The 57,671-nt window shown below is 38.4% G+C and carries 54 protein-coding genes (1 of these 54 cut by a window edge); 27 read left to right on the top strand and 27 right to left on the bottom strand.

Going from position 1 to position 57,671, the window contains the following annotated elements:
* From hutH to DRF67_RS07400, 3 genes are all read left to right on the top strand, one after another.
* Positions 1 to 963 carry the 3' portion of a histidine ammonia-lyase gene (gene hutH, locus DRF67_RS07410; protein ID WP_115927654.1) on the top strand. It extends 525 nt beyond the left edge of the window, so 963 of the gene's 1,488 nt are visible here — the last part of the coding sequence; its start codon lies beyond the left edge, outside the window; the stop codon is at positions 961 to 963.
* A gap of 123 nt (positions 964 to 1,086) precedes the next feature.
* Positions 1,087 to 1,539 (top strand): GNAT family N-acetyltransferase, encoded by a 453-nt coding sequence (locus tag DRF67_RS07405; protein WP_115927653.1) that lies wholly within the window; start codon positions 1,087 to 1,089, stop codon positions 1,537 to 1,539.
* 139 nt (positions 1,540 to 1,678) lie between these two features.
* A complete protein-coding gene (locus DRF67_RS07400; RefSeq protein WP_115927652.1) occupies positions 1,679 to 3,160 on the top strand; it encodes a S8 family peptidase in 1,482 nt (493 codons plus the stop codon).
* Between the two features lie 123 nt (positions 3,161 to 3,283).
* On the opposite strand, the gene DRF67_RS07395 is transcribed toward DRF67_RS07400, so the two are convergent.
* From DRF67_RS07395 to DRF67_RS07385, 3 genes are all read right to left on the bottom strand, one after another.
* A complete protein-coding gene (locus tag DRF67_RS07395) occupies positions 3,284 to 4,447 on the bottom strand; it encodes a carboxypeptidase-like regulatory domain-containing protein (protein ID WP_115927651.1) in 1,164 nt (387 codons plus the stop codon).
* A 37-nt stretch (positions 4,448 to 4,484) separates the two neighbouring features.
* Positions 4,485 to 5,312, bottom strand: a complete 828-nt coding sequence (gene ygiD / locus DRF67_RS07390) for a 4,5-DOPA-extradiol-dioxygenase (RefSeq protein WP_115927650.1) — start codon at positions 5,310 to 5,312, stop codon at positions 4,485 to 4,487.
* Between the two features lie 79 nt (positions 5,313 to 5,391).
* Complete coding sequence (locus DRF67_RS07385; protein WP_115927649.1) at positions 5,392 to 5,904, bottom strand: YceI family protein; 513 nt, start codon at positions 5,902 to 5,904, stop codon at positions 5,392 to 5,394.
* Between the two features lie 395 nt (positions 5,905 to 6,299).
* Between DRF67_RS07385 and DRF67_RS07380 the strand changes: the two genes are divergently transcribed.
* Positions 6,300 to 8,438, top strand: coding sequence for a S9 family peptidase (locus DRF67_RS07380; protein ID WP_115927674.1), 2,139 nt, complete (start codon positions 6,300 to 6,302; stop codon positions 8,436 to 8,438).
* A gap of 105 nt (positions 8,439 to 8,543) precedes the next feature.
* Here DRF67_RS07380 and DRF67_RS07375 read toward each other — a convergent pair whose 3' ends face one another.
* Positions 8,544 to 9,350, bottom strand: a complete 807-nt coding sequence (locus tag DRF67_RS07375) for a TraB/GumN family protein (RefSeq protein ID WP_228435758.1) — start codon at positions 9,348 to 9,350, stop codon at positions 8,544 to 8,546.
* A gap of 330 nt (positions 9,351 to 9,680) precedes the next feature.
* On the opposite strand from DRF67_RS07375, the gene DRF67_RS07370 reads away from it, so the two are divergent.
* Positions 9,681 to 10,706: an LLM class flavin-dependent oxidoreductase gene (locus DRF67_RS07370; RefSeq protein WP_115927647.1), complete on the top strand. Its 1,026-nt coding sequence runs from the start codon at positions 9,681 to 9,683 to the stop codon at positions 10,704 to 10,706.
* A gap of 121 nt (positions 10,707 to 10,827) precedes the next feature.
* On the opposite strand, the gene DRF67_RS07365 is transcribed toward DRF67_RS07370, so the two are convergent.
* The 3 genes from DRF67_RS07365 to DRF67_RS21485 form a co-directional block, all read right to left on the bottom strand.
* Positions 10,828 to 13,863 carry an AAA family ATPase gene (locus DRF67_RS07365; protein ID WP_115927646.1) on the bottom strand — a complete coding sequence of 1,012 codons (3,036 nt, stop codon included), beginning with the start codon at positions 13,861 to 13,863 and terminating at the stop codon, positions 10,828 to 10,830.
* A 3-nt stretch (positions 13,864 to 13,866) separates the two neighbouring features.
* Positions 13,867 to 15,072 (bottom strand): metallophosphoesterase family protein, encoded by a 1,206-nt coding sequence (locus DRF67_RS07360; protein ID WP_115927645.1) that lies wholly within the window; start codon positions 15,070 to 15,072, stop codon positions 13,867 to 13,869.
* Positions 15,073 to 15,282: 210 nt separating this feature from the next.
* Positions 15,283 to 15,435, bottom strand: coding sequence for a hypothetical protein (locus DRF67_RS21485; RefSeq protein ID WP_165851755.1), 153 nt, complete (start codon positions 15,433 to 15,435; stop codon positions 15,283 to 15,285).
* A gap of 162 nt (positions 15,436 to 15,597) precedes the next feature.
* On the opposite strand from DRF67_RS21485, the gene DRF67_RS07355 reads away from it, so the two are divergent.
* The 3 genes from DRF67_RS07355 (at position 15,598) to DRF67_RS07345 (ending at position 17,432) form a co-directional block, all read left to right on the top strand.
* On the top strand, positions 15,598 to 16,464 hold the full coding sequence (locus tag DRF67_RS07355) for a hypothetical protein (RefSeq protein ID WP_185142073.1): 867 nt from the start codon (positions 15,598 to 15,600) through the stop codon (positions 16,462 to 16,464).
* A 2-nt stretch (positions 16,465 to 16,466) separates the two neighbouring features.
* Complete coding sequence (locus tag DRF67_RS07350; protein ID WP_115927644.1) at positions 16,467 to 16,718, top strand: VF530 family protein; 252 nt, start codon at positions 16,467 to 16,469, stop codon at positions 16,716 to 16,718.
* A 63-nt stretch (positions 16,719 to 16,781) separates the two neighbouring features.
* The gene (locus tag DRF67_RS07345; RefSeq protein ID WP_228435757.1) at positions 16,782 to 17,432 is read left to right on the top strand and encodes an FKBP-type peptidyl-prolyl cis-trans isomerase; all 651 of its coding nucleotides are present in this window, start codon (positions 16,782 to 16,784) and stop codon (positions 17,430 to 17,432) included.
* A 152-nt stretch (positions 17,433 to 17,584) separates the two neighbouring features.
* Here DRF67_RS07345 and DRF67_RS07340 read toward each other — a convergent pair whose 3' ends face one another.
* Together DRF67_RS07340 and DRF67_RS07335 are read right to left on the bottom strand one after the other, a co-directional pair.
* Positions 17,585 to 17,962, bottom strand: a complete 378-nt coding sequence (locus DRF67_RS07340) for a YchJ family protein (RefSeq protein ID WP_115927643.1) — start codon at positions 17,960 to 17,962, stop codon at positions 17,585 to 17,587.
* Between the two features lie 174 nt (positions 17,963 to 18,136).
* On the bottom strand, positions 18,137 to 20,278 hold the full coding sequence (locus DRF67_RS07335; protein WP_115927642.1) for a M3 family metallopeptidase: 2,142 nt from the start codon (positions 20,276 to 20,278) through the stop codon (positions 18,137 to 18,139).
* Positions 20,279 to 20,500: 222 nt separating this feature from the next.
* On the opposite strand from DRF67_RS07335, the gene DRF67_RS07330 reads away from it, so the two are divergent.
* The gene (locus DRF67_RS07330) at positions 20,501 to 21,316 is read left to right on the top strand and encodes a GIN domain-containing protein (RefSeq protein WP_115927672.1); all 816 of its coding nucleotides are present in this window, start codon (positions 20,501 to 20,503) and stop codon (positions 21,314 to 21,316) included.
* Between the two features lie 143 nt (positions 21,317 to 21,459).
* Here the strand turns inward: DRF67_RS07330 and DRF67_RS07325 are convergent, their stop codons facing one another.
* The 5 genes from DRF67_RS07325 to DRF67_RS07305 form a co-directional block, all read right to left on the bottom strand.
* Complete coding sequence (locus DRF67_RS07325) at positions 21,460 to 23,346, bottom strand: monovalent cation:proton antiporter-2 (CPA2) family protein (protein ID WP_115927641.1); 1,887 nt, start codon at positions 23,344 to 23,346, stop codon at positions 21,460 to 21,462.
* 7 nt (positions 23,347 to 23,353) lie between these two features.
* Entirely contained in the window at positions 23,354 to 23,875 is a 522-nt protein-coding gene (locus DRF67_RS07320) for an NAD(P)H-dependent oxidoreductase (RefSeq protein ID WP_115927640.1), read from the bottom strand.
* A gap of 197 nt (positions 23,876 to 24,072) precedes the next feature.
* The gene (locus DRF67_RS07315; protein ID WP_115927639.1) at positions 24,073 to 24,885 is read right to left on the bottom strand and encodes a TPM domain-containing protein; all 813 of its coding nucleotides are present in this window, start codon (positions 24,883 to 24,885) and stop codon (positions 24,073 to 24,075) included.
* Entirely contained in the window at positions 24,866 to 25,294 is a 429-nt protein-coding gene (locus DRF67_RS07310; RefSeq protein ID WP_394337863.1) for a TPM domain-containing protein, read from the bottom strand. Before DRF67_RS07310 ends, DRF67_RS07315 begins: the two co-directional genes overlap by 20 nt.
* Positions 25,294 to 25,899 (bottom strand): LemA family protein, encoded by a 606-nt coding sequence (locus DRF67_RS07305; protein ID WP_115927637.1) that lies wholly within the window; start codon positions 25,897 to 25,899, stop codon positions 25,294 to 25,296. The genes DRF67_RS07310 and DRF67_RS07305 overlap by 1 nt, the downstream gene beginning before the upstream one ends.
* A gap of 75 nt (positions 25,900 to 25,974) precedes the next feature.
* Between DRF67_RS07305 and DRF67_RS07300 the strand changes: the two genes are divergently transcribed.
* Together DRF67_RS07300 and DRF67_RS07295 are read left to right on the top strand one after the other, a co-directional pair.
* A complete protein-coding gene (locus DRF67_RS07300) occupies positions 25,975 to 26,472 on the top strand; it encodes a dihydrofolate reductase (protein ID WP_115927636.1) in 498 nt (165 codons plus the stop codon).
* Positions 26,473 to 26,542: 70 nt separating this feature from the next.
* On the top strand, positions 26,543 to 27,112 hold the full coding sequence (locus DRF67_RS07295) for a tetratricopeptide repeat protein (protein ID WP_115927635.1): 570 nt from the start codon (positions 26,543 to 26,545) through the stop codon (positions 27,110 to 27,112).
* Positions 27,113 to 27,217: 105 nt separating this feature from the next.
* Here the strand turns inward: DRF67_RS07295 and DRF67_RS07290 are convergent, their stop codons facing one another.
* The 3 genes from DRF67_RS07290 to DRF67_RS07280 form a co-directional block, all read right to left on the bottom strand.
* Positions 27,218 to 27,850, bottom strand: a complete 633-nt coding sequence (locus DRF67_RS07290) for a trimeric intracellular cation channel family protein (protein ID WP_115927634.1) — start codon at positions 27,848 to 27,850, stop codon at positions 27,218 to 27,220.
* A 347-nt stretch (positions 27,851 to 28,197) separates the two neighbouring features.
* Entirely contained in the window at positions 28,198 to 28,662 is a 465-nt protein-coding gene (coaD, locus tag DRF67_RS07285) for a pantetheine-phosphate adenylyltransferase (RefSeq protein WP_027373487.1), read from the bottom strand.
* An 84-nt stretch (positions 28,663 to 28,746) separates the two neighbouring features.
* Positions 28,747 to 29,736, bottom strand: coding sequence for a D-alanine--D-alanine ligase (locus tag DRF67_RS07280; RefSeq protein ID WP_115927671.1), 990 nt, complete (start codon positions 29,734 to 29,736; stop codon positions 28,747 to 28,749).
* A 156-nt stretch (positions 29,737 to 29,892) separates the two neighbouring features.
* Here DRF67_RS07280 and DRF67_RS07275 point away from each other — a divergent pair, with 156 nt between their 5' ends.
* The 9 genes from DRF67_RS07275 to murI all read left to right on the top strand — a co-directional run bounded on the left by DRF67_RS07275 (position 29,893) and on the right by murI (position 45,361).
* Positions 29,893 to 30,993: a PASTA domain-containing protein gene (locus DRF67_RS07275; RefSeq protein ID WP_115927633.1), complete on the top strand. Its 1,101-nt coding sequence runs from the start codon at positions 29,893 to 29,895 to the stop codon at positions 30,991 to 30,993.
* A gap of 74 nt (positions 30,994 to 31,067) precedes the next feature.
* Positions 31,068 to 32,141, top strand: a complete 1,074-nt coding sequence (locus tag DRF67_RS07270; protein WP_165851754.1) for an RluA family pseudouridine synthase — start codon at positions 31,068 to 31,070, stop codon at positions 32,139 to 32,141.
* A 51-nt stretch (positions 32,142 to 32,192) separates the two neighbouring features.
* Positions 32,193 to 33,143 (top strand): PorP/SprF family type IX secretion system membrane protein, encoded by a 951-nt coding sequence (locus DRF67_RS07265; protein WP_115927632.1) that lies wholly within the window; start codon positions 32,193 to 32,195, stop codon positions 33,141 to 33,143.
* A gap of 50 nt (positions 33,144 to 33,193) precedes the next feature.
* On the top strand, positions 33,194 to 34,318 hold the full coding sequence (gene hemW / locus DRF67_RS07260) for a radical SAM family heme chaperone HemW (protein WP_115927631.1): 1,125 nt from the start codon (positions 33,194 to 33,196) through the stop codon (positions 34,316 to 34,318).
* 590 nt (positions 34,319 to 34,908) lie between these two features.
* Positions 34,909 to 35,736 (top strand): cell wall anchor protein, encoded by an 828-nt coding sequence (locus DRF67_RS07255; RefSeq protein WP_115927630.1) that lies wholly within the window; start codon positions 34,909 to 34,911, stop codon positions 35,734 to 35,736.
* Positions 35,737 to 35,742: 6 nt separating this feature from the next.
* Positions 35,743 to 36,231 (top strand): hypothetical protein, encoded by a 489-nt coding sequence (locus tag DRF67_RS07250; RefSeq protein WP_115927629.1) that lies wholly within the window; start codon positions 35,743 to 35,745, stop codon positions 36,229 to 36,231.
* Positions 36,232 to 36,353: 122 nt separating this feature from the next.
* A complete protein-coding gene (locus tag DRF67_RS07245) occupies positions 36,354 to 43,217 on the top strand; it encodes an RHS repeat-associated core domain-containing protein (RefSeq protein ID WP_115927628.1) in 6,864 nt (2,287 codons plus the stop codon).
* A complete protein-coding gene (locus DRF67_RS07240; protein WP_115927627.1) occupies positions 43,214 to 44,152 on the top strand; it encodes a hypothetical protein in 939 nt (312 codons plus the stop codon). Before DRF67_RS07245 ends, DRF67_RS07240 begins: the two co-directional genes overlap by 4 nt.
* A gap of 378 nt (positions 44,153 to 44,530) precedes the next feature.
* A complete protein-coding gene (murI, locus tag DRF67_RS07235) occupies positions 44,531 to 45,361 on the top strand; it encodes a glutamate racemase (protein WP_115927626.1) in 831 nt (276 codons plus the stop codon).
* A gap of 114 nt (positions 45,362 to 45,475) precedes the next feature.
* Here murI and DRF67_RS07230 read toward each other — a convergent pair whose 3' ends face one another.
* Complete coding sequence (locus DRF67_RS07230) at positions 45,476 to 46,075, bottom strand: nitroreductase family protein (protein ID WP_115927625.1); 600 nt, start codon at positions 46,073 to 46,075, stop codon at positions 45,476 to 45,478.
* A gap of 82 nt (positions 46,076 to 46,157) precedes the next feature.
* Here DRF67_RS07230 and DRF67_RS07225 point away from each other — a divergent pair, with 82 nt between their 5' ends.
* Positions 46,158 to 46,505 carry a winged helix-turn-helix transcriptional regulator gene (locus tag DRF67_RS07225; RefSeq protein WP_115927624.1) on the top strand — a complete coding sequence of 116 codons (348 nt, stop codon included), beginning with the start codon at positions 46,158 to 46,160 and terminating at the stop codon, positions 46,503 to 46,505.
* On the opposite strand, the gene DRF67_RS07220 is transcribed toward DRF67_RS07225, so the two are convergent.
* The 6 genes from DRF67_RS07220 to DRF67_RS07195 all read right to left on the bottom strand — a co-directional run bounded on the left by DRF67_RS07220 (position 46,502) and on the right by DRF67_RS07195 (position 49,987).
* Complete coding sequence (locus DRF67_RS07220) at positions 46,502 to 47,074, bottom strand: RsmD family RNA methyltransferase (RefSeq protein WP_115927623.1); 573 nt, start codon at positions 47,072 to 47,074, stop codon at positions 46,502 to 46,504. The genes DRF67_RS07225 and DRF67_RS07220 overlap by 4 nt on opposite strands.
* 99 nt (positions 47,075 to 47,173) lie before the next feature.
* Complete coding sequence (locus DRF67_RS07215; RefSeq protein WP_115927622.1) at positions 47,174 to 47,890, bottom strand: DUF3822 family protein; 717 nt, start codon at positions 47,888 to 47,890, stop codon at positions 47,174 to 47,176.
* An 18-nt stretch (positions 47,891 to 47,908) separates the two neighbouring features.
* Positions 47,909 to 48,403 (bottom strand): Smr/MutS family protein, encoded by a 495-nt coding sequence (locus DRF67_RS07210; protein ID WP_115927621.1) that lies wholly within the window; start codon positions 48,401 to 48,403, stop codon positions 47,909 to 47,911.
* A 90-nt stretch (positions 48,404 to 48,493) separates the two neighbouring features.
* Positions 48,494 to 48,991 carry a metallophosphoesterase family protein gene (locus tag DRF67_RS07205; RefSeq protein ID WP_115927620.1) on the bottom strand — a complete coding sequence of 166 codons (498 nt, stop codon included), beginning with the start codon at positions 48,989 to 48,991 and terminating at the stop codon, positions 48,494 to 48,496.
* Positions 48,991 to 49,440: a hypothetical protein gene (locus DRF67_RS07200; protein ID WP_228435756.1), complete on the bottom strand. Its 450-nt coding sequence runs from the start codon at positions 49,438 to 49,440 to the stop codon at positions 48,991 to 48,993. Before DRF67_RS07200 ends, DRF67_RS07205 begins: the two co-directional genes overlap by 1 nt.
* 82 nt (positions 49,441 to 49,522) lie before the next feature.
* Positions 49,523 to 49,987: a hypothetical protein gene (locus DRF67_RS07195; RefSeq protein WP_115927619.1), complete on the bottom strand. Its 465-nt coding sequence runs from the start codon at positions 49,985 to 49,987 to the stop codon at positions 49,523 to 49,525.
* 99 nt (positions 49,988 to 50,086) lie between these two features.
* Between DRF67_RS07195 and DRF67_RS07190 the strand changes: the two genes are divergently transcribed.
* Positions 50,087 to 51,631, top strand: a complete 1,545-nt coding sequence (locus tag DRF67_RS07190) for a serine hydrolase (protein ID WP_115927618.1) — start codon at positions 50,087 to 50,089, stop codon at positions 51,629 to 51,631.
* A gap of 176 nt (positions 51,632 to 51,807) precedes the next feature.
* On the opposite strand, the gene DRF67_RS07185 is transcribed toward DRF67_RS07190, so the two are convergent.
* Together DRF67_RS07185 and DRF67_RS07180 are read right to left on the bottom strand one after the other, a co-directional pair.
* Positions 51,808 to 52,698, bottom strand: a complete 891-nt coding sequence (locus DRF67_RS07185) for an archaemetzincin (protein WP_115927617.1) — start codon at positions 52,696 to 52,698, stop codon at positions 51,808 to 51,810.
* A complete protein-coding gene (locus DRF67_RS07180) occupies positions 52,679 to 53,155 on the bottom strand; it encodes a SixA phosphatase family protein (protein WP_115927616.1) in 477 nt (158 codons plus the stop codon). The genes DRF67_RS07185 and DRF67_RS07180 overlap by 20 nt, the downstream gene beginning before the upstream one ends.
* Before the next feature lie 115 nt (positions 53,156 to 53,270).
* Between DRF67_RS07180 and ruvX the strand changes: the two genes are divergently transcribed.
* The 5 genes from ruvX (at position 53,271) to DRF67_RS07155 (ending at position 56,749) form a co-directional block, all read left to right on the top strand.
* Entirely contained in the window at positions 53,271 to 53,687 is a 417-nt protein-coding gene (ruvX, locus tag DRF67_RS07175) for a Holliday junction resolvase RuvX (RefSeq protein ID WP_115927615.1), read from the top strand.
* Positions 53,684 to 54,256, top strand: a complete 573-nt coding sequence (gene def / locus DRF67_RS07170) for a peptide deformylase (RefSeq protein ID WP_115927614.1) — start codon at positions 53,684 to 53,686, stop codon at positions 54,254 to 54,256. Before ruvX ends, def begins: the two co-directional genes overlap by 4 nt.
* 79 nt (positions 54,257 to 54,335) lie before the next feature.
* Positions 54,336 to 54,893 carry a DUF5606 family protein gene (locus DRF67_RS07165; protein ID WP_115927613.1) on the top strand — a complete coding sequence of 186 codons (558 nt, stop codon included), beginning with the start codon at positions 54,336 to 54,338 and terminating at the stop codon, positions 54,891 to 54,893.
* Between the two features lie 154 nt (positions 54,894 to 55,047).
* The gene (mazG, locus tag DRF67_RS07160; RefSeq protein ID WP_115927612.1) at positions 55,048 to 55,830 is read left to right on the top strand and encodes a nucleoside triphosphate pyrophosphohydrolase; all 783 of its coding nucleotides are present in this window, start codon (positions 55,048 to 55,050) and stop codon (positions 55,828 to 55,830) included.
* Positions 55,831 to 55,870: 40 nt separating this feature from the next.
* Complete coding sequence (locus DRF67_RS07155) at positions 55,871 to 56,749, top strand: hypothetical protein (protein ID WP_115927668.1); 879 nt, start codon at positions 55,871 to 55,873, stop codon at positions 56,747 to 56,749.
* A 111-nt stretch (positions 56,750 to 56,860) separates the two neighbouring features.
* Here the strand turns inward: DRF67_RS07155 and DRF67_RS07150 are convergent, their stop codons facing one another.
* Positions 56,861 to 57,580: a hypothetical protein gene (locus DRF67_RS07150; protein ID WP_115927611.1), complete on the bottom strand. Its 720-nt coding sequence runs from the start codon at positions 57,578 to 57,580 to the stop codon at positions 56,861 to 56,863.
* Between the last annotated feature and the right edge of the window lie 91 nt (positions 57,581 to 57,671).

The raw sequence follows: 57,671 nt of genomic DNA, 5'->3' as shown, positions 1-57,671 counted from the left end.
CATAACCTGGATCCGCTGGCTTTAGGTCCGAAAGAAGGGTTGGGATTGATCAACGGAACTCAGTTTATTCTTGCTCATGCCATCAAAGGATTGGAAAAATTCGAATATCTGCTGGATCTTGCAGACATGACTGCCGCGATGAGCATTGAAGCTTACAGAGGTTCTGCAAGCCCTTTCAAAAAAGAACTTCATGAGATCAGACCTTTTGAGGGAAGTAAAAAAGTGGCGGCAAGAATGCTTAAATTCTTAAAAGGCTCAGAAAACCTGAAAGCTCACGAAGACTGCGAAAGAGTTCAGGATCCTTATTCTATGAGATGTGTGCCGCAGGTCCACGGAGCGAGCAGAAATTCTTTTGAGCATCTTAGAGCCATGGCTGAAACAGAGCTTAATTCAGTAACGGATAACCCAATCGTACTGAGCGCAGAAGAATCTATTTCAGGAGGTAATTTTCATGGACAGCTGATGGCACTGCCTTTAGACTATGCAACATTGGCCGCAGCAGAATTGGGAAATATTTCTGACAGAAGAAGCTACTTGCTGCTGGAAGGAAAGTATGGGCTTCCGAGACTGCTTACAGAAAGCTCAGGACTGAACTCTGGATTTATGATCCCGCAATATACTTCAGCAGCTTTGGTTACCGAAAATAAAACATTATGTTTTCCGGCCTCTGCAGACTCTATTCCCACGAGTTTAGGGCAGGAAGACCATGTTTCCATGGGAAGCATCTCAGGGAGAAAATTCAATCAGGTTCTTGGAAATCTGGTGAATATCCTCTCAGTTGAACTGATGTTTGCTGCGCAGGGACTGGAGTTCAGAAGACCTTCGAAATGCTCGAAAGTGATTGAAGAAAATTTTGCAATTCTTCGTTCAAGAGTTTCCAAACTGGAAGATGACAGGCTCATTGGTAAAGATATGCTGGCTATTGCAGAATTGATTAACGAAAGAAAATTTGTAGTCAATTAATATAAAAAAAATAACAGAAAGCTTCCGGAAGGAAGCTTTTTATAGTATATACAACAACAGATCTGTATCTCCTCAGGAAGTTTTTGCAGATAAGAATTATGATCCTCTAAAGTAAATATACCCATGATTATCAAAAGAACAGATTCCACAGATAGGGACTTTCACCATTTAGTACAGCATCTGGACATCACCCTCGCAGAGCATAATGGTGAGGACAATACTTTTTTTGAACAGTTTAACAAAATTGATACCCTTCAACATTGTGTGGTGGCCTATATAGATCATATTCCTGCAGCCTGCGGCGCCTTTAAACCTTTTTCAGAAAATACCGTAGAGATCAAAAGAATGTATACTGATGCGGAATTCAGGAGAAACGGGCTCGCTTCAGCGATTGTTAAAGAACTCGAAAAATGGGCGAAGGAATCAGGTTTTGAAATAGCTGTGCTGGAAACTTCCATAGCGTTGCACAATGCGATATCGGTCTATGAGAAAAATGGATTTCGCAAAATTCCCAACTATGGACAGTATACCGGAATTGAAACCAGCGTGTGTTACCAAAAAATCTTGCGTTCATAACGGGATGGGGAAAAATAGAATTTCCGTTTCAGTACACCCTGGGAAATTGTTCATATTCATGTAATGCTAAATTCACTTTTCAAAAGATTGTAATTCCCGGCAAAGTGTTATATTGTGGTTCCAACCAAAATCATAACATATGAAAAAAACTGTATTCCTCTTAGCAATATTTTTTGCTTTACAATCGTGTTCAAGGGATGAACTTCCAGTTGAAAATCCAAAAACTGAAATGAGTCAGAAAGATCCGCTGACGGAAAAACAGATCAATGAAAGGATCAATCAGTCCATCAAGACAGAAGGTTCTTTCAAGTGGAGTAAAGAATCAGATCATTTTTTGTGGAGTTCTATTTTCCGTGGCAACAGAATGGCCTCCATCGGTTTCGGATCTTCCAAAGATGACTTTGACAGAAGTAAATCTCCGAATCATAATGACATGGAAAAAGAAATCCTCGCCATTATTAAAAAATATGAAGGAAAAGATGAAAGAGAATTTGTTCTCGTGAAAGATCAGTATCTCAACCAGATGGATGTTGTCATCGAAAAAGAAGAAACGGTTACTGCCATTCGTCAGATGAAAACCATCCGTTACCTGGAACCGGCAGATTACCATTATTTTGAAATTGAAGCCCGTTATAATGCCACAGCAAAGTCCTCAGGCAGCAGTTCTTCCGGATGTGGCTTTTCTTCGGCAATATTAAGTGCTTCGGATTATACTTCCACAACACCCGGTGCACGGGTTCCCTGGGCATTTGCAAAGCATAATATCCCTGATGCTTGGAGCTACAGTACGGGTGCAGGAGTAACCATAGGGCTCATTGACACAGGTGTATCTCCTGAACAGACCTTACTGGGAAACAACTTTAATACCGGCGCATCATCAGGAAGATCGATCAGTAAATACGGAGTATACAATTCTGATGGTTCAGGGGATCAGTGTGGACACGGAACAAAAATGGCCTCTGTAATGGCTGCGCCGCGAAACAATTCAGGGCTGCCGGTGGGGGTAGCATATAACGCCAACCTGGTTGCCTACCGCGCAGCAGCAAATGTTGTTTTGGAGACATCTAGCGAGCAAAACGGGGTGAAAACTGCATTTACGGAACTTGGAAACAATACAAATGTAAAAATCATTTCAATGTCTATGGGGCATATCTTTTCCGTAGGAAAAATTGAAGATGGGGTAAAGTATGCCTATGCCAGGGGTAAACTTATTTTCTGTGCCGGGGGTACATCTACCAGTTTTACCACATTTGTAGGCGTGATTTTCCCGGCATCAATGTCGGAAACACAGGCTGTAACAGGGGTGAAGGAAGGTACTTCCAACCAGAAATGTGATGTATGTCATTCCGGAAGCCAGATTGATTTTACTTTTCAGATGGAAAGAGCTTCGGGAAATACAGTTCCCGTACTCAGCTATTACAACGGGCAGGCTGATTATGTGGGAGGTTCCTCAGTGGCTACCGCAGCTACAGCCGGAATAGCTGCTTTGGTTTGGGCGAAAAATCCATCATGGTCTAGAGATCAGGTGCTCAATAAGATGAGACAGTCTGCTACCTATTACCCGAATGTTAATTCCAGCTATGGCTACGGAAACATTAACGTTCTGAAAGCAGTACAATAACAAAATAACTTCATAAAAGAAAGCCGGAAGAAGGACAACTGAGGAACATAATATTCCAAATAACCGGATATAGAATCCTTTACGAGAGCTTCCGGCTTTCTTCTTTTCATGCTGCTCCAACATTCAGTCGCCGGACTGATAGTCTAATGGAAGCATGTTTTCAATTTTATTTTTTGAAAAATCTCCCTCAGTAATCAGCTGATCGGGAGTAGAAATATTACCATCGTCTGAAACTTCAAACCGGTCTGCTTCCGTATGTAGGAGAGATGATAATACTATTTTTCCGGTACCTCTGATGATCTCTTTTCCTTTCATTTCATAAAGGTATTTGGGATAATTGACCTGGAGGATATCTTTAAAATCAAGAAATACTTTACCGTTTGTTCTTTGGATGTAGTCCGTGTCCGGAATCAGGGTTTTTGTAATGGCCATCAGATAAGGGGTCTGACTGTTTTTACGATGGGAAATATCACTGATGTGTTCCGGAATTTTTACGATTTTCGAGCTCAGCATCATCTGTACATAATCGTTTAGCATGTTCAGCTCTTCTTCAGTCGGGTATTTAGGGTTGGAGATTTCTTTGGCCTGATTGACAATAAATCCATCCGCGGATACCATATTGTTGAAAATACTTCTGAAAAAATGAAGCAGGCTGCCGTTGTAGGCATTCATTCTATTCACCCTGACCCTGGGTGTTTTTTTGGTTTCTTTAAAGAAGCTGGTTCCTGTATAGTTAACCATTTTAGAGTTAAAATCTGAAGTATAGCTGATTAGGTTGTAGTGAATTTCATAACCAAGGTTCTTATTATCGATGATTAAAGTCTCCGGTGCTTTTACTTTTAGGAGCTTGCTTTTCTTGTCGTACGAAAACTTCAGGGATCTTTGATTTCTGATTCTTACATTTTCACGGTCATAGCCAATAGAGGTATCCAGAAAATAATGAATATGATTCTGGTAGGCCTCGGAAGTGTAGGGCACTAACCTGATTTCCTCAATCGAATGGGTGCGGGTCATTACTACTTTTAAGCTTTTATGAAGAATATCCTGCAGACTGGTAGCAAAAGTTTCATAACCCTCCTTCCGGAAAACAAGATTCCCGTGAGATGATGTGGATAATGTAAGGGTAAAACTTCCGTTCGCTTCAGAAACAGTTCCTGTTGTAGTACCATCCAGATAAATGCTGACATCAGCCATTGTATGACCGGTTTCATCCACGACAGTTCCTTTGATCTGCTGGGCATGTGAAAAGACAGACAGAAATAAAAAAAATAATACTATCGTTTTCATGGTCAACAATATTACTAAATTTTTAGTGATAAAAAAATTACCCTATTCTTACGCTGGTCATGCTCAGTGAGCCACCGATCAATTCATCATTAAACAAAGTAAGACCTTCAGACCGGTCTTTCAAACCTAAGGTGTAGAGCAATGGCAGATAATGATCAGGAGTGGGAACTGCATATTGCAGGAAAGTTCCCTGTTTCTGATAGTCGATAATATTCTGAAAATGACCATCCAGAAGCCAGTTGTTGATTTTCTCGCGAGCTTCTATGGCCCAATCCCAGCCGGCTCCCACCGTATTGATATTCGTCCAGTCGATTAGGCGGAGGTTGTGAACAATATTTCCGCTTCCGATGATGAGAATGCCTTTTTCGCGCAGTTTATTCAGTTTTTTAGCCAGATCATAATGATACTGGGCCGGTTTTGTATAATCTATACTCAATTGTATCACGGGAATATCGGCTTGCGGATACATATGTTTAATGACCGACCATGCCCCATGATCCAGTCCCCAGCTGTGGTCCTCTTCCACAAACGAAGGCAGAAGAAGCTCCGTGGTTTCTTTAGCCAGTTCCGGGCTTCCCGGAGCAGGGTATTGTACGTCGAATAGAGGTTTGGGGAAACCGTAGAAATCATGGATTGTTTTGGGAACATCCATAGCCGTTACATACGTTCCCTCTGTATACCAATGGGCGGAAATACATAAAATAGCATTTGGTCTGGGAATTTCAGTGGCTGCATTACGGAATCCCTGTACAAACTGGTTTTCTTCAATGGCGTTCATTGGAGAACCATGTCCCAGGAATAGAACAGGCATTCTTTGCGTATTCGCAAATCCGTCACTTATGCTTTGAAGATCGTTAAGGTTCATTACTAATAAGGGCTAATACAATAAAAGGTTCAAGGCTTTTATAAAAATCCCTGAACCTCCTGTTATTTGGGGTTAAAAATTATGCTTGCTTTACAAACTGTAATTCACCAGCTACTTTTACATCGTCGCTTACCATTACACCGCCGGCTTCAAGCGCTGCATTCCAGTTCAGTCCGAAATCTTTTCTGTTGATTTTTCCTTCAAAAGAAAATCCTGCTTTTGTATTTCCCCACGGATCTACATTGATTCCTCCGAATTCTACGTCCAGATTCACAGGCTTGGTAATTCCGTTGATCGTAAGGTTTCCGCTGATCTGGTTATTCAGGGCCTGAGATTCAAAAGTAATGGTTGGGTTTACCTCTGCGTTGAAGAATTCAGCAGATTTCAAGTGGTTGTCTCTGTCTGTATTATTAGTGAATACAGAATCCGTCTGGATCGTAGCAGTCGTTTTTGCATTGGCAAAAGTATCATCTTCCGCTTCAATTTCAGCAGTGAAGGTTCTGAAGTTTCCTTTTACATTAGAGATCATCATGTGTTTTACTTTGAAAGTAATTTCACTATGCGTTGGGTCTAGGTTCCATTTTGTTGCCATTGTATTTTGTATTTTTTGTTATGATTTATAATGCAAATGTAGTACAGAGAACATATACAGATCATTGATATAGGATAAGAAATGCAATTATTATGTCTTTTAAAAACAAAAGGTCTTTGAAGCAACTATATATCTATTTACCAAATTTTCTTTTTGCACTTTACATTTTTCATTTCAAGGGCTGTTCACCAACACCTTAGAAACGGTCCAAATCAACAGGCTATTCAATTCTATCTGACATGAACGAACCACCGTTTTCGGTAGTTATCAAATTCTACCTTAAGTTAGGAAATAATTTCTTTTCATGCATGAATTCTATTTTATGAATCTTTTATTTTAACACTTATTAACGGATGATTTTTATTTCTTATTTTTGGTGGATTCAATTTTATACAATGAAATTACATAAACTTTCTTTATTGATGCTGGTTGTGGGTGGTTCAGCACTTGCGCAGACCCAGAAGTTTACGATGGCGGAGGCTGTAAATGGGATGAGAACCAATCTTGCCGTAAAAAATATCTCTCAGTTTTCGTGGGCTGCAGATGGCAAATCGTATATCCAGGCGGTAAAAGGCGGGTATCTGATCACAGATATCAAAACCAATAAACAGGATACCCTGGTTTCTTTGACTACGCTGAACAGGAATTTTTCAAATGACAAGTTGAAAACTGTTCCACCAATTAAATTCACCGGTACTTCCCACGGGTATTTCAATGCAGGGGATAAAATGTCCTGGATTGAAAAATCCGGAGTTGAGTGGAAAGTAAAGAATTCCGTAACGATAGATCAGGACGCTGCTAACGTTAAAATGTTTGGGGATGGACAAACCTTTGCTTTTACTGCAAAAAACAACCTGTTTGTCAACAAAAACGGAAAAACTATTGCAGTTACCAACGAATCCAATGAAAATATCATCAGCGGACAGGCCGTTCACAGGAATGAATTCGGAATCGACACCGGAATATTCCCGGCTCCAAACTCTGAGAGTATCGCTTTCTACAGAATGGATCAAAGCATGGTGGCGGATTATCCGATCATCGACTGGTCTGTAACGCCAGCTGTTAACCATAACATCAAATATCCAATGGCCGGAAAAACCTCCCACGAAGTGACTCTGGGGGTTTTCAATATCAAAAACCAATCAACGACTTTCCTGAAAATAGAAGGTGAAAAAGATCAGTACCTGACAGCCGTTACTTGGAGCCCTGATTCAAAATATATTTTTGTGGCAGTTCTCAACAGAGGACAGAATCACATGAAGATGAATCAGTATGATGCTGCTACCGGAGAACTGGTGAAAACCTTATTTGAAGAAACAGACAGCAAATATGTGGAGCCGCAGCATCCTCTTACGTTCTTCCCGAATTCCAATACAGATTTTATCTGGCAGAGCCAGAGAACAGCGTATAACCACCTGTTCCATTATAGCCTGGAGAAAGGGCTTGTCGCTCAGATCACAAAAGGAAACTGGCTGGTGACCGATATCCTGGGATTCAATGAAAAGAAAAAGGAAATTTACTTTACGTCAACTAAAGAGACGCCTTTAGAAAGACATCTTTATAAGATCAACTGGGCAAACTTTAAAATGGAGCGCCTGGACAAAGAGGGGGGAATGCACAGCGGAGTACTCAGCAGTGACGGAAATTATTTATACGATATCTACAGCAACGCGAATTCACCAAGAGTTGCCAACATCATCAATACAGGAAATCTGAAATCTACCAATATTCTCACTTCAGACAATCCCTTAAAGAATTACCAGCGACCGGAAATCAAAAACGTAGAGCTGAAAGCTGATGATGGTACTCCTTTATATGGGAAAATTATTCTTCCTACGAATTTTGACCCTAACAAAAAATATCCTACCATTGTGTATCTGTACAACGGACCACACCTTCAGCTGGTAACCAACAGTTTCCCGGCTTCCGGAAACCTTTGGTACGAATACATGGCGCAAAACGGATATATTATTTTTACCATGGACGGAAGAGGTTCTTCCAATCGTGGAATGAAATTTGAGCAGGCCGTTTTCAGAAATCTGGGAACGACAGAAATGAATGATCAGATGAAAGGGGTAGATTACCTGAAATCTCTTCCGTACGTAGATGCAGAAAAGATGGGAATCCATGGATGGAGCTTCGGAGGATTCATGACCACCAGCTTCATGCTTCGTAAGCCGGACGTATTCAAAGTAGGTGTTGCCGGCGGTCCGGTAATCGACTGGAGTATGTACGAGATTATGTATGGTGAGAGATATATGGATACTCCACAGGAAAACCCTCAGGGATATGCAACAGCTAATCTTTTGGATAAAGTACAGAATCTGAAAGGGAAGCTGCTAATGATTCACGGAGCACAGGATGATGTAGTGGTGTGGCAACACTCTATAAAGTTCGTCAAATCAGCAGTAGATAACGGTGTCCAGTTGGATTACTTTACCTATCCGGGGCATCCGCACAATGTAATCGGGAAAGACAGGGTTCACCTGATGCAGAAAATAACAGATTATTTTGATCAGTATCTGAAGAAATAACAGTGAAATCCAGCCCCAGGGCTGGATTTCTATTTTAATGCAGACCGTTTTATTGCTGAAAATTGCACAGCATATTCAGAGATAAGGTCAATCTATAATAGGTCTTTAATCATAAAATTCTTTGACCATATATTGATTGGTATTGATTCTTCTGAGCTCCCTTAAAATATAATACCTATGTAGAAAACCTGTCAGAACAACAATCTTTTTGCCCGGATAGGTCTCTGCAATCTTGTAAATATTTTTAGCCATGGTTTGATTTCTGAGATCCCAAAATCCGGACATGAGCTTAAATCCGTCTCTGTAACTTATCTTTTCTCCATTGGGTTTCACTACAAACCGATTGGCAAATTCAGGCCTTTCCTTTATAATCGTAAGCAGATCGGAATACTGTGCGTTCTGTCTTCTTTCACCAATTTTATCGGTTGCGGCACTATTGAAATTCTCAGGAGATAGTTCAGCAATTTTCATGAGCTCTTTGGTGGCGTTTGTAAAGTTTTCGTACAGCTTCATTTCGGAAGCCGTGAGCTGCTTTACTTTATACAGACTGTCGATTAACTTTACGGATAAATTATCCGTCGGAACCATTCCTTTATCTTTCCTGTATTGGTTTCGACCTTCAAAGTCAAAAGGGAACCTTAATGTTTTCGGGTGATTTTTCAGATATGTATTGCTTGCCTTAATCTCATTTCCTGTAATTCCAACACCGCTTTCATATTCTTTCATTCCATTAGCATCCACTTCGTGGAGAATAATGTCGGGCTTTATTCTATCCAGAATGTCAAACAGTATTTTTGGATGATAATTCGGTACACTGTCGTGTATATTTCCTATCACATAGATCTCTGTTTTGTTTTGTGAAAAGCATAAATGGGTAAGCATCAAAAGAAAAATTGCTATAGTGTATCTCATTTTCATAAAGTTATTGTTCCCAAATATAATAAGTTTGTACAATTAACTTGATTTCGGAGGAAGAAAATTGAAAAGTATTAAGGCGGGAAGCTTGAAGCTATAAATATTTATTTTAACAGTAGCCTGAAAATGTAATCAAGTAATCTGAAAAAAAAATAATGGGCAATGATTCTTTCTTTGTACTGTAAGAAATTCCCTCTTTCAGCTTCAGCCTTCTTACATAAGAAGTTCGTCATAAGAACTGAGCACTTCTACAAGATTCCGATCTTATCAAACATCAATGCATAAGACATTTCAGAGCTGTAATTTTGTAGTACTAAAATCAACAATATGGAATTAGGAATAGGAATGTTCGGAGATCTGGCAATGGACCAGGCTACCGGAAAATACAGAGATGCAGGAATTAAGATCCACGAAATACTGGATCAGGTAAAACTGATGGATGAGGTGGGAATTGATGTTTTTGCCATGGGAGAACACCACCGTCCGGATTATGCTGTTTCCTCTCCTGAAATGGTATTGGCGGCAGCCGCGAGTATCACAAAAAATATAAAGCTGGCAAGTGGAGTGACGGTATTAAGTTCCTCGGAGCCTGTAAAAGTATATGAAGATTTTGCAACGCTGGATCTTATTTCAAATGGAAGAGCAGAAATATTCGTGGGCCGCGGTAGCTTCATAGAATCATTTCCGTTATATGGTTATTCTCTGAATGATTACGAAGAGCTTTTTGATGAGAAGCTGGAACTTCTGTTGAAAATAAATACTGAGGAAAATGTAACCTGGTCGGGAAAGCTTCGTGCTCCCATGCAGAATCAGACTGTTTATCCACGGGCAAAAAATGACGGCAAACTTTCTATCTGGCGAGCTGTAGGCGGAACCCCGCAATCTGTGCTGAGTGCAGCTCAGTTGGGAATGCCTCTCGTTGTCGCTATTATTGGCGGAATGCCAGTGCAGTTTAAGAATCTGATAGAATTTTACAAACAGGAGTACCAGAAAGCGGGCCACCCTGTGGCAGATATGCAGATCGCTATTCACTCGCATACCTTTGTGAGCGATGATCCAAAAGCCGTGGATGGATATTTTCATAATTACAAATCCCAGATGGATAGGATAGGAGCTTCCAGGGGATGGGCCCCTTATACAAAAATACAGTATGATGGGGGTAGAAGTAAAGACGGAGCTTTATTCATCGGCAGTCCTGCAGAAGTTGCAGACAAAATCGCTTATATGAAAGAGCTCTTCGGAATCACAAGATTTATAGGACATATGGATGTGGGAGATCCTGCACATGACGTGATGATGAAATCCATTGAACTCTTTGGAAAAGAAGTGAAACCATTGGTACAAAACCTGTAAAATAGAGGTGCTTTTTTAAATACAAAAGTCACAAAAGGTCTTTAAACACTTAAGTTATTTTAAGAAAAATAATGTGTTTTTGAATCAACCTTTGTGACTTTTGTCATTTAATCGTTAGCGTTTAGATAATCTCAATCAAGCTGCCTCTTTCTTCATCTTTAATAATGTTGAGTGCTGTAGGAATCTTTTCTTTCAGTTCTTCCACATGCGAGATAATTCCCACAATCCTGTTTTCTCTCATCAGGCTCGTCAAGGTTTCAAACACAATATTGACCGATTCCGTATCCTGGGTTCCGAAACCTTCATCAATAAAAAAGAAATTTTTATCAGCCTGTGCATTTGCCTGAACACTTTCGGCCAATGCCAGTGCAAGACTTAAGGAGACCTGGAATGCCTGACCTCCGGACAGCGTTTTCACACTTCTGCTTCTCCCTTCGTTGAGGTAATCTATAATTTCAAAATCATTATTTTCATTCAGCTGAAGGCTCAGCTGGTTTCTGGTCATTCTGTGAAAACGTATATTGGCATGGTCACAAAGCTGCCTTAAATAAATAGAGGAGACGTACTGTACGAAACCTGCCCCTTTAAAGAGATTGGTCATGAGCTTCAGGTTGTCGGAACGCTTCTGAAGCTTATCAAGATGTTGCAGTAAATCTCCTTTTTTACGGTATTCTTTTTCCAGACGTTCTGTTTCAGCACTTATCTTTACAACAGAATCATTGATCTGCTGGACTTCACTTTTGACGTCATTATATTGTTGTTCGGCCAGAGCAAACTGCTTATCATCAAACGAGAGATCCCTGAGCTTTACTTCAAGTCCTTCAATGATTTTTTTTAAGGTTTCAAAATTAACCCTGAACGCCTGAATTTTTGCTCTTGCCTCCTGAATATTGATTTCTGTGGATAAAATACGTTCAACTTCTTTGCTGTCAGTGAATTGATGTAGGGCTAAAGCATTTGTAATTGCCTCCGTATTGGTCGAAATCTCTGCCACAAGCTCTGAAATTTGCTTTTCATACTGGCTGACGAGGACTTTTTGCTCTGCTAATTTCGGAGCCAGTTTTTTCTCCTCCAGAGATATGCTCTGGTAATTGTGCTCTATCTCAGCATTGGAATTCCGTAATTTTTGATAAGCTTCATCAATTTCTCCTGCAGTTTTATCGGTATAATGCTCCCATTCCATAACCTTAAGATGAGAACGGCTGATGTTGATCTGTTCCTGTTTGCTTACTTCCTCCAGCCTGAATCCTTCCAGTGCAGCTTTGTATTTTTCAGATAAAGAATGCTCCTTTTCCAGTAATTCACGTTCTGCCTTAATATTCCTGTCGGTTTCCTCAATCTTTTTTTCCAAAGCAAAAGAATCAGAACGTTTTTTCTCAAAATCCTCTTCCTGATCCGGAGAAAACTGATTCCAGGTAAAGGCAGCAAGGTGAGCTGCAATATCCTTTTCAATCTCAAGCAATGCTTTTTGTTCCGTCATCATCTGTTCTTCAAAAAAGTTCTTCCGCTCCAGAATTTTTTCGATATCAGTTTCCTGTTTTTCAATCTTTTCAATTTCCTGATCAGCAGCTAAAATCTTTTTCTGGACGTTAGGAAGCTCAGTGTCTACACTATGAAACTCTACAATATCAGGGTGTTCCTTTGAGCCGCAAAGCGGGCAGGCTTCACCGGTGTGCAGTTCACTGGCAAAACGTGAGAGTTCCTTTTGTATTTTTAACTGATCAAGTTTCTGGGAGAGCTCTTTTTTTAAAATTTCCAGAGCTTCCTTCTTCATTTTAAATGCCTCTCTGAAATTTTCCTGATACTCTAAAGGTTTTAGATCGGCAGAGATGATTTCAATCTGTCTTTTTTGTTTCTCAATTTTCTCCCTCTGTTCAATCTGCCTTTTTCTGAAATTCTTTTGTTGAATAAACCAGTTTCCGACATGGGAAAGTAATCCGGTATCCAGTTTCTGTCCCTTTAGTGCTTCCATGCTTTCAGAAATTCCGCGGATTTTTTTCTCAATAGCTTCTTTACGGGCTTCTACCTCCTGTACTTTCTGGGAACCTTTCTGAGTTCTGTCATTAAGTATTTTGATTTCTTCTGAAAAAGTAAGGATCTGACTGATAAGCTTCAGATCATTTTCCTGGATCTTTGACTGTTCCAGCGCTTTGAATTGCGGCCCCAGAATACTGAGCTTCTCTGTTACCGTCTGGAAATGTTTTTCAGTGGTCTCCAGCGCTTGAACATGAAGCTTCTTTTCTTCTTTTTTAACTGAAATTTCCCTGGAAAGCTTATTTTTTTCAGCCATTAAAGGATTAAAGGTTCTGAAAACCCTGTCATATGTTTCGGCTTTGGTTTCGAGGGTGTCTATTTCCGGCTTCTGCAGAGAAAGCTGTGCAAAATGCTCCTTATTTTGTTTTAAGCTTTCAAAATCGGCTTTAACATTTTTAAGCTGCTGATAGCTATTGAATATTTTTTCAAGTTTCCCGTTAGACTCGACGAGCTTTTTTTGTTCTTCTTTTAGCAGTTCCTTCTGAAAATGTATCTTTTCTTCATTGATTTCCTCAAATCCTTTAAGCTGGCCTTCAAGCTGATCCAGTTCTGATCTGTTTTTAGCATTCAGAACAGAAACATTATTCTGAAGATCATAACGCTGGAGGTTGAAGATTTCCTTCATCATATTTGTCCTTTCTGCAGCACCCAGTTCCAGGAACTCTTTAAACTGCCCCTGAGGAATGATAATGGTCCGCTTGAAGTTGGAATAACTTAACCCGATAATCGACTCTGCATTGGAATGATCCAAAGGAACCCACTGATCATTAATCCTCTGATAAAAAGTAACCGTGCTGGGCTTTACCTCTTCGAATTTTTTTAAGTTTCTCCTGAAATCTCTCGTGGCACGAAACAGTTTATTTTCAAAATTGATAAAATCAAACTCGATATAAGAGGTGTTTGACTTTAAATTCATCATGTTGTATGCCCTTTTATCACGCATATTCAGACGCTCAGTTTCTCCATACAGCGCAAATGAGATCGCTTCCAGAACCGATGATTTTCCGGAGCCCACAGCCCCGAAAATACCGAATAATCCGGCATCAGTAAGGTTTTTGAAATGTATAGTCTGACGTTCCTGGTAAGAGTACAGCCCCTCGATGGTCAATTGTACAGGGATCATAGTTTAGGCATTTAAAATTTCATTAAACAAATTCATCAGTTCTTCGTTCGCTTCCTGACCTCCGTTTTTGGATTTAAAATAATCCTTAAACAATACTTCGATATCCTGGCTCAGATTGATATCCTGGTCCTGATGTTCGGTAAGCTCCTTACTTCTGACCTTTGGGATGAGATGAACAATTCCGTTGTGAGCCTGGTGAATGAGCCTCCTCTCATCAGCCGTCAGAAAAGTTTCACTTTCCAATGTCAGTTCAATAAATGTATTGGGGTTTTCTTTTAACCATTGAACGGCGTCTTCTACCGATGTAAATGCTTTTCTTGCTAAAACTCTTCCGCTTTCTAAAGTTATCTTTTTGTAGGAGACCGGTGTTCCGGGTTCTGCATCAATAAGGGAAACGTATTTGGTTTGGCCTGCTTCACTGAAACTGTAACATAATGGTGAAGAAGAGTAAATCACAGGCTTTTCTTTCGTACCGATATTCTGAAAAGCGTGGAGATGACCTAAAGCAGTGTATTGGATCTGCTCAGGAATAATATCCGAGTAAATAAGATCAGCATTTCCGATCCTGATTGGTTTTTCACCTTCCGGTTCCTCGAGGATCTCCGTCCCTCTTTTATTCATATACAGATGGGCCGTCAGAAGATTGAGCCCTGAATCATTACAAAATTTATCTGCAAGCTCTTTCCAAGTATGAGCAAGCACTTTATTGATTTCCTCTTCTTTGTTTTCCCCGAAATATTCTTTTAGACGGATCTCATTGGCAAAGGGAGTATGCAGGATCCTGATTGGGAAGTCGGTGTTGTTGATCTGTAATTCTATAAAACCTGCTTCTGAATTCAGAATCTTAAAATGTTCGGTACCGAAAGGAGTAATCTCCGCCTTTGGATGACCTATTAAAATAATTCCGCATTCCCTTGCCAGAGGGTCAGGAGCATTGATTAAGCTGGGTGAATCATGATTCCCTGAAATAGCAATTACAGGACGCTTCCCGTTAAGAGACAGCCGTTTCAGTGTTTTATAGAAAAGCTCAACGGCTTCCACCCCGGGGTTGAAATTATCAAAAAGATCTCCGGCAATTAAAACTAAATCAACGTTTTGCTCGTCGGCAATCTGGACAATTTCATTCATAACCAAAACCTGTTCTTCCAGTCTTGAAAAACGGTCCAGGCGTTTACCCAAATGCCAGTCGGCAGTGTGGAGGATTTTCATAATTTAAGTTTGAGAATTAATAAAGAGTATATGCAGAGAATTATTTTGCAAATATTAAAATGTAAATATAGAAAATACTTAATTTTAAAAAATAAGGTTTACCTTAATTCAGATAAATAGTTTAGACAATTTTACCTGTTGCCAGCTGTAATTGTAGTACTTTAAATCCAGCTGTTTCAAAAAATGAGTAGGGTTTAGCAAAGAATGATGTTACGGTTTATGATCATCCTCTCTTGCTTTGAAATCTTCCCGGATTTTCTTTAACTTGGCTTTTCTTTCTGTTTCAGCATTTTGCATTTTGCGTTTTTTCTGATCAATTTTCTTTTTATTTTTTCTTCTGTTCTCTTCGTTGTTTTTACTCATATTTTTTTTGACGAATAATTTTTATAAGTGAGAATAACTTCTTCAAAAATAAGAAACAAAAAGGGAAGGTTGAAATATATATTGATTATTCAGTCTATGACCAGAATAAATCTTTTTCAGGCAGACTTATTTTATTAGTATTTTTGATGAAAATTAATATTCATGAAGTTTTTTCTAACATTTTTATTTGCTTTGTTAAGTATATGCATCAATGCCCAAAATCTTGAAAAGTTATCCGAGGAAGTAACACAAGAAGGTATTACTTTATATCGTAGTGAAATGGCAAGCTGGTACGGCACAGATGTATTAAAGGAAAACTATAAAAATATGGAAAATATTGGAGGATACTTCTCGTATATAGATGATGTTCCTAAGAGTATTTTCTTCTCTAAACAGAATAAAGTGATTGCTACTATTTCTTTTCCTACCAATTATAATCCTACTAACGCAAAAGTAGATTTGTCAGAAAGAGATTTCACTCCTGCAGAGATGGATTATTTTACAATCAGACAAAGTGCTCTTACCAGAATAAACAATGATACCATTTTTAAGCGGCATAATAATACAAATTTTAATTTGGTGCCTATCATTAAAAAGAACTCTAAAAAGGTGTACGTTTTAACTGGAGCTTCTGTAAATAATATAGTAATTTTTGGGAATGACTATCTATTGACTTTTAATAATAAAAATGAGATAAAAAATGTTGAAAAATTGCATAAAGGAATAATTGTACACAATATCGATAATAGTAGTAAAGATGCAAATGCAGGTGGTGTGCATTCACATGTTTTGGATAACTGGCAGCAAATTACGCCAACTGATATTTGTACACTTATGCTGTATCAAAAACTTACCGGATGGGAAACATATACCACGATTTCTAAAAAATATGCGAGTATATGGAATAGTAAATCCGATAGAGCATTTATAATGAAAACTGAAAACTTCAAAAAAATAGCAAATTATCAATTGGAGAAAAATAAAAAATCAGAAAATAAGAATACTCAAGATTCAATAAATAAAGATTAATAATGGAACAGCAGTCCAAAGATCCTTTACACGGAAAAAGACTTGATGCTATCCTTGAGGAACTCGTAGAATACTATGAAGGTTTTGAAAGGCTTGGCGAACAGATCAATATAAAATGTTTTACAGATAACCCAAGTATAAGCTCTTCCCTGAAGTTTTTAAGAAAAACACCGTGGGCAAGAACAAAAGTAGAGAGCTTGTATCTGTTTGTATTGAGACAGAAGAAAAGAGACGAAGGCAGGAATAAAAAATAAACTGAAGCTTGAAGTATAGGGGGTGGAAGTTGCCGGCAGCTCATGAGATTACTGATAAGTTTTATGAAACCGATAAAGGTAAAAGGAACAAGAATCAGTTCTTTAGGACATTCATCACTTCCTTCTTCCATACCCAGCTTCCAAACTCATTTCATTTCAAAACAGTATATTTGTATCATTAATCGTGAAGGTGCTCACGAAAAAAAGAAAAATATGACAATTGAAAACAATCATGTTGTAGCTGTAAGTTACATACTTCACACTATTGAAGAGGACGGAAGTAAGATTCTTGTAGAAGAAACAACCGCAGAAAATCCACTTACATTTTTATACGGTGTAGGAATGATGATCCCAAAGTTTGAACAAAATATTCTTGGGTTGAAGGCGGGAGATAAAGCTGCTTTTGTAATCCAGCCTGAAGAAGCTTATGGTGAAAAACAACCGGATGCTATCGCACAATTACCGCTTGAAATGTTTAAGGAATCAGGAACGCCTCCCGTGGGAGCGATCTTACCTTTAACGGATAATCAGGGGAATAATTTTCAGGCATTTGTGGTAGAAATCACACCGGATGCTGTAGTAGCAGACCTTAACCACCCAATGGCAGGGAAAGTTTTAGATTTCCAGGTAGAAATCCTGAACACCCGTCCGGCGACAGAAGAAGAATTGGCACATGGCCATGCTCATGGAATTGACGGAACTGATGCTCACTAAAAATAAAAATGTCCGATTTTTTCGGACATTTTTTTATACCGTATATTAATTATCAAGCATCCGGTATTCTAATTTTGCCGGACGGGCTGCCTATCGCTGATCTGAGCCTTCTAAGTGAAGTAAAGCGCAGATATCGCGCTTCTTCAGAGGTATTAATCTAAAAATTCTCCTGACACATAATACCAACGGTCATGCATTTTCTGAAAAAATGAAAATTCGTGATGGATTTGCGGATGGCCGTCCTGATCAGTATAATAAGCTTTAAATTCCACCTGATTCAAAGCCGGGGTCTGAATGATTTCCAGTTTTGTCCATTCGTTGATTTCTCCCCATTCCTGAAGATCTTCCTTACGGTGATACTTTCTTTTTCCCGGAAGTGTCGTTTCCATTAAGTAGTTTCCATTGGGAATTGCAAAAGCAGAAAAACGCGAACGCATCAGGGCTTCTGCAGTAGGAGCATGCTTTTCTCCGGTATGATAAGGCTTGCAGCATTCTTCATAACTTTTTCCTGAGCAGCAGGGACAATTCATATTGTATTTTAATTTCGAGCCACAAAAATAAGAAATATCAATAGAAATGGGCTTTAGCCCATTTAAAATAATAGAACAAAAATCCAATGGCTTTAGCCGAAACTTATTACCGTAATTGAAATTAATATTTTGGAATAAAAAAGAAGCACTCTTAAAAGAATGCTTCTCACTGATTTATTTTATAAACCCTCTGTTTCTTAATAAAGGTTTGATATCCGGATCATGTCCCGTGAAATCTCTGAATGCCTGATTCAGGTCTACCGAGTTTCCTACCGAAAGAATATACTTTCTGAAACGGTCGCCATTTTCTCTGGTTAGCCCGCCATTCTTACTGATCCACTCCCACGCATCATTGTCCAGGGTTTCAGACCATAAATAGGCATAGTATCCTGCAGAATATCCGCCACCCCAGATATGGGCAAAGTAAGGCGTGTGATATCTTGGCGGAACCGTTGCCAAATTGAATCCATGGCTGGCTAAGGATTGTTTTTCAAAATCCAGAACCGGAATCAGCTGGCTTTCATTAGTTACTGTATGCCAATCCATGTCCAATGCAGCAGCAGAAACCAATTCGGTGGTCATATACCCCTGATTGAATGTCGCTGCCTTTTTAATTTTTTCCACTAATGCCTGTGGAATCGGCTGTTTTGTTTCATAATGAACTGCATAGTTTTTCAGTACGACAGGGTCTAGAGCCCAGTGTTCATTGATCTGTGAAGGGAATTCTACGAAATCTCTCGGAACATTGGTCCCCGAAAGTGACGGGTATTTCTGACTTGCGAACATGCCATGAATAGAGTGCCCGAATTCATGGAAAATGGTAGAAACATCATCATAACTGATCAATGAAGGTTTTCCCGGAGCAGGTTTCTGATAATTATAACAGTTGACAATCACAGGTTTAGTTCCCATTAAATAAGACTGTTCAACAAAATTACTCATCCATGCACCTCCGTTTTTAGAATCTCTTGTATAGAAATCCAGATAATAAATGGCAATGGATTTTCCGTCATGATCGAAGACTTCATAAGTTACTACATCAGGATGATACACAGGAAGATCTGTTCTTTTTTTGAATGTCAGTCCGTAGAATTTTTCAGCAGCAAAGAAAACGCCTTTTTCCAGAACCGTTGTGATTTCAAAATAAGGTTTGATCTGATTTTCGTCAAGATCATATTTTGCTTTTCTTACCTGCTCGGCATAGAATGTCCAATCCCATGGCTCCACTTTGAAACCTCCTTTCTGCTGATCGATAAGATCCTGAATATCTTTGGCCTCACGTCTTGCTGTTTCCACTGCCGGGGTCGCAATCTGATTCATCAGCTTGGTAGCGGCTTCCGGAGTTTTGGCCATCTGATCCTGAAGTTTCCATTCCGCAAAGTTTTTCTTGCCCAGGATCTGAGCTTTTTTCAGTCTCAGCTTAGCCAGTTTTTCAATAGTTTCACGGGTATCGTTGGCATCTCCTTTTTCAGCTCTTAGCCAAGATGCTTTGAATAGTTTTTCTCTGGTACCCCTGTTTTTTAGATTCTGTAAAAGTGGTTGCTGGGTTGTATTCTGTAAAGCCAGAAGATATTTTCCTGGCTGTCCGGCAGTTTTAGCATCTGCCGCCGCCGCTGCAATTTCATCCGCTGAAAGCCCATCCAGTTCTTTGGCATCAGAAAAGAATACACCTCCCTGTTTTCTTGCTTCCAGCAATTTATTGGAATACTGAGTGGATAATGAGGCCATTTCCTGGTTGATCTGCTTCAGCTTTTCTTTATCAGCTGCAGAAAGATTAGCTCCTGCAATTTCAAAGTTTTGCTTGTAATATTGTACCAGTCTCTTACTTTCAGAATCAAGACCGTCTTCTTTTATGGATTTTATTCTTTTATAAAGATTCTCATTCAGGTACATTTTATCAGAATGGGCTGCAAAAACGGGTGCATATTCCTCATCCAAAGCCTGTAGGGTAGGATTGGTATTAGCACTGGTAAGATTGGAGAAAACAATCTGAGTCCTTCTCAACACTTCACCGCTTTTTTCCAACGCCACAATTGTATTTTCGAAAGTAGCCGCATCAGGATTGTTAGCAATTTTTATGATTTCAGCCTCATGCTGCTTCAAGCCATAATCAAAAGCCGGTTTGAAATGCTCATTTTTAATTTTGTCGAATTCCGGAGCTTCGTATTGAAGCTTGCTTTTCTTCATAAAAGGATTTGAAGCTAAAGAGGGATCCGGGGCAGGAAGTTCCTGTTGAGTATCGGTCTGTTTCATTGTAGTACAAGATTGGTTGAACGCCAAGGCAGAAATTAATAATACCGATGAAATATTCTTCATAAAATAGTTGTTATTAAAGTATAAAGATATTAAAAACTTACTTCATAAAGCTTTTTGGGCTGTATGTATTTTTCAAATGCTGTTTTTGAGGACCTTGAAATGTTCTGAATCATAGATCCATTTACAGCCATTTACAGTATTTTTAAATGTAATGTAATATTTTTTATAAATTAGTTGTCAATTAAAGAAAGAATCAGAAGAATAATCGATAAAACAATATATATGAAAACAAAGAGCCTTTTTATTTTTTCGGCCTTAGTGGTGTTAGCCTCATGCAACGAAAAACATGAGAAAAGAAACAGAGAGAAAAGCAACTGGGTAGAAAAAGTTGTCACGAATGACAGTGGGCCGCTACAGCATAAAGAATTTAATGGGGATTTCGATGAAATTGAGGTTTCTCAGGCGATAGAAGCAGAAGTCATAAAGTCAGAGACAGAACGAGTGGAGATTTCTGCTCCTCAGAGTATTATCAATGAAATTCTAGTAGACAATGACGGCGGGAAGCTGCATATTCATTATAAGCCAGGTATCAGGGTGATGAACAGCAATAAGGTAAAAGCAAAAATTTATGCAAAAGACTTTTCCAAGCTTACCGCAGGTTCTGCAGCAAGTATTATGGTAAAAGATAAATTTACCCAAGAGAAAACAACTGTAGAAATATCAAGTGCAGGCAGCGTTTCAGGAGATCTTGAAGCGAATGATTTTGAAATCAATGCGGGCAGCAGCAGTAATTTCAGTGGAAAAATATGGGCGGTGAATCTGGATATTGAATCTTCTTCAGGATCAAGTATAGATATTTCCGGAAAAGCAAAAAATGCTGATATTACCTCCTCTTCCGGAAGCAGTATCTCAGCTGGTGCTGTTATTGCAGATCATGTAGAAGCTGATGCATCCAGCGGGGCGAGTATCAACATCGGTGCCGTTTCCTCTGTTAAAGCGGGAGCTTCTTCCGGGGGTAGTGTAGACATCGTGAGAAAAGGTGAGCTTAAAAACGTTACAAAAGAAGAAAGCAGCGGTGGAAGTGTGAACATTCAATAACAGCAGCGACTGGAAAATGGAAGATAGAGGTTTGGATGATCTTAGAGAAAGATCTCATTGATAATTTTCATACATTTCCTCTTCCATCCCATCACTTCAAAATGGTTAGATCAGAAAATTATTCTGAGCAGTGATTCAATAAATCAATTTTGGGAATCATCCTCATCTTCTTCATCTGCAGATGGGGATCCTTCCCAGTTTTTATTATCAAAATTAAGATTATCGTATGCTAATAATTCCTCCTCACGCTGGAGGATTTCTTTTGTGGTAAATAAAGCAATATCATCGTCATCGTCCATTTTGGCCAGTTTACGGATTGAGGCTTTATCAATAGCCATGAATCTTTGTCCAAGACGTCTCGCTGCATACTTTCTCATTCCTGTTTCATGCAGGACATCGACAGCCATGTCCACTGCCGTTCCTAATGTTTCACGGTAGATATTATTGATCCCGTTATTCAGGTAGTCATAAGCATCAATTCTGTTTTTTGCCCTCACAAAGATTTTCACTTTAGGGTAATGCTCACGAACAAGATCTGCTACAAACTTATTATCATCAGGATCATCAAGACATAAGACCAAAATCTCAGCCTCTTCAATTCCTGCTGCCCGTAAAATGGGAATTCTTGTTGCATCGCCATAATATACTTTAAAACCATAGCTTCGTAACAGCTTCACCCGATCCGAGTCTCTGTCTAAAACCGTGGCTGATATTTTATTCGCTTTTAAAAGCCGCCCTACCGTACTTCCAAAATGTCCAAACCCTACAATGATAATTTTCTTTTGGGTAACAGTATTGTCGAGAATATTAAAATCATTTTCCTCCTCAGGAATTTCCTTTATGAATTTAGGAGTGATAAACTTGTCATTAACGATCAAAAGAATGGGGGTAATACACATGGTAATTGCTGTAACAGCCATCATCTGTGCATTCATTTCAGGGCCTAAAAGATAAAGATCCGATGCGTAATTAATCAGTACAAATGCAAATTCTCCTACCTGGGAAAGGGCAAATGCATAAAAAAGGCTCTGCGAGGTGTCTACCCTGAAAAACCTGCCAATCGCATACAGCACAGCAAATTTAACAGCCAGTACCGCAAAGACCGTACTGAATATAAATAATGGATCTTTTTGAATGATATTAAAATTGATGGTTGATCCTACACTGACAAAAAAAACCGCCAGCAACAGTCCTTTAAAAGGGTTGATCTGTGCTTCAAGTTCATGCCTGAATTCACTGTTGGCGAGCATCACTCCTGCAAGAAATGCTCCCAATGCAGGGGAAAGTCCGATTACAATCATCAGTTCGGAAACGCCAATCACAAGAAACAGGGAAGAGGCTGTCAGCAGTTCTGTCATACCTGATTTTGAAACATATCGTAAAAAAGGAACGAAGACATATCTGCCCAGTAATATTAACAGGGCAACCCCGAGAATTACCGTTCCTGCCTGAAGCCACTCCGGCAGCTTCTGGATCAGGATCTGAATTTCATTATCGTGGTGCTTCGCCTTATAATTGGCGACAATAGGAAGTATTGCCAGAATAGGGATTACGGAAATATCCTGAAACAGTAAAGTAGAAAAAGAAGCTTCTCCAGCCGTTGTATTAAAATTATTCTTTTCCTGCAAGGTCTGCAGTACAATAGCCGTAGAAGATAAAGCAAAACACATGGCAACCGCAACAGCTTTATCAATTCTCCATCCTACGCTGATGAAAACCAAAAAGAGTAATGAGATGGTAAGCAACATCTGGGTAAGCCCCAAACCGATTATTTTTTTACGCATTTCCCAGAATTTCCGGGGTTCCAGCTCCAGGCCTACGATAAACAACAGCATAATGACCCCGAATTCACTGGCGTGCATAATGTCATTCACATTGTTACCTGTAAGCCGTAGAACATACGGACCAATAATAATTCCCCCTAAAATATAACCGATCACAGAACTCAATCCGAATTTCCGGGCCAATGGAACCATAATAATGGCTACCCCCAGAAAAATTAATGTACTCATTGCTAAACTGGATTCCATATGCGATTTATTGATTCAGTAGTTCTGTAAACTCTTTTTTATGTAGGATAATTTCTTTTTTAGACAGCTTATTGGCCTGATATACAATTTTAATATGTCTGATATCAGCTTTGAAAACCTTTAGAGAGACAATCAACCCGCTGATCAGTTCATCAACGGTGTATTGGTAAGTTCCTTCTTTGGTGAACGAGCTTTCTTTGCCGCCTGTGGTTACCAGAATGTAAACTTCTTTGTTTTCCAGGGGATTATGTTGATTGGGCTGCAGCCAGTCTCTGTCGAAAACTTCATCAATCCATAATCGTAGCAATGGAGGCATTCCAAACCAGATCAGCGGAAACTGAAAGACAAACCGGTCGTAGTTGGCCAGCCGTTTTCTTTCTCTGAAAGCTGCAATATGAAAATCAGGATACTCTTCGTAAAGATCTCTCAAAGTATAATGCTGGTGGCGAACGTAGAAATTAATGAGTTCTACATTTGAATTGGAGTGCTCCAGATAGGGGTGGGCAAATACTACCAGCGTCTTCTTCATAATCCTGTTTTCAGTAAATATAGTGAAAAAATATTGATTAAAAGGTGGCTTTTGTGCTGATTTATTATTTTTTTAATATGTATAAATCCATTTAATGCTAAAATAAATCAAAGAAACATATGTATTTTACGTTTTTAAATAAAAAATCAGGCCCATTGAGCCTGATTTGTTTATGTATTGTAGTCTTGTTTGTGATATTACCATCCTCCGGAAGCTCCACCGCCTCCGAAACTTCCGCCTCCGCCGAAGCCTCCGAAACCTCCACCTCCTGAACTTCCGCCACCAAAGCCTCCGCCTCCAAAGCCTCCCGGGAAGGGGAAGAATCCTCCGGGGTAGTTTCTGCGTCCTCTTCTGCTGATGATCACATCATCATCGTCATCATAATTTCCGCCGCCCCGGCCACCTCCTCTGTTACCGAAGAGAATAGCAATAATAATGAAAATCACAAAGGCAATAATCAGAACCTTAAAGGCACTGCCATTACCGGAAGGCGTTGTCGTAGCTACAGGTTTGAATTTCCCCTGCACAGCTTCCATAATAGCTGAGGTACCGCGGTTAATCCCCTCGTACCAAAGTCCCTTCCTGAAATTAGGCGTTACAATATAATCTAAAATCTGTCCGGCTACAGATGCGGTAAGATACTGTTCCACCGCCCTGCCCTGCTGGATAGACATAGTCCGGTCTTCTGTTGCCACGAGAAAGACCACCCCATTGTCTACTCCCTTTTTCCCGATTTTCCATTTCTGGCCAAACATGGTCGCAAGGAAGTTAACATCTTCGCCCTTGGTAGAACGGATGATAACCACTTCGATTTCCGTTGAGGTAGAGTCTGCAAACTTAATCAGTTTATTGTTAAGTTCATCTTTTTCCTGCTGCGAAAGAAGGCCGGCTTCGTCGTATACAGGATAAAGAATTGCTGGTTTTTCGGGAACAGTATATTGTGCCGATACGAAGGTGTAAAAGCAAATGAGTAAAAATGAAAATACTATTTTAAGAGAATGTAATTTCATTCGGAAGCTGGTTTGGGTTTTCTCCTTCTACAGGAAAATATTTTTTTAGTTCAAGGCCTGTTTCAAGGACGGCGCTTTTCAGAGCAGCGTAGTAGTTTCCTTTGGCAAATTCAGCAGTGACATAGTCATGCAGATGATCCCAAAAGGATTGGTGTACTTTTTCATGAATTCCGACATCTCCAATGATGGTCAGGTATTTTTGTTCAAAATTGATATGAAAAAGCACAGCGTTCCTATCGGTTGTTTTATCCATACAGAGTTCTTTGAACACTTCAAATGCTGTTTTTGCATTATGGTCTTCCGTCGTAGAGTCGATATGGACTCTGATCTCACCTGTAGAATGGTCTTCTGCCGACTGAATCGCTTCCACAAGGGAAGTGATCTGCTTATTTGTAAGGTAATTACCCATTATTTGAATACTTCAGGGGCTTTATTGGCACCTGCTTCAGCTTTGAAATATGGTTTTTCTTTAAAATTAGTGAAATTCGCCAAAATATTGTTTGGGAATGTCTTGATAGAAGTGTTGTAATCCTGGGCAGCCTCGTTGTAGTATACCGTTTCAGTTCTGATGCTGTTTTCAATAGCGGTATATTCACGTTGAAAATTGATGTACTGCTGGTCTGCTTTTAAGTTCGGGTAAGATTCCACTACGGCCATCAAACGGCTTAATGCTCCGGATAATTCTCCCTGTGCAGCCTGAAATTTAGCGATATCAGCATCTGTCATGTTGGTTGGGTCGATGTTGATAGAAGTAGCTTTGGAACGCGCTTCAACCACTTGTGTTAGTGTTTCCTGCTCAAATTTTGAATAAGATTTTACCGTTCTTTCCAGGTTAGGAATAAGGTTGGCCCTTTTCTGATATACAGTTTCAATATTCGACCATTTTGTGTTAACGGTCTGTTCTTTGGTTACAAAGTTATTGTAGCCGCTTTTTCCCCAGAAGAATAGAACAACAACGATAATAAGGAGGGCTATACCGATGGTTCCTGCGCCCAGACATCCTTTATTTTTCATAGTTTATTTTTTTTAATTTTTTGTGCTAATCAAATATACAAATTATGTGCTAATTTTGTAAAAAATTATAATTGAATGACAACAATAGTAGTGGCAATGGGAGAGAAAAATGAAATTGGTTTTGAAAACCAGTTGCTTTGGCATCTTCCGAAGGATTTGAAACATTTTAAGGATCTTACGTCAGGACATCCTATCATTATGGGACGAAAGACGTATGAAAGTATCGGGAAACCGCTTCCTAACCGTACAAATATTGTTGTTTCAAGAAAAAAAGACTGGTTTGAAGAAGGTATTCTTATTGTAGGAAGTATCAAAGAGGCCGTGAAATTTGCCAGAAAGATTGATGAAGAGGTCTTTATTATTGGTGGCGGAAATATTTATGAACAGACAATGGATATTGTAGACCGACTTGAAGTAACTCTGGTGAAAGCGGACCTCGAAGCAGACACCTTCTTCCCGAAAATAGATGGGAAAATATGGAAAAAGACCAATGAAATCTGCCACGAAAAAGACGAAAAAAACGGTTATGATTTCTGCTTTCAGACGTTTGAAAAAATAAAGAGTGATTCATAAGGAATTCTAAGATCTAACTTGTAGCTTCTAAACGCTAAATTTTTTATCTTTGCACTTCTAAAATTTAATAATGAATAAATATATAAAAATTGCAGTAGCAGCGATTCTAATCCTGGCAGGACTTTACATGATGATTTTCACAAGAAATCTGGGTTGGGGAATTGTTGTTTTTCTTTTGGCTGCATTCCCGATTGTGCTTTTCTTTAAAAATGAATATATTCTCCTTGCTTTCTGGCAACTGAGAAAACAGAACATGGAAAAAGCCGCAGAATGGTTGACAAAGATAAAAGATTATAAGGGCCAGCTTCATCAGTCACAGTATGGATATTTCCATTACCTGCTGGGTCTTACGCAAGCTCAGGACCATCCGACAAAAGTAGAGCCTTTGATGAAAAAAGCGCTGGAGTACGGATTGAATATGAAGCACGACCGGGCGATGGCTACTTTAAATCTTGCAGCCTCAGCAATCTCTAAAGGAAGAAAACAGGAAGGACAAAAATTACTCGAGGAAGCCAAAAGGCTGGACAGCGCAGGAATGATGACCGATCAGATCAAAATGATGAAAGACCAGCTGAAAATGCCGACCATGCAAAAGCATATGCATAATCCTAATATGAGAAATAGAGGAAAGTTCTTCTAATCAATGAAAATATACTATAAAAGTCCTGATTTTTCAGGACTTTTTTTGTTTTTATAAGTGAGAACGGTTCAAAAACATATGTAACATGTTATTTCTGAAGAATACCTACATTTCTGAAGTTTGATCGTATCCATAAAACTTAGGCATCTGCCAATGGTATTTGACTGCTAAAGTACGGATGGCCACAATTAACAGAATCGTGAAAATCTGTATAAAGGTATAAGACAGCGGGGCGTACCTGGTCATCAGTAAATAGGCGGAACCTCCGACAATACAGGCTGTAGCATAGATCTCTTTCCTGAAAATCAGGGGAATTCTATTCAACAATATATCCCGGATAATACCTCCAAAACAACCGGTAATGGTTCCCAGCCCAATACAGATCAACGGGTGAATGCCTACATTTAAACCCTTCTGGATTCCGATAATGGTAAACAGTCCCAATCCGAAACTATCAAAAATAAACAGGGTCACTTTGAAATTCTTTTCAAGCGATTTGAATATCATTGAGAAAATGCTGGTCATCAGAATGAGGACACACATCAGAAGATCATGCATCCAGAATACAGGAATATCCAGCAGGAGATCCCTAACAGTTCCTCCCCCCACAGAGGTGACAAAGGCAATAATGAGTACCCCAAACGGATCCAGGCGCTTTTGCATTGCAGCAAAACTGCCGGACATGGAGAATGCAATGGTTCCAAGGACTTCTATGGCAAAATTGAACTGTTCGTGCATATAATAGATGATGAGTAATGAATAATGAGCAATGAATAATAAAAATTATGCCACTTACATATGAGATAAAATTTAAACTGGTATTTGGACATAACCTTTACAAGCCCTTCACATTCTGATTTTAAATGTAAAGTTTTTTCCGGACTTATGTATTTAAGTTGTTCATTAATTTCCAACTAAAGTGGTATTTCATCAATTTCATCAACTGCGATACAGGTTTTGCAAATTTTTCTTTTTCAGATCTTGTCTTATGATGGGCATTGAAAATTTCTAAGTCCTTTCACGGAAGTTTTATAAAATCTCTGCCATCAAAAATATTCATTGCGCAGTACTTATTATTCATGATATTATCTTTCAACCCTCACGGAATCCGGTACCAGGAGCTCGTACTCGCCGCCGTGGTTAATAATCTCTCTTACAATACTGCTGCTGATGAAAGATTTTCCGGATGAGGTGAGTAAAAATACTGTTTCTAATTTTTTATGCGCCAGGGTTCTATTGGTGTGGGCGATGGCCTTTTCAAATTCAAAATCAGCAGGATTTCTCAATCCTCTGATGATGTATTGAGCATTTTTTTCAAAACAGTAGTCCACAGTAAGTCCTTCAAAGTAGTCTACTTCTACATTGGGGAATTCTGCAACTGAGTTCTGGATAAATTCCATTCTCTTTTCGAGAGGAAACATATATTTTTTTTGAGAATTTTGACCGATAGCAATAATTAGTTTATCAAATAGCGGTGCCGCTCTTTCTATAATATCGTAATGTCCTAGTGTAATGGGATCAAAAGATCCCGGGAAAACAGCAATTTTCATGTTGTATGCATTATGAGTTTTGAATAATCAATAAGAGACTTTTGTTATCATTCTCAAAACGAACAGTCTCTAATTTTTTAACTTCTATTTTCTTTTATTTAAAGCTTTTTCAACTTCATTTCCACAAAGATCCATAATGGAAATACCGTAATGTTTTGCCTGCTGGGGAAGAATGCTGGCAGGAGAGAATCCCGGATTGGTATTCATTTCAAGCATATAAGGAATGCCGTCCATTAAGATATATTCGCTGCGTGAAAACCCACTCATCCCAAGGGAGTTGTAGGCTCTTTTAGCGATTTCTTCCACTCTTTTTGTGGTTTCGTCATCGATTCTTGCCGGAGTGATTTCCTCTGAAGCCCCCTCATATTTGGCTTCATAATCGAAAAACTCATTTTGCGGTACGATTTCAGTAATTCCCAGAACAATGGTCTCTCCTTTGAAGTCGATAACGCCTACTGAAACTTCCATTCCATTTAAGAAACTTTCGATCAGGATTTCGTCATCTTCTTTAAAAGCTATTTCTGTAGCGGCAATCAGTTCAGATTTTTCTTTTACTTTGGAAATTCCCAGTGAGGATCCGGATTGATTGGGTTTTACAAAAAGCGGAAGCTTTAGTTCTTCAACTATTTTATCTATATCAATGCTTTCTCCTTTTCTCAGATACACACTTTTTGCAGAAGGAATTCCATATTTTGATAAGACAGCAAGGGTGTCTTTTTTATTAAAGGTAAGGGCGCTTTGGTAAAAATCGCAACCGGTATACAATTGTCCTATGGCATCCCAATAGGCCTGCAAAATACCATTTTCGCCGGGTGTTCCGTGGATGATATTAAAGCATACATCAAATGTTAATGTTTCTCCATTGTTCAGGGTGACAGAAAAATCTCCTCTGTTGATCTCATATTTCTTATCGTTTTCGCCTAAAAAATACCATTCATTTTGAAGGATGACTACTTTATATACGTCATAGAGATTTCTGTCTAAGGAATCATAAATCAACTGCCCGCTTTTTAAAGAAACTTTATATTCGTCAGAATAGCCTCCCATTACTACGGCAACACTTTTTTTGTTCATAACCATATAGTATCAATTAGGGCAAATTTAATCATTTTATGTAATGCAATATGGGAAATCCGGAAATTTTAGAAGCAAAAATGAATTGTGTTAAATAAAAAGCGCATTCTAAAATTATTAGCTATATTTGCCGTTATAATTAAAGTAATTTTAAGTATGCTTAAATCACTTTTCAATTGGAAAGTTTTAGTGAATTTAGTAGTGGCCATCGGTGTTTTCGTAGGGTTGGTATGGCTCACGTTTCGCTGGTTGGAATACCATACCAATCACGGACAGGAAATACCTGTTCCCAATGTTATCAATAAATCTGTACATGATGCTGTTAAAATATTAGATGATACAGGACTTGAGTATGAGGTAGACAGCACGAATTATGATCCGAAATACAGACCATTCCAGGTACTGCAGATTTATCCTTCACCGGGCTCGCGTGTAAAGGATGGAAGAACGGTACGTCTTAAAGTAAATCCACGCACATGGGCGCAGATTGCGGTTCCTGATGTGATCAATAAATATTCAGGATTGGCATTCCAGAGGCTGGATCAGGTAGGTCTTAAAATCGGAGATACCATTTATGAACCAAGTATTCAGAAAGATGCCCTTTTAAGGATATTGTATAAAGGAAATGCTGTAAATCCAGGAGCCCGTTTACCTAGATTCTCCGTTATTGATGTTGTAGTAGGATCAGGTCCTATGAGAAATATCTCAATTCCTAACGTGGTGGGTCTTTCTGTAAAAGAAGCCAGAGCCGTTATTGCCAAAAATATGTTTGAGGTAGGATTGGTAGAACATGAAGACGGCGGAAAGGATGAGTCCGATATCATTTACTATCAGGATCCTGCAGCGGGAGATGTACGTGATCAGGGGATGCAGATCGACCTTTGGGCCAGTAAGAGAACTCTTGCAGAGCTTAGAGCTAAAGTGGAACAGCTTAATTCTATATACCGTATGAAAGTAGACACTTCTCTGCCACCGGTACGTTATGAAGAAGTACGTTCTGAGCCGACTTACGAACCTCCAGTGATTCCAGCTCCGGTACCAAGGAAGGAAACGCCTAAAACGGAGGCTGTAAAAACTGAGGTGCCTAAAACCCAGACAACCACTTCCAAGCCAGCCTCTTCAGGTGCTGAAAAACCAAAGGCTGCAGCAGGCAATAATCATCAGCCAGCAGGAAATGTTTCTAAGCCGGCCGCGTCTGCAACGACCACACAACAGCCTGTGCAAAAGCCAAAGGCTAAAAAAGTAGTCGTAGAATAAGATCAGATTAATATAAAAAATACAGGCTTCAACTGCAAATGTTGAGGCCTTTTGTGTAAAAAAACAGGAAAATAATGTCAGAAGATAACGAAGATTTTTTGGATGAAGAATTATTAGACTCCAACAGTATAGAAAACATCGATATTGATGAGGAAAATAAAGGATTGTATGAGCATCTTAATATCACTGTTGATGCCAAACAAGAGCCACTGAGAATTGATAAATTTTTGCTGATATACAGACAAAATTCTTCAAGAAATAAAATTTCACAGACCTGCAGAGCAGGAAATGTTATAGTAAACGGAAATCCGGTAAAGCAAAATTACCGCGTAAAGCCAGGTGATCAGATCTCTGTGCTGCTTACCCATCCGCCAAGGGAAAATGTGATTATTCCACAGGATATTCCTGTTAATATTATCTATGAAGATGATGATCTGGTAGTGGTGGATAAGGAAGCGGGGATGGTAGTGCATCCGGGATTCGGAAACTGGGATGGAACGTTGGTAAACGCCTTAGCCTTCCATTTCGAGAAGAACGGACAAAAGTCTGATCTTGACAGGGTAGGGCTTGTGCACAGAATTGACAAAGATACCTCAGGATTGCTGGTGATCGCAAAAAATGAATATGCCTTAAGTTTCCTAGCCAAGCAGTTTTTTAACAGGACTACCAAAAGGTTGTACTGGGCCTTTGTATGGGGGAACCTTCAGGAAGATGAAGGTACCATTAAAGGACATATCGGAAGACACCCTAAAAATAGAATGCAGATGTCCGTTTATGAGGATGGGAGCCAGGGAAAACATGCAGTTACCCATTACAAAGTTCTGGAAAGGTTCAAATATATGACCTGGGTAGAATGTAAACTAGAAACAGGAAGAACACACCAAATCAGAGCTCATTTCAGGCATATCGGTCATACCCTGTTCAATGATGAAAGATATGAAGGCCATACTCCTCTGAGAGGAATAAATCTTCCCAAATATAAACAGTTCATTAAAAACGTATTCGAAATTCTTCCAAGACATGCTCTTCATGCCCATACCCTGGGCTTTATTCATCCTACTACAAAAAAAGAATTATATTTTGAAAGCCCAATGCCTCAAGATATGACGGATGCCGTAAAAAAATGGAGAATTTATTTAGAAAACTAAAAATATATTGAGAATTTTTTTATATTTGTTGAATTGAAATCAAGATTTGTTATGAGAAAACTATATGCTATCGTATGTTTAGCTCTTTTGTCAAATGCATACAAAGCACAAGAATCACTACCATATTATCAACAGTATCTCTTGGATGGTGACTTCCTGTTCAACCCAGCTCAATACGGAAAAACAGACTACGTACAGCTCAATGCCATTTACCAAAAGCAATTTTCAAAATTCAGCGAATCCCCAAACGTACAATCAGTGGGAATCAATGCAAACATATTCGATAGAGTAGGTGCCGGCCTTACAGTATTCAGAGACAGTAACGGAGCAGAATCCTCCGGTGGTGTTACAGCGGGTGCTTCATATTTTATTCCTCTAAGTAGTGAAGGTGAAAGAAGAGACCAGTTCTCATTCGGTACAAGTATCAGTTTGTATAATAGAAATTTTGACTATTCAAAAATTAACACGGACGAGCAGGGTGACCCGTTATTAAGAGGTGATGAAAGTAATATTTTCATGGCTTATGCTAATTTCGGTTTGGCAGCTACTTATAAAAACCTTTTTGGAGGTGTTTCCGTCAATGATATCGCGTTAGGTAACGATAAACCAATCGTTAACGGATACGAACCTTCTCCTATTAAATTTTTCCTGAACCTTGGGTACAACTGGCATATTGCAGATAACATCATGCTAACGCCTGCTGCAATGATCAACCTGAATACAAACTCAACCAGAGTTATGGATTATAACCTGATGGCTACATTTAATAATGACATCAATGCCTTCTCTTTTGGGGTAAGCTACAGAGCCGCACAAAACAGATTCGACAGCCAGCAGCTTGAAATCGCTCCCATTGTTAAAGTGAGATTCAACAAGTTTATGATTGGAGCTACGTATAATCTTGGACTGTCTGATATCCAGAAAGAAGGAGGAAACAGTTTCATGATTGGTCTTGGTTATAACTTTGACAACTTCATTAATGTCAGAGGATATAGATATTAATCAATTTAATTTAAATAAATTTGAGCTCTGAATTTTTCAGAGCTTTTTTTATGATATATATTCACATTCCGTTCTGTAAGCAAAAATGCAGCTATTGTAACTTTCATTTTTCCACATCCCTGAATTTTAAGGATGAAATGATTCGTGCCATGAAGGCCGAAATCATGCTTAGAAATAATGAACTGCAGAACAGAACCCTGAAATCCCTGTATTTTGGAGGGGGAACTCCTTCCATTCTTTCCGTGGATGAGATCAATTCCTTAATTGATGAGGTTTTACGGTATTTCAGCTTTGAAAAAGATATTGAAATCACTCTTGAGGCCAACCCGGATGATCTGGATCAGAGTTTTTTGAAGCAACTAGCCGCAACTCCTGTGAACAGGCTTTCTATCGGGACGCAAAGCTTTTTTGAAGAGGACCTTAAACTGATGAACCGGGCCCACAATGCGTCTGAAGCTGAAAGCTCTATCAAACGTGCGCAGGATTTTGGTTTCGAAAACTTAAGTATTGATCTCATTTATGGGTCGCCAACATCTAATCTTGAAATCTGGAAGCAAAACCTCTATAAAACGATTGAGCTGGAAATTCCTCATATTTCATCTTATGCTCTGACGGTGGAACCTAAAACAGCTCTGGAAAACTGGATATCAAAAGGAAAAGTTCTAAGCCCGAAAGAGGAGGAACAGAACAGGGAGTTTTATTATCTGTCAGATTTCCTCAAAGATCATGGATTTGAACATTATGAAGTTTCTAATTTTGCAAAACCCGGATTCTACTCCAGACATAATTCTGCCTATTGGAAGTATCAGGAGTATTTGGGAATCGGCCCTTCTGCCCATTCCTATAACGGATTTGATACCAGAAGCTGGAATATTGCCAACAATCAGCAGTACATCAAAAAACTTTCAGATAAAACTCTGGCCAAAGAAGAAGAAATACTTTCTCAACAGGATCAGTTTAACGAAATGATTATGATAGGTTTACGGACCATTTGGGGAGTTGATCTTAGCCATCTGAAAAATAAATTTTCAGATCAGGTTCAGGAGCATTTCCGGACTGAAATAAAACCGAAAATAGAAGAGGGCGTATTGATTATTGAAAATGACCATTTAAAAATTCCTGAAAAGCATTGGTTTATGGCCGATGGAATTGCTTCGGATCTGTTTCTGGTATAATATCGGTGTATAGGTGAAAAGCTTTGCTGCGGAAAGCTTAGGTTTTTCATCTGAGGAAAAAAACAGAATTATCAAATAAGACCCCGGAAATTTTTTCAATATTTTGCTATTTCAAAAACTGTTGAGGGTTGATTTTAATTTTATAAAATAAATCTTTCTGATGTGAAAGTAAAATGATATTTTTACAAAAAACAAAACATCATGAAACAAAAATTATCTCGACCCGATTTTTGGCCGCCTCATTTCTTCGGTCACGAATCTCTTTATGTTTTACTAACTTATTGAATTTTAATGATTAATGGATATCTCAGTATCATATCCTTTTCGATTGCTGGATATGAAGTAAAATATACTTTATCTCGAAGAAATATTTCGTATTCGCCGGTATTGCAAGACTATCCAATTCTTACAGACAATTAAATTTTTATTTTTTTTAATGCGACAGGTTTTGTCGCAGTGTATCACGACATTTGACATGGTGATTGAAACGACAACGCCGATGAGGTGTTTTAATCACATACATTTGACTTATAGATACAAAACTAATGCAAATGTAATAACCTATCCGAAAACTACTTAATTATATAAATATGAGACGTACTTTAATATTTGCCTTTATGATGGCTGCCTCCAGTGTTTTCGCACAAAGCTGGAATGTTACCGGAAACGCCGGAACCAACCCTTCAACCCATTTTCTGGGTTCAACAGATGACAAGCCGATTGTCTTCAGACAAAACAACAAGCAGACTTTCAAGCTAGACGGCCAGAGTATCAACATTGGAAGCGGAGCTCCGGGAACCGGAAACCTGCAGTTGGCGCTTTCGCCTTGCAGCCGCTGTTATTCTCAGTGGGCTCAGCCGAATGATGCGGTGATGAGACTCTTAAGCGGGCAGAATCTGAACATCCATATGGATAACAACAATGCTATTGATCCCAATTCGGATACCAGTACACCGAACTCACCGGGAATTTCGAGAGTCCGTTTTTCTGATGGGGTTCATAAAAATTTATTAGTCCTTTTCAATACAGGAAAAGTAACCATGGGGACAGAAATGTATGACAATGATCCTAACTTTATTTTTTATGTGGGGAAAGGAATAAAAGCAGAACAGGTAAAAGTAGAAAGTCCTGCAGCCAACGGATGGGCCGACTATGTTTTCAAGAAGGACTATAAGCTTCGTTCTTTGGAAGAGGTAGAAAAACACATTTCAGAAAAAGGACATCTTCCTAATATCCCATCTGCACAGGAAGTGGAGAAAGAGGGAATCAATTTAGGGGAGATGGATGCAAAGCTTTTAGAGAAAATTGAAGAGCTTACCCTGTATTCTATTGAGCAGAATAAGCAGTTAAAATCTCAGTCTGAAGAGATCAAAGAACTGAAAGCACAGGTACAGCAGCTGCTTTCCACAAAAAAATAATCAGCCATGAAAAGAAAACTACTTTCCGTATTTTCTCTGCTGATCGGTTTTTTAGGTTATTCACAAACTGAAGTATACTTCAAATATGATGAAGCCGGAAACCAACGCTACAGGGGAACCAACAACGCAGGCAAAAAAGCACCTGAAGAAATTGTAAAAAAAGAAGCTAAAGCAGAAGAAGCTGTGAAAACAGCTGCTGTTACCAAACAGGAAACAGCCATTGATGAAAAAGCCTTCTGGAAACAGATCCGCCTTTATCCTGTTCCGGTCAACGATTATCTGACAATCGACTGGACAGAAGAAGTAGACGGGCTGATCGAATCGGTTTCGCTCTACCAGCACAGTACGGTTCACTGGAAATTCCAGCAACAGAATGCACCAGGGTTAAACCGTCAGGTGAAAATCAACATGACCGGATATGACTGGGGTGTTTACATTCTTCGATTTACGCTAAAAGACGGAAGAGTCTTCAGCAGAAACGTGACCAAAAGATAATGCCAGGGACTTAATTGTAAGCGTAATAGTATTGAAATGATACTATTTTTCAAATGCTCTCACGGGTATTTGCCAGCTCATCTTTACACATCAATTATCATTAATAAAATAACTAATAATATATGAAATCATTTTCAACATTGATTCTGTCCTTATGTTCAGTATGGTGTTTTTCGCAGACCATACTCTACCAGGCAGAATCGACCTCGCGGACGGTTCAGGATCCGCAGGCGGTGGTTCTGGCACAGGGATTCCTTGCCAGATCGGATGTTTCTAATCCATTTGTTGCCAAAATAGGTCCCGCTACAGACAATCCGGGTGGAGGGCCCGTGGATTCAGGAGCAGGCGCAGGCAATCCTTCCGGAACAACAGCACCACAGGGTAAAAGCTTCCACGACACCAAAGGAAATATTGAGGTTAACGGGGCAGGGCAGCTACAGTTTACCTTACCCATTGCTCTGCCTCCTGGGGTAAAAAGCGTGGCACCGCAGGTCAATCTTGTTTATACCAGTGGTGGCGGCAACGGAATTGCAGGCTACGGATGGAATATTTCAGGAACTACCTCTATTTCAAGGACCGGAAAAACTATTGAAAAAGATGGTGAAGTAAAAGGCGTTCAGCTGGATTACTCAGATTATTATGCTTTTAATGGCCAGCGATTGGTCTTAAAGTCCGGAGAATATGGAAAGGATGGAGCAGAATACGTTACAGAAAAATACTCCAATATTAGAATAAAATCTTTTGGTTCTACGGCAGGTCAGACATGGCAGGGCCCAGAATATTGGGAAGTAACTTTTGAAGACGGTTCTCAGTCATGGTATGGAGGTATCGGTACAGGGAACAGCACAGCCAGAACCCCCTTGGAATATAATATTGTAAAATGGAAAGATGCCCAGGGAAATTATATTACCTATAATTATACGCAAGCTCCCGCCAGTAATGTAGCTCTCATTTCAGCTATCAACTGGGGAGGGAATGAAATCGCAGGTAAAAGCCATTTTAATTCTATTGAATTTGCTTATTTGCCTAGAAAACTTAATGAAGTATCTTACGTAAAGGGAATTTTATTTAAACAGGATAAGATCCTCGACTTAATAAGCGTTAAAGCTAACGGATCTCCTTTTAAGAGTTATTCGGTAAAATATACGACGACACAAAATCTTGTTAATAATGATTCTAATAATAAAGTTAATTATGATTTTGTAGAAAAGATTATTGAACTCAATTCGGAGGGTAAAGAAGCCAATCCTATAGTCCTCTCAACAAACCCTTTAGTTACAGGTTCAAATGAATTTGATTTTGCTGAGTATGACAGTGTTATTACTACCGGAGATTACAATGGTGATGGGCTGGTTGATTTCATTGTTAGACAGCCTGCACAAAACGGCAGGCCTGAAGGATACTATCTATATTTTGATGCTGTAAACAATAGTAGCCCTTCATTTGTTTATTTAGGAGCCACCAGTACCTTCTGGCCAAGCAGTGGCTTAACTACCGTCAATATAAAACCTGCTGATAATTTTATTAAACCTAGGCAGGGATTAGTCATTACAAAGGCCAATGTAGGATCTAATCCCCCTTCTACAGGGGACATAGAACTAAAATATTACTCAATAAAAAGTGATGCTTCGGTTCTTAATACCTACAACAATCCTTTGGTACTGGAATACGCAAAAACAATTCAAAGTAATACCTACCTGTTTAATAGCTCTATATATCCGCCTGAGACCGATCCCGAGTATATGGGAGGTCTTAATCAATCGGGGATGGCCGTATTAAAAGAAGTAGATATTGATTCGGATGGAATGTCTGAACTGGTTTTGCCAATACAGGATAAAAAATGTAAATATGTGGTCATTGTACCTGATCCTCCTAAAGGAAGGTGGCAATGTAAGACGTTGGGATACAGGTATGTGGTTGTAGATAATGATAATATACAAAATAATACGATCAGCATTATTCCCGGAACTACTCCTAAAAATATCTTAAGTAAAGGAGGAATTGTGGATTTTGATAATGATGGAAAACAGGATATTATGTTTGTTGACCCAGCTAACTCCAATGTGAGTGTCAGCTATTATACTACAGACTATACCCAGCCATCTCCCGTTATCAAGACTATTGATACTCCATTGAATAACTTAAATCAGTATGAATTAAAGAAAGCAAATAATACCTATACTTTAGATCTAAAGAAAACTTTTTCTATAAAAGGAATTATTGATGGAATTCAATTCGGTGACTTGAACGGAGATAAGAATATTGAAGTATTATTGCCGGTACATAATTTCACTGATGTTACTGTTCTTGGAGGATGGTCAATTTACCTGAATACAGGAAATGGATTAGAGGAAAGCGTTCAAGGACTAATGTTTTACCGACCGTTTGATGTCACAGCTGTTGGAGCGAATTCCTTCTCTAATCCCAAATTACTTGATTTAGACAATGATGGGAAAAGTGAGATTGTTAATTCTGTTGTAACGTTCTATCCAAACAATCAACCTTATACAAACTGGTATGTTCAGAGTTATAATGAAGCCAAATATGATCCTTCCAATACACAATTCAAATGGTCGTTTACCAATAGAACACTGTATAACTCTACGAGAAATAAAGCCATAATTAGTCCTGTATTTGGGGACTTCAGAAGCAATAATGCTTCTTCAAAAATATTATTCCTGGTCAAAGGGATAAGCGGTAATAATGAAAGAAAAATAATAAGCTATAAACATTATAGCCTCACCCCGGATAAAAATATCTCATTAATATCACAAGGATCCCAAAATTATCATATCGATTATAAAGAACTTGATCCTGCAGTTAATTCCAATATTTATGCTCCTGTAAAAAAGGAACAATATCCATTTGTGGAAATGGACAGGCTGTCTCAGACTTTTGGAGTTTCTCAAATTCGCCAAACCGATGGTCAGGTTGTTCGGAAACAGGATTTCAGATACCGGGGTTATATTGCTAATTTACACGGAAAAGGCGTCATGGGTTTCCGTCAGTCTGCCCGTTCTTCCTGGTATGCTGATGGTTTTGAGAATACCAAAATATGGGCGGGGACTGAAATGGATCCTCTACAGGAGGGAGTTCCGGTAAAGGAGTGGTCGATCAGAACCAATAATGAAAATCAGATATTCCCAACAAATATTTCTGAGAATAATACCCAGTTATTAAGCTTTAAATCTACTACATACCAAATAGATAAGTTGGTGAATGGCCAGGTGGTGAGCAGTGTTGCTGATGCAGACAAGCCTAAAGTGGTAACCGCTGTTGGTCCTAAAACCAATAAAACCAAAGATTTTTTGACGGGTACCCTTACTGAAAGTACCATAACGTATGGGAATTATTATCTTGCGGCACAGAGTGTATCGAACGTTAATGCCGGCTATGGGATCACAACATCAACATTTGAATATAATCATAACCCTTCAGGAATTGGCTCAGACTATTATATAGGGCGTCCAAAATCAAAGACTGATGCAGTACAGGCATACGGTGATATAAAATCTACCAAAGAAGAATTTACGTACGAAAATAACCTTGTAAAAACTCTGAAGACCTGGAATCGTGATAATACCGGATATCTTCTTGAAACCTACAATTATGATGGCTTTGGAAATATCACCGGAAAAGTAATCAGCAATAGTGTTGATCCACAAACTCAGACGACTACAAACGAATATGATCCGAAAGGAAGGTTTGTTGTAAAGAAAACGGATAATCTGGGATTAGAAACCTCAATCACGTATAACAATTGGGGACAGGTTTTAACTCAAACCGATCCATTAGGAAATGTTCTTACCAATACGTATGATAGCTGGGGGAAAATTTTAACTTCAAAGTCTAATATAGAAGGAACCACTACGTATCAGTATGAAAGAGATAATGACTCGAATATCATTGTTTCACAGAATGATCCGGATGGTAATATTTCTAAAAAGTTCACCAATAAGCTAGGACAGGAATATAAATCTTCTATCAAAGCTTTCGGGCAAGGACAGTATCTCACTAAAGTTATTTTATATGACGCAGTAGGAAGAAAGGTTTCTGAATCCGAACTTACCTTAAGCCCAGATGGTTTAGGCGGTCCATGGAATCTCATTGCTTATGATGATACTGTATTTCCTACAAAGGTAACAGCCACCTCATATAAAGATCTGAAGCTTGAAACTTCGGTTTCAGGCTTAACCACAACCATAAAAGAACTTAACGGCTATCAAAGGACAACTTCTAAAACGGCAGATGCGTTAGGAAATGTGATTTCAAGTACTGATAAGGGAGGAACAATTCAATTCTCTTATAATGCTGCCGGAGAACAAATCCGGGCAAAGTATGCCGAAAATATCGTTACGACCGAATACGATCCATGGGGAAGAAAATCAGAGTTTAATGACCCTTCCAATGGGATTTATAAATATGAATACACCGGTTCCGGGCAGATTAAAAAAACGATCAGCCCCAAGGGAACGAAAGAGTATACGTATAATACACTGGGACAGCTGATCTCCCAAAAAGAACTCTCTACTCATGATGGTGGGCAGGCAACTAATAAAATAATTTCTTTTACGTATGATAATAAAGGAAGGGTCATTGCCAAGTCAGGAACTTCCAAAGGGCAGCCCTATAGTAATAATGTTTCCTATGATCCACAAGGGAGACTGCTGTCTTCATCCGAAAGCAGCAATGGTAAATATTTTATTCAGAAGGGAATTACCTACGATGATAAAGCAAGGATTATATCCTACGAAAAGCAGTTGTATTCTTCCGGTACTTTAACTAAAGTACAAATAGAAAATGTGTACAGTGCCTGGAGTGGTGAGCTCTATCAGGTGAAAGACAAAACCTCAGGCAGGATTCTTTGGGAGCTAAAAGAGACCAATTCCAAAGGTATGGTGGTAAAAGCTAAACTGGGGGCCGTAGAAATCAATAATTCTTATGATTTTGTTGGTTTCTTAACGAAGATCAACCATTCATCCGCAGTAAAGCCGGGTATTCTCCAGATCTCTTATGCTTTTGATGCCATTAAAAACGAACTTAAAAGCAGGACTACTGGAGGTGATTTTAATATTGTAGAATCTTTTGATTATGATGATAACAACCGTTTGGTAAACTGGACGAATCCTGTAACAGGAATAAAGCCAACAACCAACAGAAATGTTTATGACGTCAAAGGAAGAATCACTCAAAACGACCAGGTCGGAACGATTAAGTTTGAAAATTCTGCAAAAATCTACCAACCAACCGGTATGACACTGAATGCAGCGGGAACCCAGAATTATAACAATGACCTGATTCAGACTATTACGTATAACGAAAACAATGATCCTGTATTCATCGATGGTGAAAAAGGAGATGTAGCTTTCCAATATGGATTGACTGCCATGAGACAAAGAGTTACCTATGGGGGTAATTTCAATGCTGACGGCGATGGTAAATTCACCAAGTATTATAGTGGAGATGGAAGCTATGAAGTGATAAAAGACAATATCACTGGCAAGGAAAAGCATGTCATTTACATTGGAGGAACACCATATGAATCAAACATCGTATATCTAAAGAACTTTACAGAAAACAACGGTTCTTACAGATTTTTACATAAGGACTACATTGGAAGTATCTTAGCCATCAGTGATGAAGCGGGAAACAAAGTAGAGCAAAGACATTTCGATGCGTGGGGTAATTTTACTCATTTGCAGATTGGAAACGGAGCCATTATTACAGATAAAAATATAATTGATAATACTTCGTTATTGGTAGACAGAGGCTACACCAGTCATGAACATTTTGCAGAAATAGGCATCATCCATATGAATGGCAGGTTGTATGATCCACTATTGAGAAGATTCTTAAATGCAGACGAAAACATACAGGATCCTTACAATACCCAGAATTACAATAAATATGGGTATGTGCTGAATAACCCACTTATGTTTAATGACCCAAGCGGTGAGTTTATTTGGTTCTTAGGAGCAGCATGGGCAGCGTCTCATTTGTTTTTAGCAGGAGTTATTACAGCAGCAGTTATTGGTGTAGCAGTCGGTTTGGCAGCCTACTCTTTAGGAGTTGCTATAAGTGGAGGAAAATGGCAATTGGGAGGAGCTCTCAAATCTATGTTATGGGGAGGGGTAAGCGGAGCAGTCACCTTTGGAATAGGAAGTGTGTTTACTCCGGCAGCAGGAACAATACTTACTGTGACAGATAAAGTGGCAAGCGCCATGGCACAAGGCTTGGTACATGGTTTTGCACAGGGGACTTTATCTTTAATGCAGGGCGCTAATTTTGCTCACGGATTTGCAGGTGGTGCTTCAGGGAGCTGGGGAGCCTCTCTATTCGGGGCAATAGCCGGCAGTTTTGCCAATAGTGCAGCAGGTACTGTATTGTCGGGAATGGTCTTAGGAGGTGTAGGAGCAGAGCTTACAGGAGGAAATTTCTGGCAAGGCGCTGTCATTGGAGGCACAGTTGCAGGATTAAATCACGTGGTGCATAAGGTGGATGGACCAGGAAAGCCGGGTAAAGGGACTCGAGATTGGTTGGGAGATGGGAAAGATGTTGTTTATGATGGAGAAGGTTATTTTGGATCAAACTATATTGGTCCAGGTCCTGATGTAGATCCTAACGAATTGCTTAGAGCAGGATTAAAACCATTGGATATGGTTGATCAAGCAGCTTTTGAACATGACAGAGCGTATTATGAAGCAAATACGGGAGGCGTAAAAGGAGCTTTATTTGAGAAATCAATCGCGTATGCAGATATGGCTTTAGCAAAGAATGCTATGAAAGTTATTAATGGTTATAAAAAAGGACAAATTGATACTATAACTGGGCAAAAAATATCACAACGAACCTATAACATGGCAAGATTAGTTTACGCAGCCTTTAAAAGTATTGACTATCAAAAATCTTTTAGAATAAATGTTAATAGTAAGGTCAACCATTTCTATAATACTGTTATTAATCAAATACCACGAAGTATAAGATGAGTAAGGTAATTTATATGTTTTTATTAATTCTTTTATACTCCTGTAACCAAAGTAAAAAGAAGTCCAATTTGAATGGGTTTGATGTTTCACCTGATACTAAGAATATAGTTTTTTCCTATAAAGTAGATTCATTATATCTCGTATGTACTCAACCTATAAATAATGGAAGGCCATCAATTATTTTTAAAAGCTCAGGAAATTATGTCAATCCGAAATATATTAATAATGGGAAAACTATAGTTGCTTTATATTATCCGCACAATGATTTAGTTCCTGAATTTCATTTTTATGATACAGCAAGTCATAAAATAAATAAAAGGGTTAAAGTTGATCATGGATTTATTTCTGATTATATATTTTTACCATCTAACAAAATATTTTACCTACAAGCAAGAACGTTTCAATCATATTCTAAAATTGCTCCAAAAGCTTATCATGATTTTGATATCTATGAACTAGATTTGAATACTCTAAAATCAAAGAGAATTTCAAATCTGAACTCATATTCTATGCGAGAAATTTTAAATGTGGGAAAAGATAGCTTATTAATTTCTAGACAAGGCGAGCCAAATGAAAGTGGACTGTTTTTATTTAATATTAAATTGGACAATAAAGACCAGAATGTACTTAATAAAATTAAGATCGAAAATGATACTTTGCGTAATTCTACTTTATATAGTAATCCTGTAATATTGTCTAATAATAATATTTTATGTGCATCATCATACCAAATGGTTAGATTGGACTTAAAGGCTAAAAAAGAGCATCCTGTTTTACCATCAACAGGATATCACTATAATATTATAAGAAATGTGAAAGATTTAATTTTTTATCAACAAAATGATAATACGAACAATATTTATTATTTTAATTTAGGTGATAAGAAAATAAACTTTTTGAATATTACGCTTGGCAAAAAGGATGTAGCAAAATAAACTATTAATAACGGATATAAATCTGATACAAGCAATATAAAAATCAACGAAACTGAATAAAGAAAAACTAATAATTTTTAACAAAAAGTAAATAAAATTTGTGACACTGGTACGAGCATTTTCCCGTAGCAGTTTTAGAATTATTTCTTTATTTGCGTTGGTGGAAATATTGATAAAATTAGCAAAATTAGAGGCTGTCCAAAACAATTTGGACAGCCTCATTTTTCGTTGAAATTTGCTTAATAGACAAATGACAGAATAGAAAAAAACATTTTGATCTGAAAAATAAATTAAAGTAAGATATCCAGAATATTTTCAATCGGCATCTTCATTAAAATATCGGATTATTCATTATTTTTGTATAAAATTTCAGCTCATTTGAAAACTAAAAAACAAGATTATTCACATCTTTCACCAAACCAGCCTATTGGTATTTTCGACAGTGGAGTAGGCGGTCTTACGGTGGCCAAAGAAATTAAAAGACTTTTGCCTAATGAAGACCTGATCTACTTTGGAGATACAAAGCACCTTCCTTATGGAGAAAAATCCAGGGATGCTATTATTGAGTATTCTACAAAGATCACCAACTTTCTGCTCGAGCAGAACTGTAAGGCGATTGTGATTGCTTGCAATACCGCTACCGCTAATGCATTGAATGAGGTGATGCAGTCTGTGGCAGGCAGGGTTCCGGTTATCGACGTTATTAATCCGGTCGCTGAAAAAGTTTCCTACGAAATTCATAACAACGTAGGCGTAATTGCCACTAAGGCAACTGTGAATTCAGGACTGTATAAAAAGAGCATCAGAAAGCATAATAAATGGATCAAAGTGGATGAGCTGGCGACTCCATTGCTGGTTCCTGCCATTGAAGAGGGGTTTAAAAATCATCCGATCACGCATGCTATTATTTATAATTATCTAAGCAATAGTAAATTAAAAAATATTGAAACCCTGATCCTTGGATGTACCCACTATCCGCTATTAATAGATGAGATCAAGCAATATTATGGAAACAGGGTGCGGGTGATTGATTCTCCAAATATAGTAGCCAATCATCTGAAGATTATTCTGGATAAGTATAACCTCCTCAATGAGCATAATCCAAAACCGAATTACCATTTCTATCTTTCCGATCTTACCAAGAATTTTGAAAAGATCTCCAAAAAGTTCTTCGGAAAGACCATCGATTTAGAATTAAAAGTATTATAAACAAGAAGCTGTTTCAGACGAAACAGCTTTTCTTATATCATAAATATAGTTTCCTGAAGATTTTACTTATTGAGCAAATTTCTATAGGAAGATCAATTTGCGTGAGATTAATAATTAGGCTTCCACAATCACCTTTTCAGCTTTCAGCCTTGTCTTTGCATTGAACTTAGGCTGATTGGCATCTGCATCATCTCTTTCCCCGATTGCTACGGCAAATAACGTCTCATACCTTTCATTTTTAAGAATAGCATCATATCCTTCGGGTTCAATTCCCTCCATGGGAGTGGAATCTATTCCCATGGCTGCACACGCAGACAAGAGCACTCCTAATGACAAATAAACCTGGTGTCCGAGCCATGATTTTATAGCATCTTCTCCCTTAGGTTTTACCATGGTCCGGTAATAGTTAACAGATCCTTCCGGAAGATTTGCTTCGATTTGCTTTTCAAAATTTTCTATGCTTTTGATCACCTGAAAAACAATAACGTGGCTACTGTCCAATACTTTTTCTTTATTAAAATAAGACTTATCACCCAATTGCTTTTTCAGCTCCGGATCGTTTACAAAGATAAAATTCCATGGCTGGCTGTTGATGGACGAAGGGCTGAGCTGTATAATCTCTTTAAGAGCTGCAATTTGATCATCACTGATTTTTCCCTGTGGGTTATACTTTTTCACAGTATACCGTGTTTTCATTTTGTCTAAAAAGTTCATAATTTTATACTATCATTTTTATAGTTACAAAAGTAATTTAAGTTTACTAACTTTGCAATAACGGTTAAAAATGATAGTATAGATGTATACAGTAGATAATAAATCCTATCCCTGTTGTACCAGCGTGACGATGAGGTTTATAGGCGGAAAATGGAAAGCGGTTATTTTGCATCACTTAATTGGTGGTGCACAAAGATATAGCGAATTAAGGAAATCGATCCCAACCATTACCGAAAGAACGTTGAGCCTGCAGCTCAAACAGCTGGAAGAGGATGGAATTGTAAACAGAACCGTTTTTACAGATAAACCACCCCTGGTGGTTGAATATCAGCTGACGGATTTTGGAAAAACACTGCTTCCCGTACTGGAGGCAATCACAAAGTGGGGCCAGGAATCTCCCGCTATTTCAAAAAAAATAATCAGGAATTAAATTTCCTGATTATTTTCTGTATTCGGGGCAAAAAAACTGAAACTCACGTTTCCGTATTTTCGGGTATCTTTTAAATTGGGGTGTTCCAGTTTCATCCGGCTCTGGTGTTCTACGATAAGAACGCCGTTCTCTTTTACATATTTATTGTTTAAAACCAAAGAGATCAGCTCATAGTATTTCTTTTCTTCCATCTCAAAAGGAGCATCAGAAAAAACAATTTCAAAAGATTTTTTATTTCTGAATTTTTTAAGCCAGTCAAATACATCACCTCGCTGCACGTTGATTTGAATTGCCATATCCAGCTCTGCTGCAGTGGTATTGATAAATCCAGTATGCTTCGGGTTCATCTCTACAGACGTCACATCCTGACATCCCCGGGAAGCAAGTTCCAGGGATATCGAACCGATTCCTGCAAAAAGATCCAGTACAGAAATAGATTGCATATCATAAGTGTTCTCCAGAATACTGAATAAAGCCTCTTTGGCAAAATCAGTGGTTGGCCTTACATCAAAGTTTTTAGGAGCGGCAATCTTCTTGGCTTTCCATTTGCCTGATATTATTCTGAACATAGTATTGTTAGGGTTTAGATGATAGGTTTCGGAGGCTAGGGAGTAGATAATACATTATTACTTTCTATAGAGGCTAAGCCCTTCCTAAGCTCTCGAACCTTAATTAAGTATAAAATTCTTGTTGGGAATATTGTCAAAAATAATTTTCAGGTTTCTGACAAATTTCTGGAGTTCAGAAATGAATGTTTCATTTTCAGTAGTTTCTCCATAAGCAAAAAAGCTGGTCTCATTGATTCCGAAGCCTATCTTGCTCAGAGTAAACATAATGAAGTAAAGAAAATCTACTTCTGAATTTACGTCCAGATTGTTATAAAGGATTATTTTTTTGTTGTCGATGGCGAAAAATTCGCATTGGTTATGGTAAAGATTAATATGAATTTCCTTACTGTTTTTATTGTTAATGGAATTCAGAAACTTTTCCCCTGAGAAATTAAAATGTACCGGAACTGCCAGCTCTTTTATTTTTTTGTAATAATTTTTCGGGAAAGTGTAATAGAACTGAACATTAAACTTTTTATTGATGGAAAGCATCAGTTCTTCCTTTTCCTTATCAGCAGGAGCATTGAAGGCAATAAGATCAAATCCGGCTTCGTGCTCTGAAAAACCTTCAGGCATCAGTGTAAAATGATTCCATGCAGAAACTACCTGGATTTCATCGAAGCGTTGTTTCAGGAGAACTTCGTCCAGTTTTTCCTCAATAAGATTGGCTGGTGTTTCCTCAGTGACGAAGTAGGACTTTTCTTCCAGAATGTTTCTATTTTTAACAATCTGATAGATGAGTCCGTCTTTGGTAAAAAGTAAATTAAGTACGTTCATATTTCAATTCCTGCAAATTTAGTGAAATTCTACCATTACCGCACCCGATTGATGGTGAAGTATTTCCTTATTATAAAAATCTATATTGACCTGACTCTCCAACACATCCCGGACCATTCTCTGAAGAGTGCCGTCACCAATACCATGAACAATCTCCAGTCTTTTTAGATTGTTTTTCCTGCAGAACTCCAATACTTCAATCAGTTTTTCCTTTTGAATAAACAATCTTTCAAAACTATCATAATCACTGGGATTTTTTACCAAGTTATGAAAATGCAGGTCTACAACCAAATGACTTTTCTGATGTTTTTTAGAAATGTTTTTTTGGGGCTCCGGCTTCTTTATGACTTTTATATTCTCGTAAAGATCAGCATTTTTTGGGACAAGTTTTTCCTTTGGGTATTGGTGTGTAAAGCCATAATCATCCTTGAAAACCACAATGTTTCCTTTCACGGATGTTACCATTCCGCCTAAATCTTCATCTACTACCGAAACTTTATCGCCAATCTTCATAATTCTTATCTGAACCAATTATTTGTGCAAAGGTAAAAAGTAAAAAGGAGGATAAGAAATCCAGATCTATATATCCAGGTCTTCTCTTCATCAAACTCTAGGTCCAAGTTCTATAATTTCCAGGTCTTTGATTTCTTCACCATCCACCACAAAACGCATCATTGTCCTTACTTTGTGCCAGCCTTGTTTCCCACAGGCACCAGGATTAAGATGCAAAAGGCTGTTTTTTTCATCGTACATCGCTTTTAAAATATGGGAATGTCCTGAAATAAATAGTTTCGGAGCTTTTTCAGCAATTTCCTTTCTGGTAAGTGGGGTATATTTTCCTGGATATCCGCCTATATGGATCATCAAAACTTCCAGCTTTTCACAGATGAAGCGGTTGACTTCTGGAAATTCCGCCTGAATCGTAGCATTATCAATATTCCCATAAACGCCTTTTAAAGGTTTTACTTTTTCAAGCTGCTCAATAACGTCCATACTTCCGAAATCTCCACAGTGCCATACTTCATCAGCCTTGGAGGCATATTCCAGGATCAGGTCATCAATATAAGAGTGGGAGTCGGAAAGGAGAAGAATATTTGTCATTATCTAAGCGTTCTATCGGTAATATTTTCGTCGTATTTTTCTTTGAATACCACAATACGGTCAGCATTAAGTTCACCGTCATGGTTGATGACCCTTTCTTTTAAAAGCCATCTTACCAGTTTTTCCATTCCCTTTCTGGAATTCATGAAATTGGCAATTTTTGCTAGGTCTGTCGATTCTATTTTAATTTTTTCCGTCAGAAAATTCAGGATAAAATAATCATCATTTACATATCTTGGTGTCTCATTATCCATATATCTGTACAGTAAAATTTCTTCATCATCTTTCATAGAGAAAAAAGAGTATTGTGCAGCGTTGATCTTTTCTGCTTTTAAAATTTGCTTTCCGTCAAGAAGTACTTTATCATCTTTGATTGTAACTTCCTGGGAAAAATATAAATTACAGCCTATGATCAGGAGAAATAATGTTGATAATTTGTTCATTGCCATTTTCATTCCTTTTAGAATACAAAGATAAAGAAGCTAACCTAATTATGGTGTTGAACCAGGCAATTCGTTTAGCCTCCGAATATCAGTAGGAAATATCTTTTGATCTGCGTATAGAATCGAATTTCTTTTCAGTGGCAGCATCAAAAAGCCTTTTTAATTTTAATTCACTCTCCGTAAGTCTTGAAATGATAAAGTTGCCATTCATACTGGGATTGGAAGAAAATATGATGGTAACCGTACTGTCGGAAGTTTTTTTCCAATCCCCGATATACCTTTCGAATTGTAAACTTCTGTTATTGAAGTCTTCCAAGATACCGTTTCCGTTTCCCGGCCGGTTTAAATTTCCCAAAATCTTCCCGTTCTTTTTAAAACGCAGGCCCAGGCTCTTGGGATCAAAAACATCCTGCTTTACGTAAGTGTAAATATAGGTGTCGAACTTTGTGAGCTTCCATGTCTGTAGAAGCAGAAGATGAGAGGCTTTATCCTGACTTTTCACAAAACTGAAGGTGCAAAATGACAAGATAATGGCGCAGGTAAGCTTTTTCATGAGTATAAAACCGGTTTGGAGGTCAATGTAAGTAAAGTTTTATCGTTGACAAAATTAACATCATCGAATATTTATTAAATTTGGAAAAATTAAAAAATAATGAAACAGAAACTTTCTTTTTTTATTTTCCTTTTGACCGTAGGATTGGCCAACGCACAGGTTGAGGAGAAAAAACTGGATGACCTGATCCGGAATACTTTGAAAACCTTTGATGTTCCCGGCATGTCTGTGGGAATCGTAAAAGACGGTAAGGTAACGTATTCCAAAGGCTTTGGAGTGCGCTCTCTTACTACCGGGCAGCCTATGGATGAAAATACGCTGGTGGGAATTGCTTCCAACTCTAAAGGATTTACCTGCGTGGCATTAGCAATTTTGGCAGATGAAGGAAAACTGGGATGGGATGATAAAGTTTCGAAATATATTCCTGAGTTTCAGATGTACGATCCATATGTTTCCCAAAATGTAACGGTAAAAGATCTTATCACCCACAGGGCGGGATTAGGATTGGGACAGGGAGATCTGATGTTTTTTCCGGAAGGAGGAAATCTGACGGTTAACGATATTGTTCACAATGTAAGATTCCTGAAACCTGAAAATCCTTTCAGAACAACCCTTGATTATAATAACATCATGTTCATCGTTGCCGGTGAAGTCATTCACAGGGTTTCGGGATTGAGCTGGGCAGAATTTATTGAACAGAGAATTATGAAGCCGGTAGGAATGTCATCAAGCTTTGGAAGCTACAGCAGGGCAAAGGCTACAGCCAACAAAATTGATGCTCATGCTCCTGTAAATGGAAAAGCAATTGCCGTTCCTCATGACTGGAACGAAACCGCGAATGCGGCAGGTGGTATCATGAGTAACATTAAAGATATGACAACATGGGCAGAATGCCTTTTAAATAATTTCACGACGAAAGATGGTAAGAAACTGGTTTCAGATAAAAATGCTCAACAGCTCTGGAGCCTTCAGATACCGGACCGCGTAGCTGCAAAAAATCCATATGATACCAGCTTTTACGGATATGGCCTGGGTTGGTTCTTAAGTGATGTGAAAGGCCACAAGCAGGTACAGCATACCGGTGGATTAATTGGTACCGTCACTCAGTTTACTTTGATTCCTGATATGAAACTGGGAATTGTGGTATTAACAAACCAACAGTCGGGTGCTGCTTTCAATACGATTACCAATACGGTGAAAGATTCTTACCTGGGCGTAGCAGACAGAAACTGGCTGAAAACATATGGCGACAGAATGTCTAAAATAGAAACCGATTATAATAAGCAAAAGAAAGATGCTTTTACAAAGTCTGAAGCATTTAAAAAAGAAAAATCTCTTCATCCTAAAGCAGAACAGTTTACAGGAACGTATAATGATGTCTGGTTTGGTGATGTGGACATTACACAGCAGGGAAATACTTACAGGATTTCTTGTAAAAACTCTCCAAGATTAAAAGGAGAACTGCTTCCTTACTCTAACAATTCTTTTATTATCAAATGGGATGACAGAAGCTATGATGCCGATGCTTATCTTATTTTCAATTATGACGAGAACGGAAAAGCTCAATCTGCAAAGCTAAAAGCAATTTCCGATGTCACCGATTTCAGTTTTGATTTTGATGATCTGGATCTGAAGAGGAAATAAAAGACGAAAAGATTAAAAGGAAAACCGGAAAAATATTCAATAGGAACGGGCTTTGGCCCGTTTTTCATTTTTACAACAGTAATGGCTTTAGCAGAAGTTAACGACTTCATCAAAAAAAATATTTTTTGTTAACCCTGCGGAGGATAGGAATATACACCCTGTAAAAGGAATATTGGTTATTGTAACCGATTTAGGTCTTGCTCTGTTAAAGAAAGTTCTGTATTCAAATACTGTTTTTCAAAGAAGCCTTTTAATTCAAGAAGTCTTTTCTTAGGGTCATAAGGTATACTAGAATTCAGTTTTCTTTGGCATAATGAACATGCTCTTGCAGGATGAGCATCCGTTTCCGGAAGCGAAATGGTGCCATTCATGACACAATCTGCATTCAGGCAATGGCTGATCCCGAACATATGCCCGATCTCGTGGGAACTGATCTTTATTAATCTGAGGAGACTCTGGTTGAAATTGGAATCTGTTAAAGAGCCATTTGAAAATCTGTATATCGAAGTCACTCCCACACCGTCTTCGTATGATGCCATTCCAAAAACATAGTTCCATTCCGGTTTGGGGAATAGATCTTTTTCAGTAATTCCCATTAATGCGACAGCATCTTTGGGTTTTCTTTTGATCAGAATACTGTCCAGCACATAGCCTGCAAGAATTTGCTGATGTCCTTCCTTTGAATTTCTTTTGACTTTACCCGGAAAAATAGTATTGGGTAAAACGGGAAGTATTTTTGTTTCCAGTTGGAAGTATATTTTTAAATACTCTTTGGTGAGTGCTATTTCTTTTTTCTGCAGTTCATCAAACTTTCCGATCGGCTGCAGATAGATGGTATTTTTGCCAGGCTCAGGTTTAATTTTTTTTAACTTCTGAAAATCTGCATAGGTCTGGAAATGTTCGTCATGACGATAACGCCAGCTACCGGGTTGAGGAGAAGAAAGCTTAATATCATTTGACGCAACAGATTCGTAATAATTTTTCTTCTGTTTCTGGCATGAAAAAAGAAGGATAAATAGCGTACTAAAAAAAAGTAAGGAAGAGAAGTTATATTTTTCCTGGCTCATAAAAGAAAAGAAGTTTCTTTCTGGCACCGTCAAACTCGGACCATGATTCGCAGTCTACTTCGAAACCGGCCACTCCACAGGTAGGAAAATGAAAAATATCTTCAGAAATGGAATTGGCGAAATTGGAAATTCCATTGTTGTGAGAGAAAAAAGCTACCGAACTCAGGTTGTCATCCAGGTCGTAGATGACAGATTCAAAACTTCTTTCTGAAGGGTTATACAGCTTTTCATCCGTAGAACAATGCAACTGATAGGTCTGATTAAAAATTTTACAGGTATTCAGAGCACGGACTGCCGGGCTGGATACAAAGTGATCGATGCTGATGTTATTGCTTTTCATGAATCGGGACATGTTCATAGCATCCTGCAAACCTTTATCTGCTAAAGGTCTGTCAAAGTCCTCCGTTTCTTCCGGCCAGTCGCTCTTCGCATGTCTTACGAGGATGAGTCTCTTCATATATTTGTTTTTTGGAAGATTAAAATTATAAAAAAAATAATGGAATAAAACATGATTTATATAAAAAAACTGCGTTATGAATAAAATCAGTAAATTTTACTAAATTTGCAGACTTATGGGACAAATCCTTGCAATAGACTACGGAAAAGCTCGTTGTGGCATTGCTGCAACGGATGATATGCAGATCATCGCCAGTGGGCTGGAGACTGTAGAGAACCGTTCTTTAATGGATTTTTTGAAAAAATATTTCAGCCAAAACAAAGTAGATGAAGTAGTAATTGGACTTCCCATAGATTTGAAAGGAAATGTTTCAGAAGTGGAGACGGATATTTTAAAGTTCATTGAAGAATTTCAAAAAGAATTTTCAGATATTGCAGTTCACCGGTTGGATGAGCGGTTCACTTCCAAAATGGCCTCGTTTTTTATTTCCCAAAGTGGAAAGAATAAGAAAAAGAGGCAGGAGAAAGGACTAATAGATAAAGTAAGTGCAACGATCATATTGCAGAATTTTTTAGAACAAAAATTAAGATGATTTTACCGATAAGAGCTTTTGGGGATCCTGTTTTGAGAAAAGTGGGAAAAGATATAGACAAAGATTATCCCGGATTACAGGAACTGATAGATAATATGTTTGAAACGATGTACAGCGCCAATGGTATAGGCCTTGCTGCGCCTCAGATCGGTTTGGATATCCGTCTGTTTGTAATAGATGTAACACCTCTTGCAGAAGACGAGGATTATGAAGACATCAAGGATGAGCTGGCTGAGTTCAGAAAAGTATTCATCAACGCTCAGATTCTTGAAGAATCAGGCGAAGAATGGAAGTTCAACGAAGGCTGTCTTTCGATTCCGGATGTAAGAGAAGATGTGAAAAGAAAGGGCACCATCGTGATTGAATATTATGACGAAAATTTTGTAAAACATACAGAAACTTTTTCCGATATTAGAGCCCGCGTAATTCAGCATGAATATGACCACATCGAAGGGGTATTATTTACCGACCATCTGAGTGCGTTAAAGAAAAAACTGGTAAAAGGAAAACTGACTAAAATCTCCCAGGGTGACGTAAGCATCGGTTACAAAATGAGATTTCCAAAATAAGTGAGACAAGGATAAAAAAAGAAAATAATAAGAGGCAAAGAGCTGAAAGCTGGTTGCAAAATTTACAAAAAATAAAATTATGCTGTTAGAAAAAATAATTTCAATTTCTGGAAAACCAGGACTTTACAAATTAGTTTCTCAATTAAGAAACGGGTTCATCATTGAAGAAGTTACCAACAAAAAAAAGGTAAGCATTGGAAACTCAAGCCAGGTAAGTTTACTAGACAATATTGCGATGTTTACATTTGAAAAAGAAGTTCCTTTGTTCGAAGTTTTTGAAAATATTGCTAAAAACAACGATTACAAAGAAACCATTTCTCACAAATCTTCTGATGCGGAGCTGAAAGAATTTATGCTGGCATCACTTCCTAATTATGATACGGAAAGAGTATATGCTTCTGACATCAAGAAATTGGCTCAATGGTACAACATTCTTCAAAAGGCAGGATATATTACTCCTGAAAGCTTTGTAAAAGCAGAGCCTGAAACATTAGATGGAGAGCCTGCAGAAGAAATCAGCATCGATAAAGATGCTAAAAAAGCAGCTCCTAAAGCGGAAAAGCCTGCTGCTCCAAAAGTAAAAGCTACTTCAGCAGCAAAATCTGCTCCTAAAAGTACACACAGAAAACAAGGATAATTCATTCAATTTGAATTAAAAATATAAACCTCGTCAAATGGCGAGGTTTTTTTTGAATCTGAAAGCATTCTGTAAAATAGATCTTCATTTCGCATTGCTGTAATCAGAATGACAGAAACAATCCTTAAATTTGTAAGACTTGAATTCTCAAATTATGAATACAAAACAGGAGAAACTGGAAGCTTTTGGCAGATTACTGGACATTATGGATGATCTTCGTGAAAAATGCCCGTGGGATCAGAAACAAACTTTAGAATCGCTGCGCCATCTTACCCTTGAAGAAACCTACGAGCTCTCCGATGCTATCTTACAGAATGATTTGCAGGAAATAAAAAAAGAACTGGGTGATGTATTGCTTCATCTGGTTTTTTATGCTAAAATAGGTTCTGAAAAAGAAAGTTTCGATATCGCAGATGTAATCAATTCGCTTAATGAAAAGCTGATCTTCCGCCATCCCCATATTTATGGAGACACAGAAGTGAAGGATGAGGAAGAAGTAAAGCAGAACTGGGAAAAATTGAAATTAAAAGAAGGGAATAAGTCCATTTTGGGCGGGGTGCCGAAAAGTCTGCCCAGTCTGGTGAAGGCATACCGGATTCAGGATAAGGTGAAAGGCATTGGATTCGAATTTCATGATGCTGAAGATGCCTGGAAAAAAGTGGATGAAGAAATTCAGGAGTTCCATGCAGAAACTGATCTTCGTAAGAAAGAACAGGAGCTGGGCGATGTGTTTTTCTCTCTCATCAATTATGCGAGGATATCCGGAATTAATCCTGATTCTGCTTTAGAACGAACAAATCTGAAGTTTATCTCCAGGTTCCAAAGAATGGAAGGTCTTGCGGATGAACAAGGTTCAAAACTTGCGGATATGTCTCTGGAAGAGATGGATGTCCTTTGGGAGAAGGCAAAGCAGCTTTCCTCATCAAAGTTTGAATAATCAGTATTCTCATACAGTATTAAAAAATAAATCGATCAATATGTTACGCATTCTTATTTTACCTGCTCTCTTTTTATTGAGCTGTAACCCGAAAGCTCAGAATTCGCCAAATAACAAAGAAGAACTAAAATTAGAATTTTCTTTGCCGAAAAAGCTTAAAGAAGTTTCCGGCTTAACGATTTCTAAGGATAAGAAGATTTTTTGGGTTATAGAAGATAAGGGAAATAAAAATTCAGTCTACGGGATTAATGACCAGGGACAGATGCTTGCCCGTATCCCGGTTGAAAATGCTGAAAATACAGATTGGGAAGATATTATATCTGATGCCCAGGGAAATATCTATATTGGTGATTTTGGAAACAACGATAATGACAGAAGAGATCTTGCAATTTTAAAAATAGATCTCAAAGATATTACTCAGACCACCACTAAAATTACTCAAACTACGACGTTTCATTACCAGGGACAGACAGAATTTCCGCCTAAAAAATCAAATCTGCTTTATGACTGCGAAGGTTTCATAGAAATGGATGGTAATTTTTATCTGTTCACAAAAAACAGAAGCAAGGGGTTCGATGGGACTTTCCTCGTGTTTCAGGTTCCTAATAAGCAAGGTGATTTTGAGGCAAAATTAATTGGAATGCTGAAGCTTGACGGCGGCTATAATGATGCAGCCATTACCTCTGCAACCATCAACAGTACAAAAGATAAGATTGTCCTGCTGACGCATAAAAATATTCATGTGCTGTCCGGTTTCACGGCTGATGATTTCAGTGCGGCTAAGATACAAAAGGTTCCTTTGAACCATAATTCCCAGAAAGAAGCTATTGTCTTTTTTGATGATAAAACCGTAGTAATTGCTGATGAGAAGGGTAAAGCAGAAGGGGGTAATGTGTATAAGTTTGACTTATCATTATAAATTCCATGGAATGCTCCTGCTTCCTTTATCTCAACAAGCAGGAGGCTGTCCCACTTGAAACAGCCTCCTCTCGATGAATAAAAAAATAGTAGTTATTATTAAAGTAGATTTTTAAGGGGTAAGATAGGAAATATGAATGTTACCGCCTGAAAGCCTGAAATTCTGAGTATAGCGGCAGCGTATCCTGAAAGTTTCTCCCGTATTAAAAAAATTAATGGATGACAAATTATGATTCAGTCCTGTGGTGCGCTCTCCGTGGCCTGTGGATATGCCCGCAAGGGTAGTTAATGCCGGCGAAACCTTCTGAATATAGGAATTGGCTGTTCCTGCTGTTTTCCCTGACGGATTTAAATTGAGATCGTAAGTCACATACGGAACAATATTGTAAAATCCGGGTTTAACTACAGTGAAAAGCCCGGTCCCTGAATTGTACGTTAAATAAGCAGTATCAATTTTATTGTTCACGTTAAAAATATAGGTCTGTGAGTAACTTTCATGAGTACTGACCGGTGTGTTGTGGGTCCCTGTAAAGCTTCCACTTGAAGGATTGATGTTTGTTTTGTTCCCAACATATACTACTTTTAAAAAGTTTTCAGATTCAATACTTTTCCATACCGGTGTATTTCCGGTTCCATTTGACATTAAAAATTCTCCTCTATTTCCGGAATTTCCTTTGGTACCGGCATCACCCCCTACATTAATATCCTTCACTACCTGAAGAGAGCCGTTGACATGAAGGGTGTTTTGAGGAGTAGGAGTTTGTATCCCTATTTGTGCACTAATGCTTACGGATACGAAAAATAACGCCATGTATAATAGCTTTTTTTTCATCACTTGTTGTTTTGTTTAGCGAAACAAATATAAAATGTTTTTTTAATGTTGTTTTTTTAAGGAATTGACAATCATATAGTATATTTGGTGC

Source organism: Chryseobacterium pennipullorum (assembly GCF_003384725.1).
GTDB classification, from domain to species: Bacteria; Bacteroidota; Bacteroidia; order Flavobacteriales; family Weeksellaceae; genus Chryseobacterium; species Chryseobacterium pennipullorum.
This window is presented reverse-complemented; position numbering and strand designations above follow the sequence as displayed.

What these genes read in the sequence shown, in the direction of transcription:
- DRF67_RS07405 (WP_115927653.1), top strand. Translation starts at nt 1,087, where the DNA reads ATGATTATCAAAAGAACAGATTCCACAGATAGGGACTTTCACCATTTA.
- DRF67_RS07400 (WP_115927652.1), top strand. Translation starts at nt 1,679, where the DNA reads ATGAAAAAAACTGTATTCCTCTTAGCAATATTTTTTGCTTTACAATCG.
- DRF67_RS07395 (WP_115927651.1), bottom strand. Translation starts at nt 4,447, where the DNA reads ATGAAAACGATAGTATTATTTTTTTTATTTCTGTCTGTCTTTTCACAT.
- ygiD (WP_115927650.1), bottom strand. Translation starts at nt 5,312, where the DNA reads ATGAACCTTAACGATCTTCAAAGCATAAGTGACGGATTTGCGAATACG.
- DRF67_RS07385 (WP_115927649.1), bottom strand. Translation starts at nt 5,904, where the DNA reads ATGGCAACAAAATGGAACCTAGACCCAACGCATAGTGAAATTACTTTC.
- DRF67_RS07380 (WP_115927674.1), top strand. Translation starts at nt 6,300, where the DNA reads ATGAAATTACATAAACTTTCTTTATTGATGCTGGTTGTGGGTGGTTCA.
- DRF67_RS07375 (WP_228435758.1), bottom strand. Translation starts at nt 9,350, where the DNA reads ATGAGATACACTATAGCAATTTTTCTTTTGATGCTTACCCATTTATGC.
- DRF67_RS07370 (WP_115927647.1), top strand. Translation starts at nt 9,681, where the DNA reads ATGGAATTAGGAATAGGAATGTTCGGAGATCTGGCAATGGACCAGGCT.
- DRF67_RS07365 (WP_115927646.1), bottom strand. Translation starts at nt 13,863, where the DNA reads ATGATCCCTGTACAATTGACCATCGAGGGGCTGTACTCTTACCAGGAA.
- DRF67_RS07360 (WP_115927645.1), bottom strand. Translation starts at nt 15,072, where the DNA reads ATGAAAATCCTCCACACTGCCGACTGGCATTTGGGTAAACGCCTGGAC.
- DRF67_RS21485 (WP_165851755.1), bottom strand. Translation starts at nt 15,435, where the DNA reads ATGAGTAAAAACAACGAAGAGAACAGAAGAAAAAATAAAAAGAAAATT.
- DRF67_RS07355 (WP_185142073.1), top strand. Translation starts at nt 15,598, where the DNA reads ATGAAGTTTTTTCTAACATTTTTATTTGCTTTGTTAAGTATATGCATC.
- DRF67_RS07350 (WP_115927644.1), top strand. Translation starts at nt 16,467, where the DNA reads ATGGAACAGCAGTCCAAAGATCCTTTACACGGAAAAAGACTTGATGCT.
- DRF67_RS07345 (WP_228435757.1), top strand. Translation starts at nt 16,782, where the DNA reads ATGAAACCGATAAAGGTAAAAGGAACAAGAATCAGTTCTTTAGGACAT.
- DRF67_RS07340 (WP_115927643.1), bottom strand. Translation starts at nt 17,962, where the DNA reads ATGAATTGTCCCTGCTGCTCAGGAAAAAGTTATGAAGAATGCTGCAAG.
- DRF67_RS07335 (WP_115927642.1), bottom strand. Translation starts at nt 20,278, where the DNA reads ATGAAGAATATTTCATCGGTATTATTAATTTCTGCCTTGGCGTTCAAC.
- DRF67_RS07330 (WP_115927672.1), top strand. Translation starts at nt 20,501, where the DNA reads ATGAAAACAAAGAGCCTTTTTATTTTTTCGGCCTTAGTGGTGTTAGCC.
- DRF67_RS07325 (WP_115927641.1), bottom strand. Translation starts at nt 23,346, where the DNA reads ATGGAATCCAGTTTAGCAATGAGTACATTAATTTTTCTGGGGGTAGCC.
- DRF67_RS07320 (WP_115927640.1), bottom strand. Translation starts at nt 23,875, where the DNA reads ATGAAGAAGACGCTGGTAGTATTTGCCCACCCCTATCTGGAGCACTCC.
- DRF67_RS07315 (WP_115927639.1), bottom strand. Translation starts at nt 24,885, where the DNA reads ATGAAATTACATTCTCTTAAAATAGTATTTTCATTTTTACTCATTTGC.
- DRF67_RS07310 (WP_394337863.1), bottom strand. Translation starts at nt 25,294, where the DNA reads ATGGGTAATTACCTTACAAATAAGCAGATCACTTCCCTTGTGGAAGCG.
- DRF67_RS07305 (WP_115927637.1), bottom strand. Translation starts at nt 25,899, where the DNA reads ATGAAAAATAAAGGATGTCTGGGCGCAGGAACCATCGGTATAGCCCTC.
- DRF67_RS07300 (WP_115927636.1), top strand. Translation starts at nt 25,975, where the DNA reads ATGACAACAATAGTAGTGGCAATGGGAGAGAAAAATGAAATTGGTTTT.
- DRF67_RS07295 (WP_115927635.1), top strand. Translation starts at nt 26,543, where the DNA reads ATGAATAAATATATAAAAATTGCAGTAGCAGCGATTCTAATCCTGGCA.
- DRF67_RS07290 (WP_115927634.1), bottom strand. Translation starts at nt 27,850, where the DNA reads ATGCACGAACAGTTCAATTTTGCCATAGAAGTCCTTGGAACCATTGCA.
- coaD (WP_027373487.1), bottom strand. Translation starts at nt 28,662, where the DNA reads ATGAAAATTGCTGTTTTCCCGGGATCTTTTGATCCCATTACACTAGGA.
- DRF67_RS07280 (WP_115927671.1), bottom strand. Translation starts at nt 29,736, where the DNA reads ATGAACAAAAAAAGTGTTGCCGTAGTAATGGGAGGCTATTCTGACGAA.
- DRF67_RS07275 (WP_115927633.1), top strand. Translation starts at nt 29,893, where the DNA reads ATGCTTAAATCACTTTTCAATTGGAAAGTTTTAGTGAATTTAGTAGTG.
- DRF67_RS07270 (WP_165851754.1), top strand. Translation starts at nt 31,068, where the DNA reads ATGTCAGAAGATAACGAAGATTTTTTGGATGAAGAATTATTAGACTCC.
- DRF67_RS07265 (WP_115927632.1), top strand. Translation starts at nt 32,193, where the DNA reads ATGAGAAAACTATATGCTATCGTATGTTTAGCTCTTTTGTCAAATGCA.
- hemW (WP_115927631.1), top strand. Translation starts at nt 33,194, where the DNA reads ATGATATATATTCACATTCCGTTCTGTAAGCAAAAATGCAGCTATTGT.
- DRF67_RS07255 (WP_115927630.1), top strand. Translation starts at nt 34,909, where the DNA reads ATGAGACGTACTTTAATATTTGCCTTTATGATGGCTGCCTCCAGTGTT.
- DRF67_RS07250 (WP_115927629.1), top strand. Translation starts at nt 35,743, where the DNA reads ATGAAAAGAAAACTACTTTCCGTATTTTCTCTGCTGATCGGTTTTTTA.
- DRF67_RS07245 (WP_115927628.1), top strand. Translation starts at nt 36,354, where the DNA reads ATGAAATCATTTTCAACATTGATTCTGTCCTTATGTTCAGTATGGTGT.
- DRF67_RS07240 (WP_115927627.1), top strand. Translation starts at nt 43,214, where the DNA reads ATGAGTAAGGTAATTTATATGTTTTTATTAATTCTTTTATACTCCTGT.
- DRF67_RS07230 (WP_115927625.1), bottom strand. Translation starts at nt 46,075, where the DNA reads ATGAACTTTTTAGACAAAATGAAAACACGGTATACTGTGAAAAAGTAT.
- DRF67_RS07225 (WP_115927624.1), top strand. Translation starts at nt 46,158, where the DNA reads ATGTATACAGTAGATAATAAATCCTATCCCTGTTGTACCAGCGTGACG.
- DRF67_RS07220 (WP_115927623.1), bottom strand. Translation starts at nt 47,074, where the DNA reads ATGTTCAGAATAATATCAGGCAAATGGAAAGCCAAGAAGATTGCCGCT.
- DRF67_RS07215 (WP_115927622.1), bottom strand. Translation starts at nt 47,890, where the DNA reads ATGAACGTACTTAATTTACTTTTTACCAAAGACGGACTCATCTATCAG.
- DRF67_RS07210 (WP_115927621.1), bottom strand. Translation starts at nt 48,403, where the DNA reads ATGAAGATTGGCGATAAAGTTTCGGTAGTAGATGAAGATTTAGGCGGA.
- DRF67_RS07205 (WP_115927620.1), bottom strand. Translation starts at nt 48,991, where the DNA reads ATGACAAATATTCTTCTCCTTTCCGACTCCCACTCTTATATTGATGAC.
- DRF67_RS07200 (WP_228435756.1), bottom strand. Translation starts at nt 49,440, where the DNA reads ATGGCAATGAACAAATTATCAACATTATTTCTCCTGATCATAGGCTGT.
- DRF67_RS07195 (WP_115927619.1), bottom strand. Translation starts at nt 49,987, where the DNA reads ATGAAAAAGCTTACCTGCGCCATTATCTTGTCATTTTGCACCTTCAGT.
- DRF67_RS07190 (WP_115927618.1), top strand. Translation starts at nt 50,087, where the DNA reads ATGAAACAGAAACTTTCTTTTTTTATTTTCCTTTTGACCGTAGGATTG.
- DRF67_RS07185 (WP_115927617.1), bottom strand. Translation starts at nt 52,698, where the DNA reads ATGAGCCAGGAAAAATATAACTTCTCTTCCTTACTTTTTTTTAGTACG.
- DRF67_RS07180 (WP_115927616.1), bottom strand. Translation starts at nt 53,155, where the DNA reads ATGAAGAGACTCATCCTCGTAAGACATGCGAAGAGCGACTGGCCGGAA.
- ruvX (WP_115927615.1), top strand. Translation starts at nt 53,271, where the DNA reads ATGGGACAAATCCTTGCAATAGACTACGGAAAAGCTCGTTGTGGCATT.
- def (WP_115927614.1), top strand. Translation starts at nt 53,684, where the DNA reads ATGATTTTACCGATAAGAGCTTTTGGGGATCCTGTTTTGAGAAAAGTG.
- DRF67_RS07165 (WP_115927613.1), top strand. Translation starts at nt 54,336, where the DNA reads ATGCTGTTAGAAAAAATAATTTCAATTTCTGGAAAACCAGGACTTTAC.
- mazG (WP_115927612.1), top strand. Translation starts at nt 55,048, where the DNA reads ATGAATACAAAACAGGAGAAACTGGAAGCTTTTGGCAGATTACTGGAC.
- DRF67_RS07155 (WP_115927668.1), top strand. Translation starts at nt 55,871, where the DNA reads ATGTTACGCATTCTTATTTTACCTGCTCTCTTTTTATTGAGCTGTAAC.
- DRF67_RS07150 (WP_115927611.1), bottom strand. Translation starts at nt 57,580, where the DNA reads ATGAAAAAAAAGCTATTATACATGGCGTTATTTTTCGTATCCGTAAGC.